We start from the raw sequence: 56867 nt of genomic DNA on the forward strand, positions 1-56867 counted from the left end.
GTCGGGACGTCCGCTGACGCCGATGGCGTGCGATACGCTGGCGCATGTGTCGCGCGCGGCGCAGAGGCGGCTGACGCTGGTGGCGTGTGGCGGCATCGAAAGCGGGGCCGACATCGTGGAGCGCGTGCGCATGGGTGCCGACCTGGTGCAGCTTTATACCGCCTATGCCTATGAAGGGCCGTCGATCCTGCCGCGCCTGAAGCGCGAGACGCTGAAGGAACTGCGCCAGCAGGGGTTCGAGACGCTGTCCGATGCGAAAGGAACCGCCCTGGCATGAAGGAAAGCACGGGAATTGGCCCCCTTTCGGGGGATTACGACGGGTATATCGTGGATCTGTGGGGCGTCATCCATAATGGCGTGGCCCCCTATCCCGGTTCCCTGGACTGCCTGCGCCACCTGAAACAGGCGGGAAAGCGGGTCATCCTGCTGTCGAACGCGCCGCGCCGGGCCGTGACGGTGCGCAAGGGGCTGCGGGCCATGGGCGTGACCGACGACCTGTATGAAGGTCTGATGACCAGCGGGGAATGCACCCGCCTGATGCTGCAGGCCCGCACCGATCCATGGTTCGCGGGACTGGGACGGCGGATGCTGCATCTTGGCCCGAAAAAGGATGTGGACCTTTTCACCGGGCTGGACCTTGATGTGGTGGAGGACGCGGCGCAGGCGGATTTCGTCCTCAATACCGGGCCGGACTCCGACCGTGGGGAAGAAGACATCACGCCCTACCTGCCTGTCCTGCAGGAATGCGCGGCGCACAGGCTGAAGATGATCTGCGCCAATCCCGATCAGCAGGTCATCCGTGGCAGCCGTCGCCTGCTGTGCGCGGGGGCGCTGGCCAGCCGGTACGAGGAAAGCCACGGCGGGGAAGTGCGCTGGATCGGCAAGCCCCATCCGGAGGTTTATGAACGGGTGGCACGGATGATGGACCTGCCCCTGTCGCGCATTCTCGCGGTGGGGGATTCCCTTGCCACCGACATGCGCGGTGCAAAGGGCGCAGGTGTCGACGGGTGCTGGGTCCTTGGCGGCATCCATCAGGAAATGCTGGGCGGAAGCTGGGAAAAGGACAGGGATGCCGATTATGCCCTGGCGGTGGAGGAAGCCCGTGGCGCGGGACTGGACCCCGCGGCCTGCATTCCGTCCTTTCGCTGGTGATGGGCCTGCACCACCAGCGGTCAGCCTGATGAAGGGGACAGGAAGTTTTTGGTGAAGCTTTTTTCAAAAAGCTTCGAAAGACGTCGCATTTTTGGAAAAAGGCGACACCCGAAAACTTTTACCGTCTTTATCAGCAGTTATTCTGAAGCGGTTTCTTGTCCGCAAAAGCCCCTTACTGGTACTGGCGTCCATTGACGATGACATATCCGGGGATGTGCCAGCTCCGTCCCGTGCCGTGATGCGTCCAGTCGATCCCCTGGCTGCGCAGGTTGTCAAAGTAATAGCGGCCGACGACATCCACCTGATCGCCCTTTGCCACCCATGGCCATTGGGGCGCGTTCATCTGGTCAAGGTCGGAGACGATGCGGATCGAGATGTCCGATCCGACATCGACATAGAAATATCCGTGCCAGCCACTGCGTGTCCGTCGCGCCCTTGATACGGCGATCACCCGGCCACAGACATGTTCCGGCAGGTCGGTATGGCGGGTGTGGCGTTCCTCGTTCTCGAACCGGGCCTGATCCTCGAGAAAGCGGCGATTGTCGCAGTTTGGCGATACGGAATCCCACGCCAGCGCCGCATTACTGGCGACAAGCTGCGACGTCGTGACCATCATGGCGCCTGCGCAAAGGGATCGCAGCAGGGTTCGGCGTGCTGACATTCACTGTCCTCGTCTTTTGTATGTCTTTTGTGTCCGTGCCTGTCTTCCTTGCGTTGGATGCATGCGTGCGTCAATGACTTCCTCACGCATGCGTTATATGCGGGCAGGGCTTTCTATTTCTTTTCGGACAGAAGCTGCTGGCGCGCCTTTTTCAGTTCCGCCCGCCCGGCGGCGTCAAGTTTCGGCATCTTCAGATTCAGCTGCTCCAGCGCGGCAATGATCGCCTCGATCACCACCAGCCGCGCAAACCATTTCTGGTCCGCCGGAATGACGAACCACGGGGCATGCACGTCCGCCGTGTTGCGGATCGCCTGTTCATAGGCGTTCTGGTAACTGTCCCAGTACTGGCGTTCATGGATGTCGCCGATGGAAAATTTCCAGTTCTTGTCGGGATGGTCGATGCGCGACAGGAAACGCTTGCGCTGTTCGTCCTTGGAAAGGTGGAGGAAGAATTTCAGGATGACCGTGCCCTGTCGCGCCAGATAATCCTCGAAATGGCGGATATCGCGGCAGCGGTCGTCCCACAGGGTGGGGGACTTGCGCAGTTGCGGCGGGATTTTCTGGTTTTCCAGGATTTCCGGATGCACGCGCGTGACCAGTACTTCCTCGTAATGGCTGCGGTTGAAGATGCCGATATGCCCCCCTGCCGGCAACGCCAGATGTTCGCGCCACAGATAGTCATGGGCAAGCTCCACCGGACCGGGCTGCTTGAAGGACGTGACATTCACCCCTTCGGGATTGATGCCCGACATCACGTGCTTGATGATGCCATCCTTGCCCGCCGCGTCGGGGGCCTGCAGCACGATCAGCACCGACCATTCGCCATTGGCGTACAGGCGCGACTGCAGTTCCGACAGCCGCCCGATCCGTTCATACAGCCGTCGCTTGCCGGTTTTCTTTTCCAGCCCGCAATCTTCCGCCGCGCGGGTGGGGCAGGCGGACAGCTTGAAGTTCGTTCCATCGGTAATGCGAAAACGCGTTGCCAGCTCGATTTCCGTTTCGGTCCTGTCTTCCATGAATCCGGCTCAGTCCTTCATGCCTTTGGCCACCGCCAGGCCACCGGCGGCCTGGCAGGTCGGCATCATTTCGATCTGGTTGATGTTGACGTGCGGGGGCAATCCCACGATCCATGAAACGGTTTCGGCGATGTCATCGGGCATCAGGGGGTGCGTCCCCTCGTACACCGCCGCCGCCCTGGCATTGTCGCGCAGGCGCACCTGGCTGAATTCACTGCCGCCACACAGGCCGGGCGCGATATTGGTGACGCGCACGTTCTGGCCCAGAAGGTCGCAGCGCAGGTTGCGCATGAACTGTTCGACAAACGCCTTGGTCGCGCCATACACGTTTCCGCCGGTATAGGGATAGATCCCGGCCGTGCTGCCCAGCGAGACGATATGCCCGCGATCGCGCGCGACCATGCCCGGCAGCAGCGCGCGCGTCAGTTCCACCATCCCCGTGACGTTGGTGGCGATCATGCGTTCCCAGTCGCTGATCTCGGCCTCCTGCGCCTTTGCGATCCCCAGCGCGAGGCCCGCATTGTTCACCAGTATGTCGATCGCGCGCCATTCCTCGGGCAGGGCGTCGGGCAGGGACTGGATCGCGGCCTTGTCCGTCATGTCGAGGCGGAACGGCAGCAGTGCCTTTCCCAGTTGTGCCGCCAGCGCATCCAGCCGTTCCTGGCGGCGACCGGTGGCGATCACATGATATCCGTCACGCACAAGCCGCGTGGCGATGGCCTTTCCAAATCCGGACGTGGCGCCGGTGACAAGGGCAATCTTCGGCATCGGATGCTTCCTTTCGGTCTGTTGGGATGCAGGGGATGGGAACAGTGTGGCGCTGTTGGCCAACATATTCAAATTCACGGGTCCGCATGTGCAGGGACATACATACATGCGTGACATGACCGTGACGAACGCTTCCGCATGGGGGGATTACGCATCAGGGGGGCGGATTTTCCATGAAATGGTTGCAAAGCAGCGGGAATCTGGTTCTATCCTCAGGCATGCCTAAGATATCCATGACATCAGGTCACAACCTGACCGGACATTTGCTGGTGGCGACCCCGGCCCTTATGGATACGCCCTTTGCGCGTAGTGTCATCTACCTGTGCGCACATTCGGCGGAAGACGGGGCCATGGGGCTGGTGGTCAACCGCCGGCTGTCCCAGCCCATGCTTGATGACGTGCTGGAACAGCTTGGCGTGGCCCCCGTGCCGCCGCGCCGCCGGATCGGGATCTGCGCCGGCGGGCCGGTCGACAGCTCACGCGGGTTTGTCCTGCATTCCGCTGACTGGGAAGGCAACGGCAGCATGGCCGTCAACGACAGCACCACCCTGACCGCAAGCCTCGATATCCTGCGGGTCATCGCGGATGGGGCGGGGCCACAGCACGCCCTGCTGGCGATGGGACACGCGAGTTGGGAGGCCGGGCAGCTGGAAGACGAAATCCTGCGCCACAATGCCTGGGTATCAGCCCCCGCGACCGAAGACATCATCTTCAGCCCCGATCATGCCGGCAAATGGCGGCAGGCACTGGCGAGCGTGAATATCGATCCCGCATGGTTCAGTTCATGCAGCGGTAACGCCTGACCATAACATTGCCGCCGGTGGCAATGCCCGGATCGAAAAGGGGGCGCACATAAGAAAACAGGGACCGTTTCCGGTCCCTGTTCCCTGTTGCGGCCCGTTCCTGACGGAAGGGGCTTCAGTCCGCGGTTTCAGACTCTTTTTCGTTGTCGCCTTCATCCCCTTCCGTCGCGGACGCTGCGGAATCGTGGGAGATGTAGTCGAAGTCCAGCTTGCCATCCTTGAGCGAAATCTTGACGACCCCGCCCTTGACCAGCTTGCCGAACAGCAGTTCCTCGGCCAGCGGCTTCTTGATGTTTTCCTGAATGACGCGGCCCAGCGGACGCGCGCCATACAGCCGGTCGTACCCACGTTCCGCCAGCCATTCCTTCGCCGCCGACGAAATCTCGATCATCACGTTGCGATCCGCCAGCTGGGCTTCCAGCTGGAAGATGAACTTCTCCACCACCCGGTCCACCACTTCGGGCGACAGGTGGGCGAAGGGAATGATCGCGTCCAGGCGATTGCGGAATTCGGGGGTGAAGATGCGCTTGATGGCTTCCTCATCCTCGCCCTCGCGGCCGTTGCGGGCGAAACCGATGGCTTCCTTGCTCAGGTCGGCGGCCCCCGCGTTGGTCGTCATGATCAGCATGACATTGCGGAAATCGACCGTCTTGCCGTTGTGATCCGTCAGGCGGCCATGGTCCATGACCTGCAGCAGGACATTGTAAAGATCCGGATGCGCCTTCTCGATCTCGTCAAGCAGCAGGATCGCATGCGGGTGCTGGTCGATCGCATCGGTCAGCAGCCCGCCCTGATCGAAACCGACATAGCCCGGCGGTGCGCCAATCAGGCGCGAAATCGAATGCCGTTCCATGTATTCCGACATGTCGAAACGGATCAGTTCGATGCCCAGCGTGCTGGCCAGCTGCTTTGCCACCTCGGTCTTGCCCACGCCCGTCGGGCCGGAGAAGAGGTAGTTGCCAATCGGCTTTTCCGCATCGCGCAGGCCCGCGCGTGACAGCTTGATCGCCGCCGTCAGCGCCTCGATCGCCTTGTCCTGCCCATAGACCATGCCCTTGAGGTCACGCTCAAGGGAACGCAGCGTCTCCTTGTCGTCCGACGACACGCTCTTGGGCGGGATGCGGGCGATCTTGGCGACGATATCCTCGACGTCCTTCAGGGTGATGGTCTTGCGCCGCCGGTTTTCGGGCACCAGCATGCGCGACGCCCCCACCTCGTCAATGACGTCGATGGCCTTGTCCGGCAGCTTGCGGTCATGGATGTACTTCGCCGCCAGTTCCACCGCCCCACGGATCGCGTCATCGGTGTAACGGACCTTGTGGTGCTTTTCGTAATTGACCTTCAGCCCGCGCAGGATCTTGACCGCGTCATCGACGGACGGTTCGGCCACGTCGATTTTCTGGAACCTGCGCACCAGCGCCCGGTCCTTTTCGAAATGCTGGCGGTATTCCTTGTAGGTGGTGGAGCCGATGCAGCGCAGCGTACCTGCCGCCAGCGCGGGCTTGAGCAGGTTGGACGCATCCATCGCGCCGCCCGACGTGGCGCCCGCGCCGATCACGGTATGGATTTCGTCAATGAACAGGATGCTGCCCGGATTGTTGTCAAGCTCCGTCACCACGGCCTTCAGCCGTTCCTCGAAATCACCGCGATAGCGCGTGCCCGCCAGAAGCGCGCCCATGTCGAGGGAATAGATCGTGGAATTGAGCAGGACCTCCGGCACGTCGCCCTCGACGATGCGCTTGGCCAGCCCTTCGGCGATCGCGGTCTTGCCCACGCCGGGGTCGCCCACATAAAGCGGGTTGTTCTTGGTGCGGCGGCACAGGATCTGGATCGTGCGTTCGATTTCCGAATCGCGCCCGATCAGCGGGTCGATCTTCCCCTCGCCAGCCTTGTCGTTGAGGTTGGCGCAGTAGGTCGAAAGCGCGTCCTGGCTTTTCTGCCGTCCCTTGCCGGTTTCCTCGCGCTCCGGGTCCGGGCCTTCGGACGGGGTGCCGGCGACGGGGCGGCGGGTGGAGCGTTCCGGGGCCTTGGCGATCCCGTGGGAGATGAAGTTGACGGCGTCCAGGCGCGTCATGTCCTGCAGTTGCAGGAAATAGACGGCATGGCTTTCGCGTTCGGCGAACAGGGCGACAAGGACGTTCGCCCCCGTCACCTCGTCACGGCCGGTGGACTGGACATGGATGGCCGCGCGCTGGATCACGCGCTGGAAGGCGGCCGTCGGCTTGGGATCGACGGCGCGGTCGGACGCCAGCCCCGCCAGATCCTTGTCCAGGAATTCCGTCAGGTCATGCCGCAGCTTGTCCAGGTCTACGCCACAGGCCCGGAAGACCGTGACCGCGTCCGGATCGTCGATGAGGGAGAGAAGAAGATGTTCGAGGGTGGCATATTCATGCCGCCGTTCGCTGGCGAGTGTCAGCGCACGATGAAGCGTCTGTTCCAGATTACGTGACAACATGCCGAGACGCTCCTTTTCCAGAGGGGGCCATTGCGGCCCCGGGGATCATGACCGGACAATCAAGCTGATCTTTGTCCCGTTGCGGAGAGAATGCCAGAGGAAAATTGCATAAATCCGCATGAAAGAATGCAAGAGGGGGAAAATGCCTGACCGTGGCCTCAGTCCTTTTCGATCGTGCATTGCAGGGGATGCTGGTTCTGGCGTGCAAGGTCCATGACCTGCGTGACCTTTGTTTCAGCGACTTCGTAGGTGAAGACGCCACACACGCCGACGCCACGCTTGTGGACATGCAGCATGATGTCGGTCGCCTCCTCCCGGTTTTTCTGGAAAAACCTTTCCAGAACGTGAACGACGAATTCCATGGGGGTGTAATCGTCATTCAGCATCAGGACCTTGTACATCGCCGGCTTGCGGGTCTGTGGCCGCGTCCTGATGACAACGCCCGCCAGCCCGTCGTCGTTGCCATTGTCGCCGGTGCCGTCGGGACGGCGCGGGGGGGTGTTTCCGCCATGCGCGTGCGCAGGCGGCGGCCCCACGCGGTGCGGCGGCGGTTCGATGGCAGTGAAGGGCAGGCTCTTGACGGACATGATCTTACCATATTGGAAGTCCATTCCCCGTTGAAAGGGGCTGCGGGCATTATTGGTCATGATTTTTTCGCCTCCTCGCGGTTTCGTGTGACGAAGTGACGTGACGTGGACCGTCGTGCAATACAAAGTTGCATGCAGCTTACGGTATTTCCCCGATTCCGCTCTGGACGCTGGCGTCCCGCGCTGTCTAGGATGGGTCGGAACCAATTGGTCATATGATGGAGGCCCCGGGGACAACGCCCCCATGGCGCAGCACTGGATGATAATCACCGCATGTCCGCTTTCCCCCATCGTATGACGCGCCTTTTCCTTGCACGCGCCGCCCGGATGAAGGTTTCCCTTCTGGCATTCGTGGGCCTGGCAGCATTCCTCCTTGGTGGCGCGGGGCAGGCGCGGGCGCAGTACGTGGGGCAGATCAGCTCCATCGTCATGGACGCGCGTACCGGCGCCATCCTGTCGCAGTCGAACGCCGACCTGCGCCGCTATCCCGCCAGCCTGACAAAGCTGATGACGCTTTACCTGACGTTCAAGGCGTTGCGCGCGGGGCGCATCACGCTGGACCAGGTCGTGCCCGTCAGCGCGCATGCCGCCTCGATGGAACCGTCGAAGCTGGGGCTGCGCCCGGGCAGCTACCTTACGGTGGAGGAGGCGATCCTCGCGCTCGTGACGAAATCGGCCAATGACGCCGCCTGCGCGCTGGGGGAATTCCTCGGCGGCGGCAACGAGGCGGTCTTTGCCCAGATCATGACGCAGCAGGCGGCGCACCTGTCGATGAACGACACATCGTTCCGCAACGCCTCCGGCCTGCCGAACGAGGAACAGATGACCTCCGCGCGCGACCTTGCCACGCTGGCGCGGCACATCGCGCTGGATTTCAGCGAATATTACCATTACTTCGCGGTCCCGGCCTTCTATTTCCGCGGGCGCTATGTTCCCAACCACGACCCGATGCTCCAGTCCTATCCCGGGGCGGACGGGCTCAAGACCGGCTATACCGCCGTGGCGGGGCATAACCTCGTGACTTCCGCGGTGCGCGACAACGTGCGCCTGATCGGCGTGGTCATGGGCGCGTCCTCCAACATGCAGCGTAACGCCGTGATGGCCGACCTGCTTGACGACAGCTTCCGCCGGGAGGGGATCGCCCCCGTGCAGCGGCCGCTGGTCCTGGCGCGCAGCACGCTGGCCGCCCGCCGTCGCGCCGCGGCCCGCGGGGTGGTGCTTGCCAGCGCGCGCATGCGCGCGGACGGGCCGGAACAGGTGGCCGATGCCTCGATCCCCCTGTCCTGCGCGCGCATGCGGCGTCCCGGACATGTCCTTTCCGCCCATGCAGCGCATGCGCATGCGGCAACGCATGCCCACGTCCATCTTGTCGGCATGGGACAGGTCCGCCATGGCGCGACCACATCCCGCAGGGCGCGCAGCTAGGATCAGCCCGTCCACGGGCATGAAGCGTCCGTGGATGACATGACATTGCGATGGGGGTATAGAACCTCCCGCCGTTCTGGGGATGGCATCGCGCCCGTCGGGTCGCGGCGCCGGGCTGCCTGCCCGGTGTGCGCGGGGCGGGGGCGCGATCATGCGGGAATTAGCGACGAAGGGGTATCGGCATGGATGGCGACATGAACGAGGGTAAGATTGTCCTGCACTCGCCCGAGGATTTTGTCGGCATGCGGGCAGCCGGACAGCTTGCGGCGAAGACGCTCGACATGATTACGCCCCATGTGCGCGCGGGGGTGACAACCGGGGAACTTGACGACCTGATCCACGCCTACATGGTCGAACATGGGGGCGTGTCCGCGACGATCGGCTATCGCGGTTATGAGAAGGCGAGCTGCATTTCCATCAACCACGTTGTCTGCCATGGCATTCCCGGCGACAAGGTGCTGAAGGAAGGCGATATCCTCAATATCGACGTGACCGTCATCCTTGATGGCTGGTTTGGCGACACCAGCCGGATGTACACGGTCGGCACGCCGTCGATCAAGGCGCAGAAACTGATCGATGCCACCTATGAATCGCTGATGCTGGCCATCGCGGCGGTGCGCCCCGGCGCGACGATGGGCGATATCGGGCACGTCATCCAGACCTATGCCGAGGAACGGCGTTTTTCGGTGGTGCGCGATTTCTGCGGCCACGGGATTGGCCGGACCTTCCACGCAGCGCCGAACGTGCTGCATTACGGCCGGCCGGGTCATGGTGTCGTCCTGCGCCCGGGCATGTTCTTCACCATCGAGCCGATGCTCAATATCGGTCGTCCGGACGTGAAGATCCTTGACGATGGCTGGACCGCCGTGACGCGTGACCGTTCGCTGTCGGCGCAGTTCGAGCACATGATGGGCGTGACCGAAGACGGGTGCGAGGTCTTCACCTATTCCCCCGCAGGGCTGAACAAGCCGCCTTACGATATCGCCGGCTGAGCGGGCCTGCGGCATGCTCCTGTCTGACGGGAAGATGAAAACGGACGCGTGGTGGCACCTGCGGTGGTCGCGCCGGACCGGGGGGCTGCTTCTGGCGGCCGTGCTGCTGCTGTCCGATGGCGTGGCCTGTGCCGCGCCTGCGGGCGGGGCGGTGCAGGATGACCCGCTGGCGTTTGGCGGTGGCTCCGCGCCCGTGGCGTCGATGCCGCCGGTGGGCGGGCGCGATGGCATGGTCGTCTCCGCGCAGACGCTGGCGTCGCAGGTTGGCGCGCGCATCCTGCGGCAGGGGGGAAATGCCGTCGATGCCGCCGTCGCGGTGGGATACGCCCTTGCCGTGGTCTATCCCGCGGCGGGCAATATCGGCGGCGGCGGGTTCATGACCCTGCGCACGCCGGACGGGCATGCGATATTCCTCGATTTCCGGGAACATGCACCGGCCGCAGCCACTGCCACCATGTTCCAGGACGCCAGTGGCAACGTCATTGCCGGGCTGTCGACCAAGGGATGGAAAGCCGTCGGGATCCCCGGAACCGTCGCCGGGCTGGAACTGGCGCGGCAGCGATGGGGACACCTTTCACGCAGGCAGGTCATGGCGCCGGCCATTGCCCTGGCGCGGGATGGATTTGTCCTGACCGATGGGGATGTGGAGCTGATTTCCCATGGGAATGACGATTTCCGTCGCGATCCTGTGGCGCGCCGCTTTTTCCTGCGTCCCGACGGCTCCGCCCTGCAGGCGGGCGACCGTCTGGTGCAGCGCGAACTGGCGCAGGTGCTGGAACGGATTTCGCGTCAGGGAACCAGGGGTTTTTACGAGGGACGCACCGCAGCCGAGATCGTGGAGGCCAGTCGCAGGGGGGGCGGCATCCTGACGCGTGCCGACCTGTCGGGATACAGGCCGCGCGTGCTGCCGACCCTGACCTGCGATTACCGTGGTTACCATATCGACACCGCCCCCCCGCCCAGTGGCGGCGGCGTCGCGCTGTGCGAGATGCTGAACATCCTGTCGGGCTATGACATGCACCGCCTTGGCCTGTACACCGCGCCCGCCGTCACGCGGGAGGTGGAGGCCATGCGCCATGCCTATGCCGACCGGCAGGACCTTGGCGACCCGGCCTTTGTCGCCAATCCCGTCGCCCACCTGCTGGATGTGGAATATGCGCGCCAGATCCGCGCGGCCATCCCGACCGGCCATGCGGTCCCCTCGGCCTCCATCCGGCCCGGACTCCCCACGCCCGAAGGGCAGGAAACCACCCATTATTCCGTGATCGACCGGGACGGGATGGCCGTCGCCGTGACCTATACGCTGAACGGGTGGTTTGGCGCGGGCATGGTCGCGGGACGGACCGGCGTGTTCATGAATGATGAAATGGACGATTTCTCCACCCGGCCGGGCACGCCCAACATGTTCGGGATCGTCGGCAGCAAGGCGAACGAGATCGCGCCGGGCAAGACGCCGCTGTCCTCCATGACGCCCACCGTCATTTCGCGCGATGGAAAGCCGGTGATGGTGATCGGCAGTCCCGGCGGGTCGCGCATTCCCACCATCGTCCTGTCGGTCGTGCTGGGCGTGATTGATTACGGGCTGGATATCCAGCACGCCGTCGACCTGCCGCGCATCCATGAACAGTGGCAGCCCGAGGCCGTGCAGGTGGAACAGGGTGCCCTGACGCCCGGCGTGATCGACACGCTGCGGCGCGAGGGCTACAGCTTCCAGTCCTATCCCCACTGGGGCGTGGCGGAGGGGATCCTTGTCGGGGGGGCACGCCTGAACGCGCCCGCAGGCGACGCACGGTATTATGGCGGTGCCGACCGGCGCCACAGCACCAGTGCCGCGGTGGGGGAATGACCTTTTGCTGGCGGGAGGTTTTTTTCAGGCAGGCCCCTTGTGTCCCCAGGGGGGATCTGTGTTAAGAAGCACGCGGAAGATCGGCCATAGACGGGTACCTTGCCAACCCGGTCAGGTCCGGAAGGAAGCAGCCGCAGTGAGTTTCGCTCGGGTTATGTGTCCGGTCTTCCACCCTGGATCGAGGCCCCGCCAGCCTGCTACGCAGGACATGGCGCGCGATATTTACCCAGCCCGGATGCATCAATGAACGCTTCTTCGGATCAGGACCGTTCCGGGGAGGAGGATCTGCCGTCCCCGCCCGTGGATGATGGACCCGGCCTGTTCGGTGATGCGCCGTCGCCGCCCGCCCCTGCCGCGACGGCGACACCCTATCGGGTTCTGGCGCGCAAGTACCGTCCCACCACCTTTGATGACCTGATCGGTCAGGACACGACCGTCCGCATCCTGCGCAATGCCTTCGCGCTGGGGCGCGTGGCGCATGCCTTCATGCTGACGGGCGTGCGCGGCGTGGGCAAGACGACGACGGCGCGCATCATTGCCCGTGCGCTGAACTGCACCGGCCCGGACGGGAAGGGGGGACCGACCGCCGATCCGTGCGGCGTGTGTCCAAACTGCGTCGCCATCCTTGCCGATCGCCATCCCGATGTCATGGAAATGGACGCCGCGTCGCGCACCGGCGTCGACGACGTGCGCGAGATCATCGAATCGACGCGCTTTCGTCCCATCCAGGGACGCATGAAGGTCTTCATCATCGATGAGGTCCACATGCTGTCGCGCAACGCGTTCAACGCGCTGCTCAAGACGCTTGAGGAACCGCCATCGCAGGTGACGTTCATTTTCGCCACGACCGAACTGCGCAAGGTGCCGGTGACGGTGCTGTCGCGCTGTCAGACATTCGACCTGCGCCGCGTGCCGCAGGACATGCTGGCCGCGCATTTCGGACGCGTGGCGGCGGCGGAAAATGTGTCCTTCACGCCCGATGCGCTTGCGCTGGTCGCGCGGGCGGCGGACGGGTCGGTGCGCGACGGGCTGTCGCTGCTGGACCAGGCCATCGCGCAGGGCACGCTGGATGGCGAGGGACAGGCCGATGCGCGGCCGATCGACGCCACGCTGGTCAGCGGCATGCTGGGGCAGGCCGACCGGGGCATGGTGTTCGACCTGCTCGACGCGGTTCTGGCCGGGCGGCCCGATCAGGCGTTGACCATCACGGACGAGGTGTTCGCGCGCGGCGCGGACCTTGGCGTGATGCTGGCCGATGTGCTGGAATTGATCCATACGGTCTCCCGCCTCAAGGCGGTTCCGGCCCTGCGGGAGGGTTCGGACCTGCCGGAAATGGAGCGTGAGCGCTGTCTCGCCATCGCGGATCGTGTCTCCGTGCCGGTGCTGGGGCGCACGTGGCAGATGCTGCTCAAGGGGCAGGCGGAGGTGGAGCACGCGCCTGACCGCAGGCAGGCCGCCGAAATGGTCCTGATCCGCATGTGTTACGTGGCGGACCTGCCGCCACCGGGCGAACTGGTGCGGCGGATGACCGAACGTGGCCCGGCCGCGCCGGCCCCTGACGGACAGGGTGGGGCGACACCCGACGCGCCGTCGCAGGCCAACACCCCGCAGGCTAACATCCCGCAGGCCGTGGGGCCGCAGGTTACGGCCACCGCGCGGGTGGCGCCGGGCGCGCCATCGGGGGGACCGGCGCTGCGCATGGTCGCCAATGGCGGCGTCCGCGTCGATGGCGTGGCGGAAAGCGAGGTCATCGCCCGTCCCGTGCCCGAGGCGCGGCCCCAGCTGCGCACGTGGCGGGAGGTCGTGGCGTTCGTTTCGGGACGCGACGCCATGCTTCACGGACATCTGAGGCATTCGACGCATCTGGTGGCATTCGCCGCGCCCGAGATCCGGATCCGCGTGGAAACGGGCGCGATCGCGGGACTTGCGCGGCGTCTGGAAAACCTGCTGCGCAAGGAAACGGGCGATCCGGCCTGGAAAATCCGCACCTGCGAGGAAGAGGGCGAACCCACCCTGGCGGAGCAGGGGGCCGAAATCATCCAGATCCATCGCGCGGACGCGGCCTCCCACCCGCTGGTTCAGGCGATCATGTCGGTCTTTCCCACCGCGCGGCTGGGGCAGGTGACCGATCATGCGCTTGACGATTACGGCCTTCCGCCTGAAGACATCACACCAGCCATGTTGGCCCCGGATCTGGAATTCGCGCCACTGGATGCCGAACTGGTGGATGAAGACGATCTGCCCCCCGAAGACTGACGCCTGAAGGAGAAAAGTGAACATGAAGAATCTTGCCGGCCTGATGAAGCAGGCCACGCAGATGCAGGCCCGCATGGAAGAAATGCAGGCCAAGCTGGAATCAATGACCATCGAGGGCAGCGCGGGCGCGGGCATGGTGAATGTCACCCTCAATGGCAAGGGTGACATGAAGGCCATCCGGATCGACCCCAAGCTGGCCGATCCCGAAGAAATGGAAATGCTGCAGGACCTGATCCTTGCCGCCTGCGCCGACGCGCGCACGAAGCTCGATGCAACGGCGAGCGAGGAGATGAAGAAGGTGACCGGCGGACTGAACCTGCCCGGTGGCATGAAATTCCCGTTCTGATCGCAGACCCGAACCACAGGGGGATGTGATGGGCGGCGCGGAAATCGAGCGGCTGATTACCCTTCTGGGACGGCTGCCGGGGCTGGGGCCGCGTTCCGCCCGGCGCGCGGCACTCGCGCTGCTGCGCCAGCCCCATGCGCGCATGCTGCCGCTGGCGCAGGCGATGGAACATGCGGCCCGCGCGGTGCGGACCTGTTCGACCTGCGGCAACCTTGATACCTGCGACCCGTGTTCGATCTGCGCCGACCCGTCGCGCGACCGCGGACTGGTCTGCGTCGTCGAAAACGTGGGCGACCTGTGGGCGCTGGAGCGCGCGGGCGTGCATCGTGGCGTCTATCAGGTGCTGGGCGGAACGCTTTCGGCGCTGGATGGAATCGGTCCGGAGGACCTGAACGTCGCCCCGCTTTATGCCCGGCTGGAGGCAGGCGGCGTGCGGGAGGTCATCCTGGCGCTGGGTGCGACGGTCGATGGCGCCACGACGATGCACTGGCTGCATGACAGCCTGTCGCGGTTCAATATTCCCGTCAGTCGCGTGGGACAGGGCGTGCCGGTTGGCGGCGCGCTGGATGTCCTTGACGACGGCACGCTTGCGGCCGCGCTGATGGCGCGCCGGCCAGCGTGATGGCAGACGCGATGTCCTGGCCCGTGCCCGCCGCGATACCGCGCGCGGCGCTGGTGACGGGGGGCGGCGCGCGACTGGGACGCGCCATCGCCCAGGAACTGGCGCGAAGCGGTTTCGACGTGGCGATCCACTACAATACCAGCCATGACGCGGCCCGGCGGACACTGTCGGACATCATGGCGATGGGCCGTGCCGGATGCCTCGTGCGGGCCGACCTGTCACAGGAGGAGGAGGCGCGTGGCCTCCTGTCGCGCGTATGTGAAAGGCTGGGGCCGGTAGGGGTGCTGGTCAATAATGCCAGTGTGTTCGAACGCGACGAGTGGGACACGGCAACGCGGGAGGGATGGGATGCGCATCTGGAGCCCAACCTGCGCGCGCCCTTTGTCCTGATGCAGGAATTCGGCCGGCAGATGCCCCCGGACAGGCAGGGCATGGTGCTGAACATGCTGGACGAGCGTGTATGGTCGCTCACGCCGCATTTCGTCAGCTATACCGTGTCCAAGGCGGCACTGTGGTCGCTTACGCAGAGCATGGCGCTCGCCCTTGCGCCGCGCGGAATCCGGGTGAATGCCATTGGTCCCGGCCCCGTGCTCCCGACGCCGCGACAGACCCCCGCGCAGTTTGCCCGCCAGTGCGCCGCCCTGCCACTGGGCCATGGCGCGACGGTGGCGGAAATCGCCCATGCGGCCCTGTCGCTTGTCTGCATGCCCTCGGTCACGGGGCAGATGCTGGCGCTTGACGGGGGGCAGCACCTGCAATGGTCGCCTGCGGCACCTTCCATCAGGCCTCCTTCCGATAACCGGACCCCGGACGGCGCATGAACGTTTTCCCCCCATGGCCGGACCGGCCCGCCCTGCGATGCGTCTTCGTGCGCGACCTGCTGCTGGACGCCAATATCGGCGTCTTCGCGCATGAACAGGGCGTGACGCAGCGCATCCGCGTCAATGTCGCCTTCGGGGTGACGGATTCGCCGGGCCTGGACGTGGGTGAGGACGACCTCGCCCGCACGGTTTCCTATGAGGATGTCGTGCTTCTGGTGCGTGGCCTCGTGCGGCAGGGGCACGTGCAGCTGGTGGAGACGCTGGCCGAACGGATCGCTGCGGGGATGCTATCCGATTCGCGGATTCGCGTGGCCCGGATCCGGGTCGAGAAGCTCGATATCTTCGACGATGCCGAGGCCGTGGGCGTGGAGATCGAACGCCGCAATCCCCACGCGGCATAGGGAACGCGACGCGCGGCAGCGGAGCCGTGCATCGCGCGGTCGGGATTGCTGGTGGCGAAGATCAGTTGTCGTGATCTTCCTTGTCGGTCTTCAGGTCGATGTCCGCGCTGCTGATTTCATCGTCGTCATCGTCAAGTCCGACTTCGTCTTCCATCACGTCATCCGCGTCGGCATCCGCGTCCGTGTCCAGATCCGTATCGGGATCGAGGTCATCGGAGGTGGCCGCCTTCTTGGGAAGCGCGGGGGCCGCGGGTTCGACGGGACGCCGCACGCGCGGCAGTTCCACCGGCTGTTCCGTGCCGCATTTCGGGCAGACCGCCGGATTCCTGTTCAGATCATAGAAGCGGGCGCTGCAGGAGACACAGACGCGCTTTGTGCCGAGGTTGGGCTGGGCCATCTTGAACCTGTCGATCCTGTTCTGTGCAAAGGAATAAAGCCACTGTCGCAACGTGACAAAAGGGCGCAGCCCCATGCCAGTTTGTCCGGCGTATGTCAAACAATGCGCGCAATGCAATGGGCAGGGGATGTTTTTGTGTCAATATCGGATTGACACCCGGCGCAGGAATCCGGAATTGGAGGGGGTATGAAAACAGCCTGTATGTTCCCGCTTCATGATGGCGCGGCCTCCCCTGATATGCCCGCCATGACCATTCCTGCCTCGATCGATGTCGCGACCGGCCGGGGGCGGCGGGCATGACCGCGCCGCTGATCATCGCGGTGGACGGCCCGGCGGCGGCGGGCAAGGGCACGCTGGCACAGCGGCTGGCGCGCGCGCTGGACCTTCCGTATCTTGATACCGGGCTGCTGTATCGCGCGACGGGACGGCGGATGCTGGATGCCGGGCTGGATCCGGCCACCACCGCCGATGACCAGGCCCGCAGGGTCACGCTTGACGACCTGTCGCGCACCGACCTGCGCGTGCCGGAGGTCGACCGCGCCGCCAGCCTTGTCGCGTCGCAGCCGTCGGTGCGGCGTATCCTGGTCGATATCCAGCGCGCCTTCGCCACGCGTCACGGCGCGGTGCTGGACGGGCGGGATATCGGGACGGTGATCTTTCCCGACGCGCGGGTAAAACTGTTCGTGACCGCCTCCCTCGCCGCGCGCGCACGGCGGCGGTGGGAACAGATGACCCCAGATCCCGACGCCCCGGACCGGGAGGCCCAGATCGCCCGCGTCGCGCATGAGCTGGAGGCCCGTGACGCGGCCGACTCCTCGCGCGCCATAGCCCCGCTGCGCGCAGCCCCCGACGCCATCCATATCGAGACCGATGACCTGAGCGCGGACGAGGTCCTGGCGGAGGCACTGCGCATTGTTGCCCGCATGACGCGCTGACGCTTATGTGTGGCTGGTATTTCGCCCCTGTCCCCTAGGTTTTTATTGACACGGACGGGTCATCGGGTGTCTGTGCTGTGAAATGTTGACGTTTCGTCATGCGTGGCGGGACGCGACGTTTTTCATGTTGGCCGTCAGGCATGCCATGACCGTGTCATGGATCGCAGCCGGGCAAGACGTTCCGATCAGGGTCGTACGGGATCATGACGCGGGGCGCAGGATTTTCCGGTCCCTTCCCATCGGAATGCGACCGGATGCGGGATTTACAAGTAACTCATGGCTTCAGCCACAACACAGCCTACCGCCGAACATGCGGGTGGCGAGGATTTCGCCGCCCTTCTCGAAGAGACCCTGGGCCGCGATAGCGCGTTTGACGGTTCCGTCGTAACCGGTCGTGTCGTCCGCCTGACGGACGAATTCGCGATCGTCGATGTCGGCCTCAAGAGCGAAGGGCGCGTTGCGCTCAAGGAATTCGGCCCGCCGGGCGTGACCCCCGACGTAAAGCCGGGCGACGTCATCGAACTGTTTGTCGAGCGTTACGAGGATCGTGACGGTTCCATCGTGCTGTCGCGCGAGAAGGCCCGTCGCGAGGAAGCCTGGACGAACCTGGAAAAGGCGTTCGAAAGCAACCAGCGCGTCAACGGCACGATCTATGGCCGCGTCAAGGGTGGCTTCACGGTCGACCTTGGTGGCGCGATGGCGTTCCTGCCCGGCAGCCAGGTCGATATCCGCCCCGTGCGCGACGTCACCCCGCTGATGGGCGTGCCGCAGCCGTTCCAGATCCTGAAGATGGATCGCGCGCGCGGCAACATCGTCGTGTCGCGTCGCGCCGTCCTTGAAGAGACGCGCGCCGAACAGCGCAGCGAGCTGATCCAGGGCCTGAAGGAAGGCATGATCCTCGACGGCGTGGTCAAGAACATCACAGATTACGGTGCGTTCGTGGACCTCGGCGGCGTCGACGGCCTGCTGCATGTCACGGACATCGCGTGGAAGCGCATCAACCACCCGTCCGAGGCCCTGCAGATCGGTCAGCCGGTCCGCGTGCAGGTCATCCGCTTCAACCCCGACACGCAGCGCATCTCGCTGGGCATGAAGCAGCTTGAGGCCGATCCGTGGGAAAACGTGGCGATCAAGTATCCGCCGGGTGCCCGCTATACCGGTCGCGTCACGAACATCACCGATTACGGCGCGTTCGTGGAGCTGGAGCCGGGCGTCGAAGGCCTGGTGCACGTGTCCGAAATGTCCTGGACGAAGAAGAACGTCCATCCGGGCAAGATCGTCGCCACTTCGCAGGAAGTCGACGTCATGGTCCTGGATGTGGACAGCGCGAAGCGCCGCATCTCGCTCGGCCTGAAGCAGGTCCAGCGCAACCCGTGGGAACAGTTCGCCGAGGAACACAAGGTTGGTTCCGTGGTCGAGGGCGAAATCCGCAACATCACGGAATTCGGCCTGTTCATCGGCCTGTCGCCCGACATCGACGGCATGGTCCACATGTCCGACCTGTCGTGGGACGAGCCGGGCGAAGTCGCCATGACGCATTACGAAAAGGGTCAGGTCGTCAAGGCCAAGGTCCTGGACGTGGATGTGGAAAAGGAACGCATCTCGCTTGGCATCAAACAGCTGCATGAAGATCCGGCGGCCGATACCCTGAGCAAGGTGCAGAAGGGCGCCATCGTGACCTGCATCGTCACGGCGGTTCAGTCCAACGGCATCGAGGTCAAGGTTGACGACGTGCTGACCGGCTTCATCCGTCGCGCCGAGCTGGCCCGTGACAAGGCCGACCAGCGTCCGGAGCGTTTCGCGGTTGGCGAACGCGTCGATGCGAAGATCGTGTCGGTTGACCGCGCGGCCCGCAAGCTGGCGCTGACGATCCGCGGTCGTGAGGTCGAGGAAGACAAGCAGGCGATCACCGACTACGGCTCGTCCGACAGCGGTGCGTCGCTGGGCGATATCCTGGGTGCAGCGATCCGTCGCCGCAACGCCGAAAGCTGATATCGGTCCATCCCCTGTCCAACCGGGCAGGGGATACGAAAAGAAAGGGCGGTGCCATTCATCTGGCACCGCCCTTTTTTTTATCTGTTCCTTACGCGCCGTCCGCGCGCATGGAGGCCTGTCGCGACGGGATGCGTCCCTGACGCCGCCCGAGCGGCGACGGCATGGGACCGCAGGTCCCCTCAGGGCAGGGACCGGATCATGGTCCCTTGATGACTTCGGCCATGTCGGCGGGACGCAGCCAGCGGGCGAATGCCTTCTGCACGTCCTGTGCCGTCATCTCGTAATAGGCCCTGGCGGCCCTGTTCGCGTTATCCAGCGGCAGTCCCAGGCCGCTGAGCTGCAGGTAGCCGGCGGCGATCGAATTCAGGCTAGCCTGTTCCAGTGACAGTTCGTGCAGCAGGGCGGACTTTGCCATCGTCAGTTCGTCATCATTAAGGGGATGGGCCTGCATATCGGCCACGTCCCTGATCGCGGCGTCACGTGCCGGCGCGACCTTGGACGGATCGGCCCCGAATGTAATGGAATACGCCGCGCGCTGGCGTGCCCATGTCAGGCTGCTGCTGACGGTATAGACATATCCCGTGCGCACCCGCAGGTCGCGGTACAGATGGCCGGAGAAACCGCCGCCCAGCGCCTCGTTCCCCAGCGCCAGGGCGAAATGTTCCGGATTCTGCGCCGTCAGGCCCAGGCTTTCGGCCAGTACCACGCTGTCCTGCAGGCTGGACTGGTCCGGGACGCGTGCGACAGAGGCATGGCTGTCGGGGCGGGCGGGCAGGTCCACCTTGGGCGCCGGGCCGGTGGCATGCCAGTCGCCAAAGGTCGCGCGAACCATCTCCAACGCCTTTTGCGGCGTGATGTCGCCGGTAACCACGATGGTTGTCATGTCGGGACGATAGGCCGTCGCGTAAAAGTCACGACAGTCCTGAAGCGTCAGTTTCATGACCTGCGCCGGCGTCGCCTGACGCAACGACGGGTCATGCGGAGGATTTATGGCGGATTTGATTGCCCGCCTGACCAGATAATCCGGTGACTGCAGCAGCCCCACCAGCGACGATGCGGTATTCATCTGTACCACCTTGAACGCCTTTTCAGGGAAGGCAGGGTGCAGCATGTTGTCAGCCAGCAGGCGCAGGCCCTTTTCAAAGTCCGGGGTCAGGGTGCTGACACTGAAATCGGAACCGGCATATTCGTTTGCCGCGATATCATCCAGCGCCTTCTGGAAACTGACACGGTCATGGGTCGTCGTGCCGTACCGGAACAGTTCATCCGTGATGTCGGACACACCTTCCTTGCCCGCCGCTTCTTCCATGGCGGCGCCTATGCGGATCGAGCCGTACAGGTTGATGGTATGGCTGACATGGGCGGCCCGGACGATCAGGTGCAGCCCGTTTGGCAGGGTAAAGCTGGATGGTGCAGGTGTGGGGACCGGCGGCGTCAGCGTCATCAGGTCCTTTTGCGCCCATTGCGGCAGGGCGACCGGATGGTCTGGCGAGGCTGCAAAGGATTCGGAACCGCCAAAGCCCTTGTCCGCCACCGGATGGCCGGAGGCGCGGGGCGTCAGGATCGCGGTGACGGCGTGCGAGGGATCCAGCACCTCACGCGCAAGGCGATTGACGTCCTCGGGCGTGACGGCGGCATAGGCACTGGCCACGTCCTCGGGCGAATCAAGTCCCATGACGGCCACCGCTTCGGACCAGATCGAGGCCAGTCCCGAAATGCTGTTCGCGGAATAGCCCAGATGCGCCAGTTCCTTGCGCCGCGCCGCATCGACCAGATCCGACGGCACGCCATGCGCGCACAGCGACGCCAGCGTCTCGCGCAGCGTCTGCAACAGGGCGGACGGGTCCTTGCCCGCCGGGAACGCCGCCAGCGCGATGCCGATCCCCGCATCGGCCTTGGGCGCGTAATCAAATCCGGCCAGCAGCGCCTTGCCCTCGGGGACAAGGTCGTAAAGCGCGCCGCGCTGGCTCGACAGCACATCCGACAGGATCTGGGCAGTGGCGTAATCATGCGCCCGCAGTCCCGGCATGCGGCTGGCGATGGCGATCAGCCCGACGGGATAGTCGGTGGGGAAGCTCAGCATCTGCGGCTGCACCGGGCCGGGTGTTACGGTGGGACGCGCGGGCAGGGTGCGCGCGGGCAGCGGGGAGAAGATGTCACGCACATGCGCCAGCGTCTGATCGGGATCGACATTGCCGGCAATGATCAGGATGGCGTTGTTGGGGGCGTACCAGTCCTGGTAAAAACGGCGCAGCATGGCCGCGTCCGTGTGATCGAACGAATCGCGTGTTCCCAGCGCGTCATGTTCATAGGGCGTGTGGGCGAACAGGATCGACTGCAGGCGCGACAGGTACTGGTACCCGGGGCTGGACAGGTCGCGCGACACCTCCTGTTCGATGGCGCCGCGCTCATGCGTCCATTCCTCTTCCGACAGGGTCAGGCCGTTCATGCGCAACGCCTCGATACGCAGGGCGATATCAAGGTCCTCCGCCGGGGCGGTATAGAAATACTGGGTCGTATTTTCCGTCGTGTCCGCGTTGTAGTTGCCACCCATCCGCGCGCCGATGGCCGACAGCTGGTCCCTGTCGAGTCCCTTGCTGCCGCGGAACATCATGTGTTCCAGCGCGTGCGCCATGCCGGGATAGCCTTCCGGCGCGGCGGCGGAGCCGATCAGGTAATTCATTTCCGTCGTGACGACCGGGGCCAGCCGGTCGCGCACGATGATGACCCGCATGCCGTTGGGCAGGGTCGCGCGTACCACCGGGGCTTCGGCCTGGGCCTGCGTGGCGGGGGCTGGCGCATGCTGCTCCGGCGATGCCGCCAATGCCGGAGTGCAGAGGAAGCTGCTGCCCGCCATAAGCAGGGAAAACAGCGAAGGGAGCAGACATCTGTTCATGACGGACAGGTTATCCCCGTTCTTGCGACGTGACCAGTTCATCCGGGTCCTTGCGTTGCGGTCGATGTCACTTAATGTATGCGGGGACAGCACGACAGGCGAAGGGGCGGCCGAATGACGGATGCGCGCGCGGATGCCATGCGCGAACGCGTGGTAAGGGTGATGGATGATGCCGTCGCGTCCGGGCGCCTGGTGGGCGCGGTCGTCATGGTGGCGGCAGGCGGGCGCGTCGTCCTGCGCCACGCCGTGGGGATGGAGGATCGCGAATCCGCCCGGCCCATGCGCATCGACAGCCGGTTTCGCCTTGCCTCCCTGACGAAGCCGGTGGTGACCGCGCTTGCCCTTGCGATGGCGGAGCGCGGGATGCTGGACCTGGATGATCCCGTTTCGCGTTACCTGCCGTTTTTTCGTCCCCGCCTGCCAGACGGGGGCGAAACGGAAATCCCCCTTCATCGCCTCCTCAGCCATAGCAGCGGCCTGTCCTACGGGTTCCAGTTCCCGCGCGATGACAATCCCTATGCCCGCGCCGGGGTTTCGGACGGGCTGGCGGAACCGGGCCTGTCGTTGCGGGACAATCTGGAGCGGCTGGCGGGGGTGCCGCTGATTTTCGCGCCGGGCACGCGATGGGCCTATTCGCTTGGCCTCGATGTCATGGGGGGCGTGCTGGAACAGGCGGGGAATGCCGATCTGGCGGAACTGGTGGACCGTCATATCGGGACGCGGCTGGGGGGCTGGACGCGGACGGGCTTTCACGTCGCCCCTGGCGATACGCTGGCGACCTGTTATGCCGATGCCCGGCCCGTGCCGCAGCGGATGCCCGATTCCTATCGCCTGCCGCGCATCCTGCCCGATGGCAGGGTCTCGGAAATCCACTTCGTGCCCGATCGCGTCCGCAACCGTGCGTCCTATCCCTCCGGCGGGGCGGGGATGGTGGGAACGGCGGAGGATTTCATGACCTTCATCGAGGCGATACGCGCCGGCGGCGGGCCGATCCTGTCCCCTTCATCGGCCATGCGTTTCGGCGCGAACGCTATCGGCGATATCCCTATGGGGCCGTTTTTCCGTGGCAAGCGCTTCGGGTTTGGCGGGGTCGTCATCAGCGACCCCGTTGCGGCGCGGACGCCGCTTTCGGTTGGCAGCTTTACGTGGGGCGGGGTTTACGGGCATCAGTGGACGGTGGACCGGGCATGCGGTATTTCCATCGTGATGCTGAGCAATACCGCGCTTGCCGGCATGATCGGCGCGTATCCCGACGCGGTCGTGCGGGCCGTGTACGGACAATGATCGTGCATGCACACACGCCATCGCGGCGGCGTCCGCGGCGCGTGGCGGGACTGGACTGTTACGGGAACTGCAATGTCTTTTGGTGAACGCGTCAATCAGTTCGATGCATGGCTGCTGGACCGGGTTTTCCAGCCTTTTGCCGATGCGCTTCCCGAACGGGTCTCCGCCATGGATCTGGGCATGAATTTTCAGGTCGGGTCGATCGTCCTGTCGGCGGTGTCCATTTCCGCCCTGCTGATGCTGGAGGGCATGTCGTTCGACAGCGTCGTCACCAACATGCTGGGATGGTGTTTCGAGGTCATCTTCTACATCGGCATACATCGCATGCGCGGGATGGTGCGGCCGGGTTACCTCAATCCGCTGCGCGGGATGCTGGCGGGAATGCGCCCGATTTCGATCCCCTTTGCCCTTTACGCCCTTTACCAGGCGGTTACGGCGGACAGGGCCTATGAACTGGCGTTGTGGTTCAATTCCCTGTCGCAGATCGTGTTCGTCGCCGGGATTTACCTGATTTCATGCCACATGCCCCCGCCACGCCAGCGTGCGCGGCAGGGATTTGGCCGGGGGCTTCAGCCCAACGAGACCTGATGGCGCAGCATCCCGCGCGTCAGGCGCGGGGGAAAGCCACGCGCGCCTTCAGAAATCGATGCAGCGTCCCTTGACGGCCCAGTCGCCGTAACGGGTGGGTTCCGGTCCCTTGGGGCCGCCACGCTCGTCAGGTTCGGCGGGCTGTTTCAGGACAGCCTTGTCCGCCTCTTCCAGCGCCTTTTCGGATGTCAGGGATGTGGGGGGGAGGGGTTTCTTGTCGCTCATGGGACAAAGTGTTGATCCAATCGCGATGTCCGGCAAGGGCAAAAGGACGTGAGCAGCCGGTCCCTTATCATTCCTGCTTCGCCAGGGGCGTTTCAGGGGACACCCAAGAAACGCCCCATAATCATGAAGAAGTTTTTGGTGAAGCTTTTTTCAAAAAGCTTCGGGGAATGCCGCCTTTCTGAAAAAGGCGACACCCGAAAACGTTTTTAGGGAAACGGGTTTAAACCGGTCGCCCGGCTTACTGATGCTCCGACTGGGCGATGCGCTGCTGGACCGCCATCCGCCACGGGGCGTCCGCAGGTGCTGCATCCAGCGCGCGGCGGTAAAGGTCCGCCGTCTCGGGCGAGATGTGGCCGCCATCGGCCATTGTCTGCGCCTCTGCCGCGCGGGCGGCGACTTCGGGTTCGAACCTGCTTTCGATGGCCATGCGCCATGCCTGCGCCGCCGCGGCGTAATGGTCGCGCGCGGCCTCGGCCTGTCCCAGCAGCACATATCCCTGGAATCGGCTGGGATCGTCCGCGGGCATCTGCCGCAGGCTGTCACGCAGCTTGTTGATCAGGTCGTCGTTGCGATGATCCGCCTTTTCCGCCGCCACCAGACGTGGGGCCAGCGGCTGCGCGGGCAGGGAGGGATGGCCGCATGCCAGGTAAAGCCCCAGCGAGACGAGGGGCAGCGCCAGCAGCGCCCCTGAAATCGCCAGCGTGGACGCCCCCTTGCGCACGGGCGGCAGCGGCATGCTGTCGGATCCCAGAAGGCGGCGCTGGATTTCCAGCCGGGCGCTGTCATGTTCGGATGGCGCGATCAGCCCTTCGGCAAGGTCGCGGTCCAGTTCGACCATCTGCGCCTGATGCAGGGCAAAGGCGCTTTCGCGTTCATCGCGCAGCAGGGTGGTCCTGCGAAACGAGATAAGGCAGGGCAGCAGCGCAATCACGCTGAGCAGGCAGATACCAATCCAGATCATAATTTTCTCAGCGCGGTCGGGTCAGGTCGTCCAACCGCGCACGCTCTGCGTCGGTCAGGGGCGGGGGGGATGATGTCGTCCTGGGGCGGCGGAACGCGCGCAACGCCACCGCCACGCCCACCAGCAGCGCCAGCACGGGCATCAGCCACAGCAGCAGCGTGCCGGCCGTCAGGGGCGGGCGCAGCCGGATGAAATTGCCATACCGGTCCACCATCCAGTCCATGACCTGCCTGTTGCTTTCACCTTTGGCGACATGTTCGCGCACCACGTGGCGCAGGTCGCGGGCCAGATCGGCGCTGCTGTCCTCGATCGATTCGTTCTGGCAGACAAGGCAGCGCAGTTGCGAACCGATGGCCTCCGCGCGCTGTTCCTGCGCCGGATCGGGCAACATTTCGGACGGGTCATCGACCGCGCCCGCCACCAGCGGCGCCAGCATGAAGCACAGGGCCAGCGCGATCAGCGCGCGTCGCAGGATACGGACTGTCATTGTTTCAGGCGGTCCACCAGTGGCAGGATGGTCGTGCGGATCAGTTCCTCGGTAATCGGGGCGGCGGTGTGCCAGCGTATGATGCCGCCCGGCCCGATCAGGAAGGTTTCCGGCACGCCCGAGACACCCCAGTCAATGGCCGCAAGGCCGTCGCGGTCGGCCGCAATGCGGGCATAGGGATTGCCCGCGCGCTGCACGAAGCCCATGGCGTGTTCGGGCTTGTCCTTGTACGCGATGCCCCAGATCGGCACCTGTGCCTTCAGCGCGTTCAGCGTGGGCATTTCCGCCACGCAGGGAATGCACCATGACGCGAAATAATTGACCAGCACCGGCGTCTTCAGCGCCCGCAGGTCGGCCGCGCCAAAGCCCTGCGACGGGGCCTGGTCCGGCAGGTTGAAGTCCGGCACCGCGCGGTCGAGGACGGGCGCGTGAATGTCATGCGGATCGAAGGAGCCATGCGTCATGCCCGACAGCATCCGCCAGAAGGCCACGCCCGTCGCCCCGGCAAGGACAAGGGGGGTCGCCATCAGCAGCCGTCGCCGCGTGGGGGAGGAGGGGGATGTGTTTCCGCTCATGCCGATGTCACCATGTTCGCCGCCTGCGCCCGGCGTGGCGCGCCCACGCGCACCCGACGGTCCGACAGCGACAGGGCGCCGCCAATGGCCATGACAAGCCCGCCCAGCCACATCCACGGCGCCAGCGGGTTGTGATGCAGGCGCAGGACATAGGTGGGATCGGCATCCGTGCCATGCTTGTCGCCCAGCACGCCATAGGTGTCGGAAATCAGGTTGGTATGGATCGCGACCTCCGTCGTGGTCTGGTGCTGGCTTGCGAATGTCCGCTTGGCCGGATGCAGCGTCGTGATCAGGCGGCCGTTATGGCGCACCTCGATCGTGGCGATCATCGCGTCATAATTGGGACCCTTCGCATTGCGCACGTCCGTCAGGGTCCACGCATCGCCCGCCAGCATTTCGGTCTGGCCGATATGCACCTCGACAATGCGGTGGCTGGCCTGTGACATGCCGGCAAGGCCAAGGACCGTCACCCCGACGCCCGCATGCGCCAGCGCCGCGCCGAACACCGCGCGCGGCAGGCTGCGCGCGCGGCGGATGCTGGCGGACAGGGGCTGGCGGAACAGGCGCAGGCGTTCGATGACGTCGGTCGCGCTGCTGGCGATCACCCAGACCGCCATCGCGGTCGCAAGGATGGGCAGGATGTCGCGCATGCGCATGACCGCCACCACCAGCGCCACCAGCGACAGGCCGGCCGCCCACCACAGGCGGCGCAGGACCGGCCACATGTGCGCGCGCTTCCACGGCATCATCGGGCCAAAGCCCATGAACGCCATCAGCGGGATCGCCAGCGGGATGGTGGTCGCGTCAAAGAACGGCTTGCCTACTGAAATCGTCTTGCCGAACAGCAGGGACATGAATGGCGGATACATCGTGCCCGTCAGCACCACGGCGCAGATGGAGCACAGCAGGATGTTATTGAGCACCAGCAGCCCCTCGCGCGAGACGGGGGCGAACAGCCCGCCGGTCGTCAGCTGCGGCGCGCGCATGGCAAACAGCAGCAGCGACCCGCCGATGACCAGCGCCAGCAGCCCGAGGATGAAGATGCCGCGCGCCGGGTCGTTGGCGAACGCATGCACGGAATTGAGGATGCCCGAACGCACGAGGAACGTGCCAGACAGGGAGAAGGAGAAGGTGCCGATCGCCAGCAGCACCGTCCAGATCTTCAGCCCCTCGCGCTTTTCGACCACGATGGCCGAATGCACCAGCGCGGTGCCGGTCAGCCACGGGATGAGGGAGGCATTTTCCACCGGGTCCCAGAACCAGTAGCCGCCCCAGCCCAGCACGTAATACGACCACCATGACCCCAGCGCGATGCCGCAGGTCAGGAAACACCATGCCGCGACGGCCCACGGGCGCACCCACCGGCCCCATGCAGCATCGACCCGCCCTTCGATCAGGGCGGCGATGGCAAAGGCGAACGGCACGGCGAAACCGACATAGCCGGTATAGAGAATGGGCGGATGGAACGCGAGGCCGGGATCCTGCAGCAGCGGGTTCATGCCCTGCCCGTCCATCGGCGCGGGCCAGACGCGGGCAAACGGGTTGGAGGTCAGCAGGCAGAACAGTTCGAACCCCGCCGCGACCCCGCCAAGCACCGCGATCACGCGCGCCTGCAACGCCGATGGCAGGTTGCGCCCGAACAGCGCCACGGCGCCGCCGCAGATCGACAGGATCATCGCCCACAGCAGGACCGATCCCTCATGATTGCCCCACACGCCGGTAATTTTGTACAGCAGCGGCTTGTCCACCGCGCTGTTGGCCGCGACGTTCTGGACGGAGAAATCGTTGGTGATCGCCGCATGGATCAGGCAGGCGAAGGACGTGATCAGGCACAGCATCTGCCCCACCGCCAGGGCGGGGGCAAGGCCCATCAGGCGCGGGTCGCGGCGCTGCGCCCCGATCAGTGGCAGGATGGCCTGCCCGGCGGCGATTCCGCAGGCCAGCGCAAGGGCGAAATTTCCAAGTTCCGGATTCATGGCTGCTATCAGCTTCCGTGCTGCGTGGGACCGGACGTATTCGCGGACGCGTCCCTGGCGGTCATGGTGTTCCAGCTTGCGGCGTCGGGGGCCTTGCCGTAACGCGGGTCCCATTTGCCGGTGCGGCGCAGTTCCTCGGCCACTTCCTTGGGCATGTAGGTCTCGTCATGCTTGGCCAGAACCTCGGTCGCGCGCATCGTGCCGTCGGGATTGATCGTGCCCACGGCCACCACGGACTGCCCCTCGCGGAACAGGTCGGGCAGGATGCCTTCGTAACGCACGGTCACGGCATCCTGTCCGTCGGTGACGTCAAAGATCGCGACAGGCGTATCCTTCACCTTCTCGCGCCGGACGCTGCCGGCCACCACCATGCCGCCCAAGCGGATCGTGCGGTCCTTTGGCGGCGGTTTCGCATGGACCTGCGACGGCGCCATGAAAAAGACGATGTTGGAGGAAAACGCGTTCAGCGTCAGCGCGGCCGCCGAACCCAGTCCGATCAGGCACGCGATCACCAGCCACAGCCGGCGCGTCTTGCGCGTCATGCCCGCCGCCCTGCCGCGTTCGCGTTGCGTCCGGGGCGTTCGATCGTGGCAAGGCGCGCGCGGCGCAGGCGGATCGCGGCGTTAAGCGAAAGGGTCACGGCCACCACCAGCGTCAGGCCGTAGGCGGCGATGATATAGGGAAGATGTGTCATGCGGCGTTACCGGTGCTGGTGTCCTGGCGTCCCCGGTTCGCGGCCAGGGCGGTGCGGATGCGGCTTTCCATCACGGCGGCGCGCAGGCGCGCAAGCACGATGGCCCCGAATCCCAGCGTGAAGCCCAGCGTCACGATCGCCAGTGGCCACAGCATGGAGGTGGACATGGTCGGCGCGCCGGTGACGGTGATGCTGTCGGGCTGGTGAAGGGTATTCCACCACTGGACGCTGAATTTGATGATCGGCAGGTCCACCGCCCCGGCCAGCCCCAGGATCGCGGCGGCGCGGTAACCACGTTGTGGTTCGTCAAACGCGCGAATCAGGGCAATATGGCCAAGATAGAGGAAGAACAGCACCAGCACCGATGTCAGCCGCGCGTCCCAGACCCACCACGTTCCCCACATGGGCTTGCCCCACAGCGAGCCGGTGGCAAGGCATACGGCGGTGATGGAGGCCCCCACCGGACCGATTTCCACGGCGGCAAGATCGGCCAGCGGATGGCGCCACACCAGGGAAAGGAGCGAGCATACCGCCAGCGCCATATACCCTGAGGATGCCAGCCATGCAGTGGGGACATGCACATACATGATCCGCACGCTGTCGCCCTGCTGCCAGTCGGCGGGAGAGAAGAACAGTCCCCACACCAGCCCCGTGACGGACAGCAGCAGCGCGGGCCATGTCAGCCATGGCTGAAGGCGCGCGCCAAGCCGCAGGAAGCGGCCGGGGTTGGCATAGCGATGAAAGAGGTTGCCTGTCCGTGCGGTAAGGCTCTGCGTCGCGTTCAAGGTTAAGTCCATCCGTGCCGTGGGGGCACCCGTCAATAAGGGAAAGGGATCCGCAAAAAACCAGTCTCTTGGCACATCTGCGTGTGCATCTGTTTTCCTGCTCTACACTATCGTGTCAAAAAAGACACGGCCAGTCCTGTCCGGACAATGCGCGGGGCCGAGCCAAAGAGGAGAAAAGCATGCTGTTCGCGATTATTTGTACTGACAAGCCCGGATCCCATGAAACCCGTCAGGCCACCCGCACGCGGCATCTGGCCTATCTTGAAACCTATCGCGAACGGCTGGTCCAGGGGGGGCCGGTCCTTGACGCGGACAACCGTCCGTGCGGCAGTCTTCTGCTGATTGACGTGGCCGACCGCGCCGCGGCGGAAGGGTTCGCCGCGGGCGATCCGTATGCAAAGGCCGACCTGTTCGAAAGCGTCGTCATCCGGCCGTTCCGTTCAGTTTTTCGTGATGGCGCGCGGGTGGAATGAACTACTGGCTGATAAAGTCCGAACCTGATGCGTTTTCATGGGACGAACAGGTCGCCAATGGCGTGGAGCCATGGACGGGCGTGCGCAACCACCAGGCGAAAAAGAACCTGATGGCGATGGACGTGGGTGATCGGGCATTTTTCTATCATTCCAATGTCGGGCGCGAAATCGTGGGCGTGGTGGAGGTCGCGCGCGCGGCCTATCCCGATCCGACCGATCCGCAGGGGCGCTGGATCTGTGTCGATGTCCGCACGGTGGGGCCGCTGCCCCGTCCGGTCACGCTGGCGGAAATCAAGGCCGATTCCACGTTGGCGGACCTTGCCCTGGTGCGGCAGTCGCGGCTGTCGGTCGTGCCCGTGTCGCAGGCGCACTGGACCCGGCTGTGCCGGATGGGACGGTGGGCCGCGACCGATGCGACGGACGCGGCATGAGGCAGGCGGCGTGCAAAGGCACTGCGTCGCTTGGTGCGCATGCCGCCGTACTGTTGCGCGGTCAGGCTTTTTACGCGGGGCGGACCGGCGGCACGCGAATTGCCAAAGGCATGTTATGATGTTCAAAACCACCAGAACGGTCGGCGCGCCTGTCTCCTGACGCGGGACATGGGCGCGGGGACCGGCAGGCACCATCAGGCAAGAGGGCATTGCAATGAGTACAGGTACCGGAAGCGAGTTGGCGCCGATGGCATTGGACAGCGCGTCGATGACCGAACTCCAGCAGGCGCTTGAGCGGGTGGAAAGCGGGCGTGGGGTCATTGTCCGCCTTGCGGACCTGATGGGCGGCGCCGTTGGGCAGGCCGCGCGTCTGGGCATGCGCGGCCTCGGGCTGGCGCCCGCGTTCCAGACAAGGCTCCAGTCCGTGGCGGAAACCGCGATCACCCGTGCCTTTGACGTGGCGGTCCTGGGGATGCGCCCGACCGAGGACGCGCGCGCCGAACCCGGCGCCATGGCGCAGTGGCGCGATCCGGCGGTCCGCGCGGCGGTCGCGGTTTCCGGCGCGGTGGGCGGGTTTACCGGCCTGCCCGGCCTTGTGGGCGATGTCGGGTTCACCACCATGACCATCATGCGTGAAATCGCGCGCATCGCCCGCGAACAGGGCGAGGACCTGTCCACGGCCGACGCGCGCACCGCCTGTCTGGAGGTGTTCGCCCTGCGCGCGTTCCCGTTCGCCGCGCGCGATCCGGAAAGCGAACTGGGCTATTTCTCGGCCCGTGCGATGCTGCGGGGGCGTCCGGTCGTGATGCTGATCAGCGAGGTCGCGGCCCATTACGGGCTGGGCCTGTCGCGCAAGCTGGCGGTGCAGATGATGCCGGTGGCCGGCGCCCTGTGCGGCGCGTCGCTGAACGCCGCGTTCCTGGCGCATTACCGCGCCGTGGCGCAGGCCCATTTCACCATCCGCCGCCTGGAACGCGAATTCGGGCCGGAAGTGCGCCGCACCGCGCAGGACCTGCGCACCCATGTCGCGGGACAGGCGGAAACCAGCCAGCTCTGACCCCCGCGCGGGCATATCCGCCACCGGTTGCCCTGGCCCGGCTTGCCCTGGCCCTGCCTGCCCATGGCGGGCAGGGGGCCTACTTCGCGGGCGGAGCCGTCACGGGGGGCGGGGACGGGTCGCGGCGCAGGACTTGAAAGACGAGCGTCAGGACCGCGAAAAGCAGGTAGAACACTTCCAGCGTTTCGCAATAGCCGGCCATGTACGGGAAAATGAGTTCAACCCCGTAGCACAGCGCCGCGAAAATCAGGAATATCCCGGCAATTTCCATTGGAATGTTCCCCTTCAGCCCGTAACGGGCGTCAGCAGCGGACGGCCCTGCAGTGCCGCCTCGACATTGTCGAGGGCAAGCATCCCCATGTCGGTGCGTGTCTCCATGGTGGCGCTGCCGATATGTGGCGTTGCAAAGACGTTGGGCAGTTCCAGCAGGCGCGCGTCCGGCGTGGGTTCGTTGCGAAAGACATCCAGCCCCGCCGCCGCCAGATGCCCGTCGCGCAGGGCGGCGATCAGGGCGTCCTCATCCACCAGCGCGCCGCGCGCGGCATTGATGAAAATCGCCCCGCGCGGCAGCAGGCCCAGCATCCGCGCGTCGATCATCCCGTCCGATGCCGCCGATGCCGGCATGTGCAGCGACAGGATATCGCAATGCGGCAGCATTTCCTCGGGCGTTGCGAAATACCGTGCATCCTTTTCCTGCTCGGGCGGAAGGCGACGGCGATTGGAATACAGGACCTTCATGTCAAAGCCCCGCGCGCGCTGCGCCACCGCGCGGCCGATCCGTCCCATGCCGATGATCCCCAGCGTCTTGCCCGTCACGCGGCAGCCCAGCATTTCATCCATGGCCAGCCCCCGGCCCCACCCCTTTTTCATCAGGGCGAGGTATTCCGCCGCCCGTCGCGATGCCGCAAGGATCAGCATCAGCGCAAGGTCGGCATTGCAGTCGGTCAGGACATCGGGCGTGTTGCTCAGCGCGATGCCACGCGCGGCGATGGCGGGAATGTCGAGGTGGTCGGTGCCGACGCTGACGGTGGCGATGACGCGCACGGACGATGGCAGCCGCGCCACATCCGCCCCCCGCACCGGCAGGGAGGTGGACACCATGATGGCGTCAGGCTGGAACCGCGCCGCCGCGTCAAGCAGCCGGGCCGTCGTCATCTGTGTTTCGGGCACCGGGAAAACGGTAAAGTCCTTCTGCGCGCGCGCCATGACGGCTGGCGTCTGGCGCTGCGTCAGAAGCAGGCGGGGACGAGGAGAGGTCATGGTAAAACGTCTTCCCTTGCAGCAGAGTGGGAGATGGCCTGTTGCCTGTACGGCGGCCCCGGTCCTATGACGCGGTGCGCGGTCTGGAACCGGCGTAACGGGAGGGTTATCCGAAGAACATGACGGGTCAAGGGGAAGTGGTGGAGATCACGCCGGATCTGATGATCCGTGCCTATGCGGTCGGGCTGTTTCCCATGGCGCCCGACGCGGACGCCACGGAGCTGGAGTGGTACGACCCGCCGATGCGCGGCGTCCTGCCGCTGGATGCCTTTCATGTTCCGCGCAGGCTGTACCGGACCGTCATGTCCGGCCGTTTTGAAATCGTGTCCGATCGCGATTTCCACGCCACGATCGCCGCCTGCGCGCAGCCCGCGCCGGGGCGGGAGCAGACATGGATCAATGACCAGATCATCGACCTGTTCTGCCGGCTTCACGACATGGGATACGCCCACAGCGTGGAGACATGGCGCGACGGCAGGCTGGTGGGCGGGCTGTATGGCGTTTCCATCGGCGGGGCATTTTTTGGCGAAAGCATGTTCAGCCGCGAACGCGACGCGTCCAAGGTGGCGCTGGTGCATCTGGTGGCGCGGCTGCGGGTCGGGGGATACGCGCTGCTGGATACGCAGTTCGGCACAGCGCACCTTGCGACGTTTGGCGGGGTCGAGATCCCGGCCGCGGATTACAAGCACCGGCTGCGCCAGGCCATCGCGATGCCGGCGAGCTGGCCGGATGACGGGAAAAGTTCCCAAATCGTGGCAGCCATGCGTGCGATCCGCGCCGGAGGTTGACATGACCCGGTCGCCGGGTTTGGGTCAGCGCGAGATGACGATGGGGGAAGCCATGACAGATCCAGTGTGTATGCATGACGGCGCGGCCCGCATCCCCGCCGCGCGGGGCGGACGCGTGCGGCGGATGGCGCTGGCCGTGCTGGTGGCGTCCGGCGCGGGCTGCGGCATGGCATGGGCGCAGGATACGTCCCCGCCCGCTGTCCATCCCCCCCTGACCCCGACGCGCGACGTGCAGGTGGATTACGACGTGCAGCCCGACGGCGTGCCGGAACCCAAGAAGGTGCGGACATGGTTCGCCTATAACGGCGGCCTGATGCGAATCGACAGCCCGCAGGGAATGGGCGAGACAATTCTCAACCGCATGAACCGTCAGGTCACCATCATCATCAACCCGCAGAAGATCTACAGCCAGCTTGACGCCCGCTATGGCATCCGCAACCCGTTCCTGCTGGACCTGTCCATGTCGTTTTCGCGCAAGGGCACGTCCAGCGTGGCGGGCGTGTCCTGCACGGAATGGGACGTGCGCACCGATCAGGGCACGGCAGTCGCCTGCGTGACGGATGACGGGGTGATCCTGCGCGAAATCGGGGTCGATGGCGACGGGCTGAAGGGAAGGCTGGAGGCGACGCACGTTTCGTATGAACCGATCGCCGACAGCATGTTCCAGCCGCCGGCCGATTACCGGCGCGTCGATCCGCCCCCGCCGCCCGGCAGCCCCTCCGGCACCCCAAAGACATCGGAACAGAAATGAACATCACATCAGGGAAAGACCGTTTCATGGGATTTGCGCGTGGATCGATCGGGACACGGACGGGCAGGGGACGGACAGGCAGGGGGATGATGGGTATTCTCCTGCTGGCATCGGCCGTCATGGTCCATGGCGCGGCGCGCGCCGCCGATGCGGCGGGGGAAAAGCCCGCGGCGGCATCGGCGGGGGAAGCCCCGTTCGTCACGCCGCAGCATGATGTGGACGTGACCTATACGATCTATCCCCCCCATGACGCGCAGGCCACGATGACGCAGCGCATGCGCTGGTCCGAGGCGAAGATGACGCAGCGTATCGATCCGGGGAATACCGGCACGTACATGATTACCGATTACCGGGACAGGACCCTGACCGTGATCGACCCCGACCGGCGCATGAAAACCGTGATCCCCGCGCCGGGCGCGGCTTCGGTCGACCCCTCCCGCCGGGCGGAGGGATCGTGGCTGCGTACCGGCAGCGCCACGGTGGCGGGGCATGCCTGCACCCTGTGGCAGACCAGCGATACCGACCAGCGTCCAAGCGAGATCTGCTATACCGATGATGGCGTGATGCTGGAGGTCGTGCGCGACGGCAAGGTGATGGTGGAGGCCACAAGCATTGCCACCATCCCGCAGGATTCAGCCGTTTTCGACGTGCCGTCCGGACTGAAGGAAGTCCACGCCGCCCATCCCTGACCCCCTGCCTGCCGCGCATCGTTGCGCATTATGGCGCGAAAGGGGCGCGGGCTGCCTGCAAATCGCCATGACGGCACTGTTTCCTTGGTCCTGCGCCGTTATGGCGGGTCGTCACTGACGGCCCATCACTGGCGGCACGGACACAGGGAGTTTCAGGAACATGCGTGGTTTCATGCGGGCATTGATGGTTGCGCCAGTGGTGGGTGGGCTGATGTTCGCCCTTGCCCCCGCCGCCCAGGCGCATCGTGGCGCGGGGGACGCATTCGTGGGCGGCCTTGTCGGCGGGATGGTGGGCGGCATGGTCGATGGCGCCATCATGAATGCCTACGGGCCGCCCCCCCCTCCGCCGCCGCCACCGCCCCCTCCTCCGATGTATTATTACAGGCCGCAGCCGCAGGCCTATTACGGGCCGCCGCCGCCACCCCCGCCGCCGGGCCCTTACGGGGGTGGATATTACGGACCGCCGGGATACTGACGAAAGGCGTGACGGCGTAAGGGGTCAGCCGTCGCCGCGCAGGGCGTGAACCGCCTTCATCACCGCGGCGACGTGGCCCGTGACCTTCACCTTGCGCCATGCCTGCACCAGCCGGCCCTGCCCGTCGACCAGGAAGGTGGCGCGTTCGATTCCCATGTAGGATCGGCCATACATCGATTTTTCGATCCATACGCCATACGCCTCGGTCACCGCGCCGGTCGTATCCGACGCCAGCGGAAAGGTCAGGTGCTGTGCTGCAGCGAACTTCTCGATGGCGGGCATCGCATCGCGCGACACGCCGATCACGGTGACGCCTTCCCTGTCCAGCGCGCCGAGTTCCTCCTGAAAGCCGCAGGCTTCCTTGGTGCAGCCCGAGGTGTTCGCCTTGGGATAGAAATACAGCACGAACGGCTTTCCGCGCAGCATCGACAGGCTGACATGGCGGCCGTGGCTTGCGGGCATGTCGAAATCGGGGACGGGCGCGCCGGGTTCGGGAAAGGTGGGAAGAGACGTTTCGTTCATCATGGAATGCCTTTGGGAAATATCGCGCGGGACAGGTCGGGGCGCCCGCGCATCATGTCCTGCCGTTTGTGTGGGGCTTTGCGCGGACGTGCAATATCTTCATGCTGCGCGATCAGGTGGCGGGGATGTCCTGCGCGGGTGGCAGGGGGGCGATCAGGCGGCTGAACGCGTCACGCACATGACGGGCCATGTCGTCCATGCGGGCCAGCATGTCGGCCTCGCTGTCGGCGGCGAGTTCGCGCTGCATGATTTCCATCGCGGCGGGGGGCAGGCGGTCGGGGATTTCGGTGCCCATCAGGATGCGCAGCATGCTCTGCGCCGAACGCCAGAACAGGTCCGCGCGGCGCAGCATCCGCGCGTCAGTGGCCGACAGCATGCCCGCGCGCGCCAGCCGCGTGAACGCGACGCGCGTGCAGGTGGAACGCGCATCATGCCGGGCGCACAGCAGCTGCAGTCCCTGCGCGATGAATTCCACTTCCATCAGGCCACCTGCCCGGCGCTTGATATCCCATGGCCCCTGCGGCGGCAGTTCGCGCATCAGGCGCACCCGCATCGCCCGCACGTCCTCGCGCACCGTGTCGGCGGGGATGTCGCGCCCGCTGTCCGCGTCGCCATCCAGCGCCACGTCGATGGCATCGCGCAGGCGGCGGGCCAGCGCGGGCGGCCCGGCGACGACGCGCGCGCGCGTCAGGGCCATGCGTTCCCATGTCCATGCCGATTCCGCGTGGTAACGCCGGAACGACGCCAGCGACACCGCGACCGGTCCCTTCGATCCCGACGGGCGCAGGCGCATATCCGCCTCGTACAACGGTCCTTCGGCCCCCGGCGCGGTCAGGGCGGCGATGAAGGCATGCGCCAGCCGCACGAAATAGGTCCCGGCCCCCAGCGGGCGCGCGCCGGGCGTGCGCGCGTGACGCGGCACGACGCTTTCCATCACGTCGTCGGGATGGTCGAACACCAGCATGAGGTCGAGGTCGGATCCGGGCATCATCTCCCGCGATCCGGCCTTGCCCATCGCCACGACCGCCATCGCGCCGCCCGGCACGTGGCCGTGGCGCGCGCGGTGTTCCGCCGTGACCGTGCGCAGGAGGCCGCGCATCACCGCATCGGCCATCGCGGTGCGCACCCGCGCGGCGCGGTCCTCGGCCATGCGGTGTTCAAGGCGCGCGACGGACAGGCGGAATTCCTCCCCGCAGACAAATCCGCGCAGGACCGGCAGCAGGCGTTCGGTGCCCATGTCCTGCGCCACGTGCTGGCGCACCAGCGCCACGGCGGCGCGCGCGGTGTCATCCGTCGCCTCCGTCGTGCTGGCGTCAAGCAGGCCATCCAGCGCGGAGGGCGCCTGCGCCAGATGGTTGGCAAGGAAGGGGGAGCAGTCCAGCACGGTCATGATCCGGTGCACCAGCGCGGGATTGCGTTCCAGCAGCGAAAGAAACTGCACCCCCGCCCATTGCCGTTCCAGCAGCGTGTCGAAACGGCGCAGCACCGTCAGCGGATCGCGCCGCATCCCGATTTCGCGCAATATCCCGGGCAGCAGCCGGTGCAGCAGCATGCGGGCGCGGTCCGAGCGCAGCGCGCGCAGGCGGTTCGTGTTCCACCGTTGCAGGATGGCGCGGGCGGTATCGAGGGTATCGGCAGGGAAACCGGCCTGTTCCAGACGCTCTCCCACTTCCGCGTCATCGGGGGCGATGGTGTCGCCGGGGTGTCCCGGCTCTGCGAACTGGCGTTCGAATATCCGGCGCGACTGGCACATGCCCGGCACGATGGCGTGGGCGAGGGCAGGGCCGTCCGCCGCGTTCATGAATATGGCGAAATGATCGAATCTGTCGGGCGTTTCCGGCAGCCGGTGCGTCTGGTGGTCGGCACGCATCTGCAGCCGGTGTTCGACCTGCCGCATCATGTGATAGTTGCGAGACAGGATTGTGTGCTGCGCATGCGAAATCAGGTCCGCCCGCGCCAGCCGGCGCAGCGCGCCCAGCGTGGTGGGATCGCGCAGGTCGGGCCTGCGGCCGCCCCAGACCAGTTGCAGCGCCTGCGCTACGAACTCCACCTCCCTGATGCCGCCCTGGCCCAGTTTCACGTCATGGCCCAGCAGCCAGTCGCGCATGGCGTCGTCGGGGGCGGGATTTTCCCCACAAAGCGCCAGCAGTCCGCCTTTTCCGGCATTCCGGTGGCGGTCGATGCGTGCTTTCATGTCATGGATGTCGTCGATGACGGCGAAATCGAGGTGCCGTCGCCATATGAAGGGGTGGATAGCGGCCAGGAAACGCTGTCCCGCCGCGATATCGCCAGCGACGGGGCGGGCCTTTATCATGGCGGCGCGTTCCCATGTGCGCCCCATGCTTTCATAATAGGTGATCGCCGTGGGGAAGGACACGGCCATGGGGGTGGCGGATGGATCGGGGCGCAGGCGCAGGTCGGTACGGAAAACGTAACCATCTGCATCGCGTGCTTCCATCAGGCCGACAAGGTCGCTAGTCATGCGCACGAAGATACGCCGCAGGTCCTCGTGTTCGGGGTGGCAGGCCGGGTCGTAAAGGACGATCAGGTCGATATCGGAGGAGTAGTTCAGTTCCCGCGCGCCCAATTTTCCCATGGCCAGGACGACAAAGCCGCTGCATCGCGCGGGGTCGTCCGGGTCAGGCAGAACCAGATGGCCTGTATCATGGGCCATGCGCAGCAGATGTCTGACCGCGAGATGCAGCGTCGTCTCGGCCAGATGGCTGAGGGCGTGCGTCACCTGCTGCAGCGACCATGCGCCCCCGATATCGGCCAGCGCGATGGCCAGCGCCGCATGCCGCTTGGCCGTGCGCAGGACATGCGCGATGTCGTGGCGGGGCTGCTGTGGCGCCTCGGCGCGCAGGTCGGCCAGGATGTCGGCCATCACGCGCTCGGGGCCTGCGCGCAGCAGGCGGGCGAAGGCATCGGCGTCACGTCGCGCCAGATCGGAAAGGTAGGGGCTGTTTCCCCCCATCGCCCGCACCATCGCCGCCACGGTCGGGACCGACAGCACCGCCGTGTCCAGCCCATGTCCGGCCATCGCCTTTTCCAGATCCTCGTGCAGGTGCCCCGCCGCCCGCGCGTCGGCCGCCGCGGGCCATGCGCAGTCCCGCCATCCGGGATGGATCTCTGCGCGATGGGTGTCTGGTGTGACGGGGCGCTGGGACATATGGGACAACCTGGTCAGCAATGGCGACATCGCGCGCATGGGCACGCGGGTGCAACGTGGACGTCATGACGCACGACGGTCAAGATACGTCCCCGCCCCCCCGCGCCCCGAACGGGCGGCTGCGCCTGATCGGGTTGCGGGTGCTGCGGGTGGTCATATGGACGCTGCTGGCCTGCATCGTCCTGCCTGCCGCACTGCTGCTGGTCCTGACGCTGCGCCTGTCCACCGGGCCGATCGACGTGACGCCGGTCGTGCGGCTGATGACGCCGCTGTCGGTCGTGCATGCGCCCGATCCCACCGGCCGGCTGGGCCGCCTGACGGTGGGCCGCGTGCTGGTGGGGTGGAACGCGCTGCATGCGGGGATCCGCGCGCCGCTGGAGGTCTGGGCGAGCGACGTGACCATCATGAACGCGGATGGCAGCATCTCCAACCGCATCAGCCATGGCCATGTCGTGGTCAATACCCCGGCACTGGTCCATGGGGACGTGGTGCTGCACCACCTGTCGGTAAGTGACGTCCACCTGACGCTGGAACGCAGCACGGACGGCGAAATCGGGATCGACCTCGGTCCCGACATTCCCGATGACAACAGCCATTCCCACAGCCGCCCGGTTGACCTGTCGCGCCTGCGGCGGCTGATCGTCTCGGACGCGCAGATAAAATTCACCGACCACATCTCGGGACAGGTATGGCAGACGCGCGATGCCTCCGCGAACCTGCATATCGTGTCGCATGACGGGCAGGTCGGGGCGAGTGGCTCGGTCGGTTTCATGCTGGTGGGCAGTGGCAAGCGCCTTATCATGCGGGGTGAGGGGAACGAGGCTTCCCCCGGCCATATCGACTGGACGGTGAAGTTTGATCCGGTCAGTCCCTCGGCCTTCGTGCCGGGACAGAAGGACGTGGCGGCGCTGGACCTGCCGGTGGGCGGGACGCTGCAGCTGTCGCTGGCGTCCGGCGGGGCGGGGCAGTTCATGACGCCGCGGACGCTGGGCGTCTACCTGAAGGTCGGCAATGGCGCCATTACCACGCGCAAGAGCGGCAGGCTGCTGGTCGGCGACGGGGAGGCGCATCTGGTCGCCTCGTTCGATCCGGGGGGGCAGGATGCGCCTTTCGACGGCCCGTTCCGCGCCACGCTGGAAAAGATGGTCGTGCACCTGCGCGCGCCGGGCCATCCCGACGACGATGGCAGCGGCCCCACCCTGACGGCGACGGCAAGCCTGCATGCCTCCTCCCTCGTGCATCCGCGCGATCTGGGCATCGGCATCTCGGCGGAGGCGCTGGCGCTCGATTTCTCGACGCTGGGGGATTTCTGGCCGGTGGGCGCGATGAAGGGCGCGCGGCGCTGGGTCACGACCAACATCACGAAGGGGCACGTCAGCGAGCTTCAGGCGCGCGTGGGGCTGGTCAGCCACGACGGGTGGAACAACCTCGACCTGACATCGCTGACCGGCGACATCCGCGCCGACGGGATGGAGCTGTACTGGCTGCGCCCGATCCCGCCGCTGCATGACATGGACGCCCACCTGACGTTCGAGGGGCCGGACGAAATCGCGATCAGCTTTGGCCACGCGTACCAGCTGGTTGACCGCACCGACCGCCACGTCAACGCGACGGGGGTCGGCCGCATCGAGGTCGGGCCGGGTTCGATGCTGATTACTGGCCTGATGAAAAAGGTCCAGATGGGCGACATCAACACCACCCTGCAGGGCAATGCGCGCGATATCCTGGCCCTTCTGGCCGAACCCCGGCTCAACGTCCTGTCGCGCCACCCGATGACCTTTACCTCGCCTTCGGGCAAGGCCAACGTCTCGCTGCATATCGCGCTTCCGCTGGATGCCCATGTCAAGCTGGCGCAGATCGACCTGCGCACGCATACCGATCTGGCGCAGGTGCATCTGGGCAATGTGGTGATGGGGCGTTCCCTTGATGCCGGGCGCTTCGGGATCGACGCGTCGATCGACGGGCTGCTGCTCAAGGGGACGGGCAACCTGTCGGGCATTCCGTCAACGATCCTCTATACCATGGATTTCCGCGCCGGGGCGCCCGACCATGCGGTCGAAAGCGCGAGCGTGCAGGGATACCTGACGCCCGGCGGCGTGCGTCGCGCCGGACTGGACACCGGGGAGCATTTTGGCGGCAGCGCCGCGCTGGATGTGGATTATGACCGGTATCCGGGCGGAAAGGCGCAGGTGGACATCGACCTCGACCTCAAGCGCTCGGCCCTGACCATCCCGATCTGGAGCAAGCAGGTGGGCGAGGACGCGAATGCCTCGGTCGTCATAAACCTCGATCACGGGCGCGTCGCCTCGATCGAGGACATACGCGCGGTGGGACCGGAACTGCTGATTGACGGGCATGCCGAAACGGCCGAGGGGATGAGCCGCCGCCTGATCCTGCACGGGTTCCGCGTGGGGCGTTCGAACGGCAACGCCATCATCACCATCCCGGCGGGGGAAAGGGATCCCTATGGCGTTTCCGTCGCGGCCCGCGTGCTCGACCTCTCGCCGCTGCTGGAATACCAGAAACAGAACGAGAAGGCGGACGGGGCGGCTGCGAAGCAGGCGAAGGGATACCATATGCCCGAAGCCGCCAGCGGACGGGTCAGGAGCGCGCCGGGGCGCAGCTGGAACATCAATGTCGATGCCCGTACCGTCTTCTATAACAGGACGCAGTCGATCCAGGGCGTGCACAGCCATCTGGAGGATGATGGCGTCCGCCTGACGCGCGGGACATTTTCCATGACCGGCCCGACGGCCGCCACCGCGACGCTGGTCCCGCACGGGCAGAGCCGCGTCCTGTCGATGCACATCGCCGATCTGGGCAGCCTGCTCAAGGCCATGAAGCTTGGCGACAGGATGGAAGGCGGGCAGGTCGACCTGGAGGGATCATTCGACGATGTCGACGCCAGTGCGCCGTTTTCGGGACAGCTGAGCACCGGCCCGTTTGTCCTGCGGCAGGTGCCCTCCATCGTGCGGATGGTGAACAATGCCTCCATCTACGGATGGATGAAGGCGCCGCATGCGCCGGAATTCCAGGTGGAACATGTCAAGGTGCCCCTGACGTTCCGCGACGGCGTGGTCAATATTACGGACGGGCTGGTCAGCAACGCCTCGCTGGGGGCGACGGTGGCCGGGCGCATCAACCTTGACCAGGCGACGCTGGACCTGGACGGGACGATCATCCCGGCCTTTGCCGTCAATGCCGCGCCCGGGCACCTGCCCGGCGTGCTGGGATGGCTGTTCAGCCCTGAAAAGAACGGGGGCGTGGTCTCGGCCACGTACCAGATCAGCGGGTCGTTCGATAACCCGAGCGTGCACGTCAACCCCTATGCCCTGCTGCTGCCCGGCTTCCTGCGGAACCTGGCCCACCTGCACTGAACCGGCGCGTCCTGAACCTGTGCGCCCTGAACCAGTGTGATGGACTGCCGCGCATATGCGGGCAGGCAGCTTAGGGACTGTTTGAAAACAACCTGCTGATAATAAATTACAAAAGTTTTTGGGTGCCGCCTTTTTTCAGAAAGGCGGTGTCCTTTTGAAGCTTTTTGCTAAAAGCTTCACAAAAAACTTTTATTATTTCAGTGAGTTGTCAGGTCTGGCTGTTTCAGACACTCTCTTGCGTGCCGGATGTTATGCTGTCACGCGCGGGCAGGAGGAAGAGGACCGTCAGCAGGGAACAGGCGATGCAGCCCGTGACGTACCAGTAAAACCATTCCTCGTGCCCGGCTTCCTTGAACCACAGCGCGACATATTCCGCCGTGCCGCCAAAGATGGAAACGGTCAGCGCATATGGCAGCGCCACCCCCAGTGCCCGGATGCGGGTGGGAAACAGCTCCGCCTTCACCACCGCGTTGATCGAGGTGTATCCCGAAATGCACAGCAGCGCGACCACCACCAGCAGCAGCGCCATGCGCGGGGAGTGCGCCTGTCCCAGCGCGTGCATCAGCGGAACGGTAACGATGCAGCCGATGACCCCGAACGACAGCAGCAGCGGCCGCCGCCCCACGCGGTCCGACAGCGCGCCGAATGCCGGCTGCGCCAGCGCGAAGATCGCAAGCGCCGTGGTGGAGACGACCGTGGACTGTTCCCGGCTCAGCCCCGTCGTGTTGACGAGGTATTTCTGCATGTAGATGGTGAAGGTATAGAACGCGACCGTCCCGCCAAGGGTCAGCCCGCAGACCGAGATGACCTCCCGCGGGTGGCGCAGCAGCACGCGCAGGCCGCCCGCCGCCGCGGGATCGCGGGTGGCGTTGCGGAACTGTTCGCTTTCGGCCATGCCGCGCCGGAACCACAGGACCGAAAGCGCCAGCAGCGCGCCGATGCCGAAGGGGACGCGCCACCCCCATGCCCCGAGCTGTTGCGGGGTCAGGATGACGAACTGCAGCAAAAGCAGCACCACCAGCGCCAGCAGCTGCCCCGCGACCAGCGTGACATACTGGAAGCTGGCGTAAAATCCGCGCTGTGCCGGGGGGGCGATTTCCGAAAGGTACGTGGCGCTGGCCCCGTATTCCCCGCCAAGGCTCAGCCCCTGCACCAGCCGCGCCAGCAGCAGGATGGCGGGTGCCGCGATGCCGATGCTGTCATAGCCGGGGCATAGCGCGATCGTCAGCGATCCCGCGCACATTGCCAGCACCGATATGCTGAGCGCAAAGCGGCGGCCGTGGCGATCGGCCACCAGCCCCATGACCCATCCCCCGATCGGACGCATCAGGAAGCCGATGGCGAAAATCGCGGCCGTGCGCAGCAGTTCCGCCGTCTGGCTGCCATGGGGGAAGAAGGCATGGGCGAAATACAGCGAAAACGCCGCATAGACGTACCAGTCGTAATATTCGATCAGGTTGCCCGATGAACCGGCAACGATGCTGCGTATCCGCTGGCGCGTCGTCAGCGTGACGTCGGGGGAAGGGGGAATGTGCATGGATTGGGGTATCTTGCGTCCATGAAGGGCGGGGATAAGGGGATCAGGCGTTTTCGGCGCTGCCGGCGATGATGGGGCGTTCGGCCTCTTCCTCGGGGATCAGGCCGGCCATCGCGGCATGGAGGCGCTTTGTATCCAGTTCCCTTTCCCAGCGGGCGAGGACGATGGTGGCCACCGCATTGCCGATGATGTTCGTCAGCGACCGGCATTCCGACATGAACCTGTCGATCCCCAGGATCAGGGCCATGCCGCTGACGGGCACGTCCGGCACCACCGCCAGCGTCGCGGCAAGGGTCACGAACCCTGCCCCGGTCACGCCCGCGGCGCCCTTCGAACTGATCATCGCCACAAGCAGCAGGGATATCTGCTGCCCCAGCCCAAGGTCCACGCCCGTCGCCTGCGCGATGAACAGGGCGCACAGCGACATGTAGATGTTGGTGCCATCAAGGTTGAAGGAATATCCCATCGGGATCACCAGCCCGACAACCGATGGCGCGCATCCGGCATTTTCCATCTTGGTCATCAGTGACGGCAGCGCGGATTCCGACGAACTCGTCCCCAGCACGATCAGCAGTTCCTCGCGCAGGTAGGCCAGCAGCGGCAGGATGCGAAAGCCGTTATAGCGCGCAACAAGCCCCAGCACGACGATGATGAACAGCGCCGAGGTCGCATAGAATGTCAGCACGAGGAAGGCGAGGTCCAGCACCGAGCCGATGCCGAAGCGGCCGATGGTGAACGCCATGGCCCCGAACGCCCCGATGGGGGCCGCCAGCATGACCAGCCGCACGACGCCAAAGACAAGCTCCGTCAGCTGTCTGAACAGCGACAGGATCGCATGCCCGCGCGATCCCATGTGCGACAGGCTGATGCTGAACAGGATCGCGATCAGCAGCACCTGAAGGATATCGCCCGAGACGAAGGCGCTGATGACGGTGTCGGGGATGATGTTCAGCATGAACCCGCTGAAGGTATGGGCCTTGGCCTGCGCGGCGAAGGACGCCACGGCCTGCCCGTCCATCAGGGCGGGATCGGCGTGCACGCCGGCACCGGGCCGCACGATATTGGCTACCAGCATCCCCACCACCAGCGCAAGGGTGGAGAAGGTCAGGAAATAGACCATCGCCTTCCCCGCGAGGCGCCCCGCCTTGCCCAGGTCCGACAGGCCGGCCACCCCGGTCACCACCGTCAGGAAGATGACCGGCGGGATGATCATTTTCACCAGCCGTATGAAACCGTCGCCAAGCGGTTTCAGCGCGGTCCCCGCCTGCGGCCAGAAATGGCCGATCGCGATGCCGGCGATCACCGCGACGATCACCTGGAAATACAGGCTTCGGAACAGGGAGCGCGGGCGCGCCGTCGTCGTCGGGGGAACGTGGATCATGCGGTTGGGGCCCTGGTGAGGAAACGGTCCGGCCATGCCGGGGGAAACAGGATGGAGGGGCAGCCTATCGCGCCCGTGGCGTGTGCGGGATTGAAAAGCTGGTGACCTGCCGGAAGGCGGAACGGTTCCGGCATAGCATGAAGGGCTGATATTCCAAAAATGTATGGTCGGGCTGCTGTATCTGCATTACAGGCTATGGACATGTTTTGTTCTTTTTGAGGAAGGATATGGGCTTGGGGGGACATTCGTCTTGTTCGACACGCTGACAATGATCGCGATATGGACCTCGGCGCTGTGCGCGGCGGCGGCCTGCCTGCTTCTTTTCGCGCTCCTGCGCCAGCGCGATGGCGGCCGGGGGGATGGGGACCTGCTGGCGCGGCTGTATGTCATGGTCGAGCGCGAAAGTGCCGCCCGCATGGCCGATGCCGAGGCCCAGCGCGCGCGCCTTGCGGAAATCGAGCGCGTGCTGACCGCCCGCCTGGAACAGCGTCACCAGGACACGTCGCAGGGGCTAGGCCGCATCGCCAGCATCGTCAGCCGGGAAATGGGCGAGATGCGCCTGAGCCTGTCGGAGGCCCTGCGCGCCATGACCGCCGACAGCGCCACCCAGCTCGAGGCGATACGCGAGGCGGTCAACGAACGCCTGCATGAGGCGGTGGAACGCCAGATGCAGACATCCTTCCGCCGCGTGCTGGAACAGCTGGCCTCCATGCAGCAGGCGATGGGCGAGGTTTCGGCCATGACCGCGCAGGTCGGTGACCTCAAGCGTCTGTTTTCCAATGTCAAGACGCGTGGCGGATGGGGGGAGGCGCAGCTGCGCGCCATCCTGGACGATGTCCTGCCCGAAGGGGCGTATGAGGCGAACTGCCGCCTGAGCGACAAGAGCCGCGAGGTGGTGGAATTCGCGGTGCGCATGCCCGTCAAGGCCTCCGTTCCCCCCGTGCTGGCCATCGATTCCAAATTCCCGACCGAGGCGTACGAGCGGCTTTTGCAGGCGGTGGAGGATGTAAATCCCGATGCCGAACGCGCCGCGCGCCGCGCGCTGGAGACGACGGTCAGGATCGAGGCGCGCAAGATCGCCGCCAAATACATCCTGCCCCCCGTCACGGTGGAATTCGCGGTCCTTTACCTGCCGACCGACGGGCTGTATGCCGAGGTCGCGCGCATTCCCGGCCTGATCGATGAAATCGGGCGCACCAGTCGCGTCATCATCATGGGGCCGGGGCTGATGCCCGCGATGCTGCGCACGATCCACCTTGGCTATGTCACGCTGGCGCTGGAAAAGCGCACCGACGATATCGCGCGCCTGCTGGGGGCGACGCGTCAGGAAATGCTGCGCATGGACGGGGTGCTGGAAAAACTGGCGCGCAATGCCTCCGCCATGAGCAGTTCGATCGACGAGGCCCGGCGTCGCACCGGCGCCGTCACGCGGCAGCTGCGCGATCTCGACACCGCGTCCTTTGCTGCAGACGCGTCAGCTGACGATCCCGTGCGGCGCGACGGGCACGAAGCCGGGGCAGAACCCGACGCGGCGGGTGGGCAGGACGCGCCCGCGGCGGCTCACCGCGCCGTGCCGCTTCCTTTCGAGTGAAAGGGATTTTAATAGCTGCGGGTACCCATCCTCCCGCATATTCGGAGTTGTCATGACAGGTCCCGACACATCCGATCGCGTTGAAAACGCGGCTTCTCCCGTCATCCCGACCGGCCCGAGTGTCCTGTTGGTGGAAGATGACGTCAAGATCGCGCAGGAAGTGGCGGAGGAACTGGAAAGCCGGAACTTCAGGGTGCGGCACGAAACCTCCGGCTCCGCGGGGCTGGAGGTCGGGCTGGCGCATGATTTCGACGTGATGATCGTCGATCGCATGCTGCCCGAACTCGACGGGCTCAGCCTGATCGAAACCCTGCGCGAACGTCAGGTGCGCGCGCCCGTGCTGGTGCTGTCCGCGCTGTCGGCGGTCGATGACAGGGTCAGCGGGCTGAAGGCGGGGGGCGACGATTACCTGACCAAGCCCTTTGCGATGGAGGAGCTTGCCGCGCGGCTGGAGGCCCTGCTGCGCCGTCCCACCAATTCGCGCGAGACGATGCTGCGCGCCGGTCCGCTGACGATGGACCTGATCGAACGCACCGTGACGCGCAACGGGGAGCGGATCGACCTGCTGCCGCGCGAATTCAGGCTGCTGGAATACCTGATGCGCCGCCCCGACCAGGTGCTGACGCGCAACATGCTGCTGGAGGATGTGTGGAATTACCGCTTCATCCCGCAGACGAACCTTGTGGACGTCCATATCGGCAAGCTGCGGCGCAAGGTGGACGAAAATGGCGGACCTTCCCTGATCCAGAGCATACGTGGCGCAGGGTTCATGCTTCGTGTTTCTAAATGAACTGTTCCGGACCGCGACATTCCGCCTGACGCTGGCGGTTGTCGCGGCCATGATCGGCTCCGCCGCGTTCCAGTTCTTCCTCGGCTACAGCCAGGCCACGGTGTTCGAGGCGCGGCGTTCGGACACGCTGCTGTACCGCGAAGCCGCCCTGCTGCAGACCGAAAGCCAGGAGGACCTTGAACGCAAGGTCCGCGACCGCGCGACGGATGACCTGCGTGTCATCATGAACGTCACGACACTGTTCGATCATGACCATCTTTACATTGTCGGCGACCTGCATGACTGGCCTGAAGGGCTGGTGGCCGATGGCCACGTCCATGAAATCAGCCTGCAGAACACCGACCATTCCCCCGGTTCGCCCGGCGTCCTGCGCATGCTGGCGGTCAGCGTGCGGGGGGGGCGTTTCCTGGTGCTGGGGCGAAGCTGGCACATGCGCAGCGAACTGCGCCTGATGATGCGCCATTCGCTGCTGGTTTCCATCGTGCCGACCGTGCTGTTCGCCCTGATGACCGGCATCGTGCTGAGCCATCGCGCCCTGGCGCGCGTCAAGGACATGCACGAGGCCATCGACCGCATCATGGAGGGCGACCTGCATGAACGCCTGCCGGCGGGGCGACAGCGCGACGACCTGCAGCGCCTGGCGGGCAGCGTCAACAGGATGCTCGATCGTCTCGAACGCCTGATGGACGAGATACGCGACGTGGGCAACGATATCGCCCACGACCTGCGCACGCCGCTGACGCGGGTGCGGGCGCGGCTGGATCGCGCGCGTTCCGCCGGGCATTCGGCCGAGGCGCTGCGCAACGTGATCGCGCGCGCCATCGATGACCTCGATCAGTCGTTTGCCGTCATCACCGCGCTGCTGCGCATTGGCGAGATCGAGAACGGACGCCGCCGGGTGGGATTCGGGACGGTGGACCTCGACGGTCTGGCCACCGACATCATCGACCTTTACGAACCCATTGCCGAAAGCAAGGGAATCGTGCTGCGCCATACCCCCGGGCATGGCGTCATGCAGGTGCTGGGGGATCGTGACCTGCTGATCGAGGTCCTGGCCAACCTTGTGGACAATGCCATGAAGTTCACGCCCGAAGGCGGCCACGTCACCATCCGGACCTATGAGGACGCCGATGGCGTGTCGCTGCAGGTGGAGGATACGGGCATCGGAATCCCGCCGCAGGAACGCAAGGCGGTGACGGGGCGTTTCTACCGGTCCGACAAAAGCAGGCATGTCCCCGGCAGCGGGCTGGGGCTGAGCCTCGTGCTGGCGATCGTGCAGCTTCACAATGCCGTCCTGCGCATTGGCGCCGCGCGGCGCGACCCCGATCTGCCGGGCGCTGTTTTTACAATCTGTTTCGTTGCCGCATCGCATGCGCTGCCCCCGCCGGACGAGGCGGCGTGAAGACATTAAACAGAAATTTCATTTGTCTGGGGCGTCCCCCATTTTAACACCGAAGGGGGACGGAGAAATTATGACGATGTACACGAACACATTGCCGGACGCGGGCGGGGGGGCATTCCCGTCCATGTCCGCGATGGGACATGAAGCTGGCGGCCCTGCTCCAGCGTCGGGGGAAACAAGCCGCGTATGAATGGTATCGTTGTTACCGCGCTCAAGCGGCCTTACACGTTTGTCGTCCTGTCCATCCTGATTGTGGTTTTCGGTGTGCGCGGGCTGCTGCGTACCCCCACCGATGTGTTCCCCAGCATCAACATTCCCGTCGTCGCCATCTGCTGGACCTATACCGGCCTGATGCCGGAGGACATGTCCGGGCGCGTCGTCTATTATTACGAACGCGCGCTGACCGCGACGGTCAACAACATCGAACATATCGAAAGCCAGTCCTATTACGGGCGCGGCATCGTCAAGGTCTTCTTCCAGCCCGGCACCGATACCGCCGTGGCGCAGACGCAGATCACCTCCGTTTCGCAGACCGTCATCAAGCAGATGCCGGCGGGCATGACCCCGCCGCTGGTGCTGACCTACAACGCCTCGTCCGTGCCGGTGCTGACGCTGCAGGTTTCGTCTGAATCGATGACCGCCTCGCAGATTTACGACATGTCGTCCAACCTGATCCGCCCGGCGCTGGTGTCGGTCGCGGGGGCGGCCATTCCCAACCCGTATGGCGGCCAGCCCGGCAACATCATGGTCGACCTTGACCAGACGAAGCTGCTGGCGCACGGCCTGTCGGCCACCGACATCGGCAACGCGCTGGGCAAGCAGAACATCGTCCTGCCCGCCGGCGACCAGCAGATCGGCGCCTTCGACTACATGGTGCAGACCAATGCCTCGCCGGAGGAGATCGACACCTTCAACAACATGCCGATCAAGCAGGAGGGGAACTCCGTCGTCTACCTGCGTGACGTGGCGTGGGTGCATGCCGGCGGGCCGCCCCAGACCAACATGGTGCTGGTCAAGGGGCATCAGGCGGTCCTGATCGTCATCATGAAAAGCGGTGACGCCTCCACCCTGTCGGTGGTCAGCGGGATCAAGGCGCTGCTGCCCGGGATCATAAAGACGCTTCCCCCCGGGGTGAACATCACCGTGCTGGGCGATGCCTCCACCTTCGTGAAGGAGGCCGTGCGCGACGTGGTGCAGGAAATGGGCACCGCCGCCCTGCTGACCAGCCTTGTCGTGCTGCTGTTCCTCGGGTCGTGGCGATCGACGGTCATCATCGCGACCTCCATCCCGCTGGCGATGCTGTGTTCGGTCATCGGGCTGGGCGCGGCGGGGCAGACGATCAACGTCATGACGCTGGGCGGTCTGGCGCTCGCGGTCGGCATCCTTGTCGATGACGCCACCGTCATGATCGAGAACATCGACGCCCATCTGGAAATGGAAAAGGATCTGGAAACCGCGATCATCGACGCGGCGAACCAGATCGTCATCCCGACCTTCGTCTCCACCCTGTGCATCTGTATCGTGTGGATGCCGCTGTTCCAGCTGACGGGGGTCGCGGGCTGGCTGTTCATGCCGATGGCCGAGGCCATCATCTTCGCGATGATCGCCTCCTTCATCCTGTCGCGCACGCTGGTGCCGACGATGGCGAAATACATGCTCGCCGCGCAGGTCGCCGCCCATCAGGCGCTGGCCAGTGGAAAGGCCCAGCCATCGCAGAGCATCTTCGCGCGGTTCCAGCGCGGGTTCGAAGCCTATTTCGTGATTTTCCGCAACCGCTACCGCGACCTGCTGATGCACCTGCTGGCGACGCGCCGGCGTTTCGTGCCGCTGTTCTCGGTGCTGGCATTCTGTTCGCTGGGGCTGCTGTATTTCGCGGGACAGGATTTCTTCCCCGAAATCAATTCCAACGCGCTTGCGATCCACATGCGCGCGCCGCTCGGCACCAAGATTGCCGAGGCGGGCAAGATTTCCATGCTGGTGAATGACGAAATCGGACGCCTGCTGCCCGGCGAGGTGGAGGGCATCGTCAATAACTGCGGCCTGCCGTTCAGCCCGCTCAACCAGGCATTCATTCCCACGCCCACCGTCGGCACGCAGGACTGCGACCTGACCGTGACGCTGAAGGATGAGGAAGCGCCGGTCGCGCAGTACCGCGCCATCCTGCGCAAGGGACTGGCGGAGAAATTCCCCGGCACCGAAATCACCTTCATGCCCGCCGACCTGACGGCCAAGATCCTCAATTTCGGGCTGCCCGCGCCGATCGACGTGCAGGTGTCGGGGCGCAACCTGTATGGCAATTTCGATTTCGCGCAGCACCTTGCCAGCCGCCTGCGCAAGATTACCGGCGTGACCGACGTCACGGTGCAGGAACCGATGAATACCCCGACCCTGCGGGTCAATGCCCGCCGGACCTACGCGCTGGGCACCGGCCTTACCGAAGCAGACGTGGCGAACAACGCCCTTGCCGTCCTGTCGGGCAGTGGTCAGGTCTCGCCCACCTACTGGCTGGACCCCAAGACCGGGGTGTCGCATCTGGTGGACATCCAGACGCCGCTGCAGTTCCTGCAGACGATGAACGACCTGGAGACGATCCCCATCGACCGGGGCGACGGCAACCCGCAGAACCTGCCGCCGCAGATCCTTGGCGGGCTGAGCCAGATCGTGCAGACGGGCACGCCGGGGGAGGTCGCGCATTACAACATCATGCCGGTCTTCAACATCTATGCCACGAACGAGGGGCTGGACCTTGGCACCGTCTCGCGCGAGGTGGAGCGCGTGGTGAACGAGGAACGCGCATCCCTGCCGCGCGGTTCAAGCCTGTATGTCCGTGGCCAGGCGACGACCATGAACGGTGCCTATGTGCAGCTCATTTCCGGGCTGGCGATGTCGATCCTGCTGGTTTACCTGATCATCGTCGTCAATTTTCAGTCGTGGCTTGATCCCTTCATCATCATTACCGCCCTGCCGGGCGCGCTGGCCGGTATTTCGTGGAGCCTGTTCCTCACGCATACCGCCCTGTCGGTGCCCGCCCTGACGGGGGCGATCATGTGCATGGGCACGGCGACGGCGAACTCCATCCTTGTGGTCGCCTTCGCGAGGGAGCGGATGGACCTGCATGGCGATGCGATCAAGGCGGCGATCGAGGCGGGATATGAACGTATCCGCCCCGTCCTGATGACCGCGTCGGCCATGATCATCGGCATGCTGCCCATGTCGCTGAGCAATTCGCAGAATGCGCCGCTGGGCCGTGCGGTGATGGGCGGCCTGATGGTGGCCACCTGCGCCACGCTGCTGTTCGTGCCGTGCGTGTTCGCGCTTATTCATTCAAGAAAATCCAAGACCACGACTGCCGAGGGAGAACGCGCATGACGGGCGCTGATGATAGCAAGGGCCAGCGCGGGCGCGGCAGCAGGATCTGGGTCGGACTGGGCGTGGTCGTGGTGGCCGTCGTCGTGGTGGGCGGGATCGTCGAACGGCGCATGCATGTCGAAAGCCTGAGCCGCCAGACCGCCGACGCATCCATTCCACGCGTGCAGGTCATTTCGCCCGAACATGGGCCAAAGACGCGTACGCTGGACCTGCCGGGCAACATTTCCGCGTGGTACCAGGCCCCGATCTATGCCCAGGTCTCGGGCTATGTGCAGATGTGGTACAAGGATATCGGCGCGAAGGTGAAGGCGGGCGAAATCCTCGCCACCATCGACACGCCGGGCCTGGATGCCCAGTACGCCGCCTCCAAGGCGAATTTCGACGTGGCGATGGCGCGGTACAAGCTGGCGCAGATCACGGCGAAACGCTGGAAGGCGCTGCAGGGCACGCAGGCCGTCTCGCAGCAGGAAGTCGATGTGCAGGCCGCCAATGCGGAGGCGCAGGCCGCCGAGGTGGAGGCCGCCCGCCACGAGGTCTCGCGCTATGCCGCGCTGATCGGGTTCAAGCAGATCGTCGCCCCGTTTGACGGCGTGGTGACGTCGCGCCTTGCCGACGTGGGCGATTACGTGAACGCGGGCGGTGGCGATGTGTCCTCCCGCGGGACGGCGACCGAACTGTTCAGCGTGGCCGACGTGCACCGCATGCGCGTGTTCGTGTCCGTGCCGCAGGATTATGCCGACATCATCGGGCCGAAGCTGACGGGCGACATCACCGTGCCGCAGTATCCGGGACGCGTGTTCAAGGCGAAGTTCCTTGCCACGGCCAAGGCGTTCAACGCCGCGACCCGCACCGTGACGACCGAACTGGTGGTCGATAATGACAGGCGTGAGCTGTGGCCCGATTCCTATGCCACGGTGCATTTCACCGCGCCGGGCGATCCCGATATCCTGATCCTGCCCGAAGGGGCGCTGCTGTTCCGCGCGCAGGGGATGCAGGTGGCGGTGGTTGACGACCATAACCGCGTCAGGCTCAGGAACGTCACCGTGGGGACGAACCTTGGCACCAAGGTGCAGATCCTTGCGGGCGTGGGGCTGCATGACCGGGTCGTCAACAATCCCTCCTCCGGCCTGCTGGAAGGGCAGGAGGTGTATCTGGTCGGCTCCACCCCCGGCTATAACGATGCCGGGGCCTCGGCCATGGCAAAGGCGCCGGTTACGGAAAATACGAAAGATGACGACGATGTCCGGGCCATGCCGGCCGATCAGGGGGCGGCGGATACCGGGGCGCGTCGATGAAGGGCAGTTCCATATTGATGCGTAACCGCCACTGGCCGGCGCGGGCGGCCTGCCTTGCCGGATGCGCGATGATGGCCCTGGGCCTTGCGGGGTGTGTCGATCTGGCGCCGAAATACAGGCATGCGCATTACTTCTACCCCGACAACTGGAAGGGGGAGGGCTTCATGCATTATGGCGTGCCCGCCGATGACGCCCCCCGCGGGGACTGGTGGACGGTCTTCAACGATCCCCTCCTCAATGATCTGGAGGAACGTGCGGGACGCCTGAACCCCGACCTGCAGTCCGCGGCCGAGACCTTTACCCAGGCGCGCGACCTGTCGGCGGAGGCGGCGTCCGAACTCTATCCCCAGATCGGCGGCAATGCCGGGGCATCCAACAACCAGGCTTCGCAGCACCGGCTGTGGCGTGGCGCGGGATCCCAGGGTCCGACCTACATGTCGTCGCAGCAATGGGGTGCTACCGTGCGGTGGGAGCCGGATTTCTGGTCCGCGATCCGTAACCGCAAACGCATGCGCCAGCAGCAGGCACAGGCCTCCGCCGCCGATTTCGCCGTGGCGCGGCTGAGCATCCAGTCCGAACTGGCGAACGATTACATGCAGTTGCGTGGCATGGACGCGCAGCACGCGGTGTATCAGGATTCGATCCGCTATTACGAAAAGGCGGTGCAGATCACCAAGATGCGCCAGGCTGGCGCGATTGCCGCGGGGATCGACGTCTCCCGCGCGCAGACGCAGCTTTCGGCGACGCAGGCGTCCGATACCGACCTGCTGGCGCGTCGCGCGGTGATGGAACACGCCATCGCGGTGCTGGTGAATGTCTCGCCCTCGGCGTTCCATATCACGCCAACGTCCGAAATCCGCTTCCCCAAGGTGAAGATCGCAACGGGCATTCCTTCCACCCTGCTGGAACGCCGCCCCGATGTCGCCAGTGCGGAACGCGCGATGGCGCAGGCCAACCGTGCGATCGGCGTGTCGCGGGCCGCCTTCTATCCCCATGTGACCTTCAGCGCCATGGCGGGGTTCATGGATAATGGCTTCACCCTCGATAAGTTCGCCAACGGCATGTACAACTATGCCGCGCAGGCGGTGCTGCCGCTGTTCCAGGGGGGCATGCGGCGCGCGGAACTGCAGCGCAGCTGGTCGCAGTACCGCCAGGCCGAGGACCGTTACCGCGCCACCGTGCTTGCCGCCTTCAAGGACGTGGAGGACGGGCTGAGCCTGACCCACGACCTTGACCGTGAGGCCGCGCAGGAAGGCGACGCGGTCAGGGCCTCGCTGCGCACGCAGAACATGACCATGCAGCTTTATACGGGTGGCCTGACCAATTACCTTGACGTGGTGGTGGCGCAGGTCGCCGCCCTGACTGCCCGCATCGCGGAGGTGCAGGTCGAAACCCGCTACATGCAGGCGCAGGTGGAACTGATCCGCGCCCTTGGCGGCGGATGGGACACCAGCCAGCTGCCCAACCACAAGCAGATCCGTCCCTTTGGCCCGCTGCAATATTCGCACCTGCGGATTCCAAAGAGCGCCGGGGGCGTGAACGTGGACAATGGCCCTGATTCGCAGAACCTCGACATGCCAGCTTTTTCCTCGCAGGGCTTGACAGCTACCCCGAATCAACGGTAGGTGCGCGCCTCTTATCGGAACGCGGGAGGTCTCTTGCCCCTGCCTCATGCAGGCATGGGTGACCGCCAGAACCGCGGTCCGGGTGAAACAGTCAGGAGCCCCGGATATGGCCAAAAAAATCGTTGGCTACATCAAGCTGCAGATCCCCGCCGGCAAGGCGAATCCCTCCCCGCCGGTTGGTCCGGCCCTTGGTCAGCGTGGCCTGAACATCATGCAGTTCTGCAAGGAGTTCAACGCCAAGACGCAGGGCATGGAACCGGGGATGCCGATTCCCGTGGTCATCACCGCCTATGCGGATCGTACCTTCAGCTTCATTACCAAGACGCCGCCGAACACCTACTTCCTGATGAAGGCCGCCAAGATCACCAAGGGCAGCTCCACCGTCGGAAAGGCCGCGAGCGTCGGCAAGGTGACCATCGCGCAGCTGCGCGAGATCGCCGAAGTGAAGATGAAAGACATGAATGCCAATGACATCGATGGCGCCGTGCGCATGCTGACAGGTTCGGCGCGCGCCATGGGCATTGATGTGGTGGAGGGCTGATCCCAATGGCAAAGAACAAGCGTCTGGCCGCAGCGCGCGCCAAAGTCGATGCATCCAAGCTGTATGGTCTGGACGAGGCCATCACGCTGGTGAAGCAGGGTGCGACGGCGAAGTTCGACGAAACGGTCGAAATTTCCATGAACCTGGGTATTGACCCGCGCCATGCCGACCAGATGGTCCGTGGCCTGCTGTCGCTGCCCAACGGCACGGGCAAGACCCTGCGTGTCGGCGTGTTCGCCCGTGGCCCCAAGGCCGAGGAAGCGACGGCAGCCGGCGCGGACATCGTTGGTGCCGAGGACCTGGCCGCCAAGGTGCAGGCTGGCGAGATCGAGTTCGATCGCTGCATCGCCACGCCGGACATGATGGCGCTGGTCGGTCGTCTGGGCAAGATCCTT

At 65.2% G+C, this 56867-nt stretch carries 52 protein-coding genes and 1 other RNA gene (2 of these 53 cut by a window edge); 32 read left to right on the plus strand and 21 right to left on the minus strand.

The genetic code is table 11. The annotated features are described in order from the left end of the window. Both CFR71_RS00255 and CFR71_RS00260 read left to right on the plus strand, forming a co-directional pair. Nucleotides 1-277, plus strand: the final stretch of a protein-coding gene (locus CFR71_RS00255; RefSeq protein WP_110525547.1) for a quinone-dependent dihydroorotate dehydrogenase. Its footprint begins 800 nt before the window's first position; the window shows 277 of its 1077 coding nt (coding positions 801-1077); its start codon lies off the left edge, out of view; the stop codon is at nt 275-277. Further along, nucleotides 274-1152, plus strand: coding sequence for a TIGR01459 family HAD-type hydrolase (locus CFR71_RS00260; protein WP_110525550.1), 879 nt, complete (start codon nt 274-276; stop codon nt 1150-1152). The genes CFR71_RS00255 and CFR71_RS00260 overlap by 4 nt, the downstream gene beginning before the upstream one ends. Nucleotides 1153-1324: 172 nt before the next feature. On the opposite strand, the gene CFR71_RS00265 is transcribed toward CFR71_RS00260, so the two are convergent. The 3 genes from CFR71_RS00265 to CFR71_RS00275 form a co-directional block, all read right to left on the minus strand. Next, a complete protein-coding gene (locus CFR71_RS00265; RefSeq protein ID WP_110525553.1) occupies nt 1325-1813 on the minus strand; it encodes a DUF3465 domain-containing protein in 489 nt (162 codons plus the stop codon). Between the two features lie 113 nt (nt 1814-1926). Beyond that, nucleotides 1927-2829, minus strand: a complete 903-nt coding sequence (locus CFR71_RS00270) for a polyphosphate kinase 2 family protein (protein WP_110525556.1) — start codon at nt 2827-2829, stop codon at nt 1927-1929. Between the two features lie 9 nt (nt 2830-2838). Next, nucleotides 2839-3597, minus strand: a complete 759-nt coding sequence (locus CFR71_RS00275; RefSeq protein WP_110525559.1) for an SDR family NAD(P)-dependent oxidoreductase — start codon at nt 3595-3597, stop codon at nt 2839-2841. A gap of 218 nt (nt 3598-3815) precedes the next feature. Between CFR71_RS00275 and CFR71_RS00285 the strand changes: the two genes are divergently transcribed. Then, entirely contained in the window at nt 3816-4400 is a 585-nt protein-coding gene (locus CFR71_RS00285) for a YqgE/AlgH family protein (protein ID WP_110525565.1), read from the plus strand. Between the two features lie 115 nt (nt 4401-4515). On the opposite strand, the gene clpA is transcribed toward CFR71_RS00285, so the two are convergent. Together clpA and clpS are read right to left on the minus strand one after the other, a co-directional pair. After that, nucleotides 4516-6855: an ATP-dependent Clp protease ATP-binding subunit ClpA gene (clpA, locus tag CFR71_RS00290; protein WP_110525568.1), complete on the minus strand. Its 2340-nt coding sequence runs from the start codon at nt 6853-6855 to the stop codon at nt 4516-4518. Between the two features lie 158 nt (nt 6856-7013). Next, nucleotides 7014-7442 (minus strand): ATP-dependent Clp protease adapter ClpS, encoded by a 429-nt coding sequence (gene clpS / locus CFR71_RS00295; RefSeq protein WP_239019403.1) that lies wholly within the window; start codon nt 7440-7442, stop codon nt 7014-7016. 294 nt (nt 7443-7736) lie between these two features. Between clpS and CFR71_RS00300 the strand changes: the two genes are divergently transcribed. The 9 genes from CFR71_RS00300 (at nt 7737) to CFR71_RS00340 (ending at nt 16151) form a co-directional block, all read left to right on the plus strand. After that, complete coding sequence (locus CFR71_RS00300) at nt 7737-8867, plus strand: D-alanyl-D-alanine carboxypeptidase family protein (protein ID WP_110525571.1); 1131 nt, start codon at nt 7737-7739, stop codon at nt 8865-8867. Between the two features lie 182 nt (nt 8868-9049). After that, nucleotides 9050-9859: a type I methionyl aminopeptidase gene (gene map / locus CFR71_RS00305; RefSeq protein ID WP_110525574.1), complete on the plus strand. Its 810-nt coding sequence runs from the start codon at nt 9050-9052 to the stop codon at nt 9857-9859. A gap of 34 nt (nt 9860-9893) precedes the next feature. Further along, complete coding sequence (gene ggt, locus CFR71_RS00310; RefSeq protein ID WP_207781305.1) at nt 9894-11705, plus strand: gamma-glutamyltransferase; 1812 nt, start codon at nt 9894-9896, stop codon at nt 11703-11705. A 75-nt stretch (nt 11706-11780) separates the two neighbouring features. Continuing rightward, nucleotides 11781-11877, plus strand: an RNA gene (gene ffs / locus CFR71_RS00315) — signal recognition particle sRNA small type. A gap of 71 nt (nt 11878-11948) precedes the next feature. Then, a complete protein-coding gene (locus CFR71_RS00320) occupies nt 11949-13961 on the plus strand; it encodes a DNA polymerase III subunit gamma/tau (protein ID WP_110525577.1) in 2013 nt (670 codons plus the stop codon). A 22-nt stretch (nt 13962-13983) separates the two neighbouring features. Next, nucleotides 13984-14307, plus strand: coding sequence for a YbaB/EbfC family nucleoid-associated protein (locus tag CFR71_RS00325; protein ID WP_110525580.1), 324 nt, complete (start codon nt 13984-13986; stop codon nt 14305-14307). A 28-nt stretch (nt 14308-14335) separates the two neighbouring features. Then, nucleotides 14336-14929, plus strand: a complete 594-nt coding sequence (gene recR, locus CFR71_RS00330; protein ID WP_165829302.1) for a recombination mediator RecR — start codon at nt 14336-14338, stop codon at nt 14927-14929. Then, nucleotides 14929-15750: an SDR family oxidoreductase gene (locus CFR71_RS00335; protein WP_110525585.1), complete on the plus strand. Its 822-nt coding sequence runs from the start codon at nt 14929-14931 to the stop codon at nt 15748-15750. The genes recR and CFR71_RS00335 overlap by 1 nt, the downstream gene beginning before the upstream one ends. Continuing rightward, a complete protein-coding gene (locus tag CFR71_RS00340) occupies nt 15747-16151 on the plus strand; it encodes a dihydroneopterin aldolase (protein WP_110525588.1) in 405 nt (134 codons plus the stop codon). Before CFR71_RS00335 ends, CFR71_RS00340 begins: the two co-directional genes overlap by 4 nt. Before the next feature lie 61 nt (nt 16152-16212). On the opposite strand, the gene CFR71_RS00345 is transcribed toward CFR71_RS00340, so the two are convergent. After that, nucleotides 16213-16548: a TIGR02300 family protein gene (locus CFR71_RS00345; protein ID WP_110526532.1), complete on the minus strand. Its 336-nt coding sequence runs from the start codon at nt 16546-16548 to the stop codon at nt 16213-16215. A gap of 296 nt (nt 16549-16844) precedes the next feature. Here CFR71_RS00345 and CFR71_RS00350 point away from each other — a divergent pair, with 296 nt between their 5' ends. Beyond that, nucleotides 16845-17483, plus strand: a complete 639-nt coding sequence (locus CFR71_RS00350) for a (d)CMP kinase (protein WP_110525592.1) — start codon at nt 16845-16847, stop codon at nt 17481-17483. Between the two features lie 276 nt (nt 17484-17759). Further along, nucleotides 17760-19475, plus strand: coding sequence for a 30S ribosomal protein S1 (rpsA, locus tag CFR71_RS00355; protein ID WP_110525595.1), 1716 nt, complete (start codon nt 17760-17762; stop codon nt 19473-19475). Nucleotides 19476-19674: 199 nt separating this feature from the next. Here the strand turns inward: rpsA and CFR71_RS00360 are convergent, their stop codons facing one another. Beyond that, on the minus strand, nt 19675-22374 hold the full coding sequence (locus tag CFR71_RS00360) for a M16 family metallopeptidase (protein ID WP_110526534.1): 2700 nt from the start codon (nt 22372-22374) through the stop codon (nt 19675-19677). 114 nt (nt 22375-22488) lie between these two features. Between CFR71_RS00360 and CFR71_RS00365 the strand changes: the two genes are divergently transcribed. After that, the gene (locus CFR71_RS00365; RefSeq protein WP_110525598.1) at nt 22489-23658 is read left to right on the plus strand and encodes a serine hydrolase domain-containing protein; all 1170 of its coding nucleotides are present in this window, start codon (nt 22489-22491) and stop codon (nt 23656-23658) included. Between the two features lie 72 nt (nt 23659-23730). Continuing rightward, a complete protein-coding gene (locus CFR71_RS00370) occupies nt 23731-24246 on the plus strand; it encodes a hypothetical protein (RefSeq protein WP_110525601.1) in 516 nt (171 codons plus the stop codon). Nucleotides 24247-24294: 48 nt separating this feature from the next. Here the strand turns inward: CFR71_RS00370 and CFR71_RS00375 are convergent, their stop codons facing one another. The 8 genes from CFR71_RS00375 to CFR71_RS00405 all read right to left on the minus strand — a co-directional run bounded on the left by CFR71_RS00375 (nt 24295) and on the right by CFR71_RS00405 (nt 29949). Further along, the gene (locus CFR71_RS00375) at nt 24295-24471 is read right to left on the minus strand and encodes a DUF1674 domain-containing protein (RefSeq protein WP_110525604.1); all 177 of its coding nucleotides are present in this window, start codon (nt 24469-24471) and stop codon (nt 24295-24297) included. A gap of 238 nt (nt 24472-24709) precedes the next feature. After that, complete coding sequence (gene ccmI, locus CFR71_RS00380) at nt 24710-25432, minus strand: c-type cytochrome biogenesis protein CcmI (protein ID WP_110525607.1); 723 nt, start codon at nt 25430-25432, stop codon at nt 24710-24712. 7 nt (nt 25433-25439) lie between these two features. Beyond that, nucleotides 25440-25919: a cytochrome c-type biogenesis protein gene (locus tag CFR71_RS00385; protein ID WP_110525610.1), complete on the minus strand. Its 480-nt coding sequence runs from the start codon at nt 25917-25919 to the stop codon at nt 25440-25442. Next, on the minus strand, nt 25916-26494 hold the full coding sequence (locus CFR71_RS00390) for a DsbE family thiol:disulfide interchange protein (protein ID WP_110525613.1): 579 nt from the start codon (nt 26492-26494) through the stop codon (nt 25916-25918). Before CFR71_RS00390 ends, CFR71_RS00385 begins: the two co-directional genes overlap by 4 nt. Continuing rightward, nucleotides 26491-28470 carry a heme lyase CcmF/NrfE family subunit gene (locus CFR71_RS00395; protein WP_110525616.1) on the minus strand — a complete coding sequence of 660 codons (1980 nt, stop codon included), beginning with the start codon at nt 28468-28470 and terminating at the stop codon, nt 26491-26493. Before CFR71_RS00395 ends, CFR71_RS00390 begins: the two co-directional genes overlap by 4 nt. 8 nt (nt 28471-28478) lie before the next feature. Continuing rightward, the gene (gene ccmE, locus CFR71_RS00400; RefSeq protein ID WP_110525619.1) at nt 28479-29012 is read right to left on the minus strand and encodes a cytochrome c maturation protein CcmE; all 534 of its coding nucleotides are present in this window, start codon (nt 29010-29012) and stop codon (nt 28479-28481) included. Continuing rightward, the gene (locus tag CFR71_RS16335; protein WP_165832008.1) at nt 29009-29164 is read right to left on the minus strand and encodes a hypothetical protein; all 156 of its coding nucleotides are present in this window, start codon (nt 29162-29164) and stop codon (nt 29009-29011) included. The genes ccmE and CFR71_RS16335 overlap by 4 nt, the downstream gene beginning before the upstream one ends. After that, nucleotides 29161-29949, minus strand: a complete 789-nt coding sequence (locus tag CFR71_RS00405; RefSeq protein WP_110525622.1) for a heme ABC transporter permease — start codon at nt 29947-29949, stop codon at nt 29161-29163. The genes CFR71_RS16335 and CFR71_RS00405 overlap by 4 nt, the downstream gene beginning before the upstream one ends. 179 nt (nt 29950-30128) lie before the next feature. On the opposite strand from CFR71_RS00405, the gene CFR71_RS00410 reads away from it, so the two are divergent. The 3 genes from CFR71_RS00410 (at nt 30129) to CFR71_RS00420 (ending at nt 31910) form a co-directional block, all read left to right on the plus strand. Beyond that, nucleotides 30129-30422: a YciI family protein gene (locus CFR71_RS00410; RefSeq protein WP_110525625.1), complete on the plus strand. Its 294-nt coding sequence runs from the start codon at nt 30129-30131 to the stop codon at nt 30420-30422. After that, nucleotides 30419-30853: an EVE domain-containing protein gene (locus CFR71_RS00415; RefSeq protein WP_110525628.1), complete on the plus strand. Its 435-nt coding sequence runs from the start codon at nt 30419-30421 to the stop codon at nt 30851-30853. The genes CFR71_RS00410 and CFR71_RS00415 overlap by 4 nt, the downstream gene beginning before the upstream one ends. Before the next feature lie 214 nt (nt 30854-31067). After that, a complete protein-coding gene (locus CFR71_RS00420) occupies nt 31068-31910 on the plus strand; it encodes an EcsC family protein (RefSeq protein ID WP_110525631.1) in 843 nt (280 codons plus the stop codon). Between the two features lie 79 nt (nt 31911-31989). On the opposite strand, the gene CFR71_RS00425 is transcribed toward CFR71_RS00420, so the two are convergent. Beyond that, on the minus strand, nt 31990-32181 hold the full coding sequence (locus CFR71_RS00425) for a hypothetical protein (RefSeq protein ID WP_110525633.1): 192 nt from the start codon (nt 32179-32181) through the stop codon (nt 31990-31992). 14 nt (nt 32182-32195) lie between these two features. Continuing rightward, on the minus strand, nt 32196-33170 hold the full coding sequence (locus CFR71_RS00430) for a 2-hydroxyacid dehydrogenase (RefSeq protein WP_110525636.1): 975 nt from the start codon (nt 33168-33170) through the stop codon (nt 32196-32198). A 119-nt stretch (nt 33171-33289) separates the two neighbouring features. Between CFR71_RS00430 and aat the strand changes: the two genes are divergently transcribed. The 4 genes from aat (at nt 33290) to CFR71_RS00450 (ending at nt 35873) form a co-directional block, all read left to right on the plus strand. Next, a complete protein-coding gene (aat, locus tag CFR71_RS00435) occupies nt 33290-33958 on the plus strand; it encodes a leucyl/phenylalanyl-tRNA--protein transferase (protein ID WP_110525639.1) in 669 nt (222 codons plus the stop codon). Nucleotides 33959-34028: 70 nt separating this feature from the next. Next, nucleotides 34029-34709 (plus strand): hypothetical protein, encoded by a 681-nt coding sequence (locus tag CFR71_RS00440; RefSeq protein WP_408891554.1) that lies wholly within the window; start codon nt 34029-34031, stop codon nt 34707-34709. An 86-nt stretch (nt 34710-34795) separates the two neighbouring features. Then, nucleotides 34796-35398, plus strand: coding sequence for a hypothetical protein (locus tag CFR71_RS00445; RefSeq protein ID WP_239020210.1), 603 nt, complete (start codon nt 34796-34798; stop codon nt 35396-35398). Between the two features lie 160 nt (nt 35399-35558). Beyond that, complete coding sequence (locus tag CFR71_RS00450; protein ID WP_110525642.1) at nt 35559-35873, plus strand: hypothetical protein; 315 nt, start codon at nt 35559-35561, stop codon at nt 35871-35873. 24 nt (nt 35874-35897) lie between these two features. Here the strand turns inward: CFR71_RS00450 and CFR71_RS00455 are convergent, their stop codons facing one another. Both CFR71_RS00455 and CFR71_RS00460 read right to left on the minus strand, forming a co-directional pair. Further along, a complete protein-coding gene (locus CFR71_RS00455) occupies nt 35898-36398 on the minus strand; it encodes a peroxiredoxin (protein WP_207781307.1) in 501 nt (166 codons plus the stop codon). A gap of 109 nt (nt 36399-36507) precedes the next feature. After that, entirely contained in the window at nt 36508-39564 is a 3057-nt protein-coding gene (locus CFR71_RS00460) for a bifunctional [glutamine synthetase] adenylyltransferase/[glutamine synthetase]-adenylyl-L-tyrosine phosphorylase (RefSeq protein WP_110526541.1), read from the minus strand. 20 nt (nt 39565-39584) lie between these two features. Here CFR71_RS00460 and CFR71_RS00465 point away from each other — a divergent pair, with 20 nt between their 5' ends. Then, nucleotides 39585-42941, plus strand: a complete 3357-nt coding sequence (locus CFR71_RS00465) for an AsmA-like C-terminal region-containing protein (protein WP_239020211.1) — start codon at nt 39585-39587, stop codon at nt 42939-42941. A 223-nt stretch (nt 42942-43164) separates the two neighbouring features. On the opposite strand, the gene CFR71_RS00470 is transcribed toward CFR71_RS00465, so the two are convergent. Further along, nucleotides 43165-44478, minus strand: a complete 1314-nt coding sequence (locus CFR71_RS00470; RefSeq protein ID WP_110525649.1) for an MFS transporter — start codon at nt 44476-44478, stop codon at nt 43165-43167. A gap of 43 nt (nt 44479-44521) precedes the next feature. Then, the gene (locus CFR71_RS00475; protein ID WP_110525652.1) at nt 44522-45859 is read right to left on the minus strand and encodes a dicarboxylate/amino acid:cation symporter; all 1338 of its coding nucleotides are present in this window, start codon (nt 45857-45859) and stop codon (nt 44522-44524) included. Between the two features lie 268 nt (nt 45860-46127). Between CFR71_RS00475 and CFR71_RS00480 the strand changes: the two genes are divergently transcribed. The 8 genes from CFR71_RS00480 to rplA all read left to right on the plus strand — a co-directional run. Next, nucleotides 46128-47450: a DNA recombination protein RmuC gene (locus CFR71_RS00480; protein ID WP_110526543.1), complete on the plus strand. Its 1323-nt coding sequence runs from the start codon at nt 46128-46130 to the stop codon at nt 47448-47450. A 52-nt stretch (nt 47451-47502) separates the two neighbouring features. After that, nucleotides 47503-48240 (plus strand): response regulator transcription factor, encoded by a 738-nt coding sequence (locus CFR71_RS00485; RefSeq protein WP_110526544.1) that lies wholly within the window; start codon nt 47503-47505, stop codon nt 48238-48240. Beyond that, complete coding sequence (locus CFR71_RS00490; protein WP_110526546.1) at nt 48227-49642, plus strand: sensor histidine kinase; 1416 nt, start codon at nt 48227-48229, stop codon at nt 49640-49642. The genes CFR71_RS00485 and CFR71_RS00490 overlap by 14 nt, the downstream gene beginning before the upstream one ends. A gap of 186 nt (nt 49643-49828) precedes the next feature. Then, nucleotides 49829-53011, plus strand: a complete 3183-nt coding sequence (locus CFR71_RS00495) for an efflux RND transporter permease subunit (protein WP_110525654.1) — start codon at nt 49829-49831, stop codon at nt 53009-53011. Next, entirely contained in the window at nt 53008-54306 is a 1299-nt protein-coding gene (locus CFR71_RS00500; RefSeq protein WP_110525657.1) for an efflux RND transporter periplasmic adaptor subunit, read from the plus strand. Before CFR71_RS00495 ends, CFR71_RS00500 begins: the two co-directional genes overlap by 4 nt. Further along, on the plus strand, nt 54303-55931 hold the full coding sequence (locus tag CFR71_RS00505; protein WP_110525660.1) for an efflux transporter outer membrane subunit: 1629 nt from the start codon (nt 54303-54305) through the stop codon (nt 55929-55931). Before CFR71_RS00500 ends, CFR71_RS00505 begins: the two co-directional genes overlap by 4 nt. Nucleotides 55932-56037: 106 nt before the next feature. Next, nucleotides 56038-56472 (plus strand): 50S ribosomal protein L11, encoded by a 435-nt coding sequence (rplK, locus tag CFR71_RS00510; protein ID WP_110525663.1) that lies wholly within the window; start codon nt 56038-56040, stop codon nt 56470-56472. Between the two features lie 5 nt (nt 56473-56477). Continuing rightward, on the plus strand, nt 56478-56867 hold the 5' portion of the coding sequence (rplA, locus tag CFR71_RS00515) for a 50S ribosomal protein L1 (RefSeq protein ID WP_110525665.1). Its footprint extends 306 nt past the window's final position; only the first 390 of its 696 coding nucleotides appear in the window; its start codon is at nt 56478-56480; its stop codon lies beyond the right edge, outside the window.

The sequence above is a fragment of the Novacetimonas pomaceti genome, from assembly GCF_003207955.1.
Taxonomy (GTDB): Bacteria; Pseudomonadota; Alphaproteobacteria; order Acetobacterales; family Acetobacteraceae; genus Novacetimonas; species Novacetimonas pomaceti.

Coding starts and splice junctions, on each gene's coding strand:
- CFR71_RS00260 (WP_110525550.1), top strand. CDS start 274: ATGAAGGAAAGCACGGGAATTGGCCCCCTTTCGGGGGATTACGACGGG.
- CFR71_RS00265 (WP_110525553.1), bottom strand. CDS start 1,813: ATGTCAGCACGCCGAACCCTGCTGCGATCCCTTTGCGCAGGCGCCATG.
- CFR71_RS00270 (WP_110525556.1), bottom strand. CDS start 2,829: ATGGAAGACAGGACCGAAACGGAAATCGAGCTGGCAACGCGTTTTCGC.
- CFR71_RS00275 (WP_110525559.1), bottom strand. CDS start 3,597: ATGCCGAAGATTGCCCTTGTCACCGGCGCCACGTCCGGATTTGGAAAG.
- CFR71_RS00285 (WP_110525565.1), top strand. CDS start 3,816: ATGCCTAAGATATCCATGACATCAGGTCACAACCTGACCGGACATTTG.
- clpA (WP_110525568.1), bottom strand. CDS start 6,855: ATGTTGTCACGTAATCTGGAACAGACGCTTCATCGTGCGCTGACACTC.
- clpS (WP_239019403.1), bottom strand. CDS start 7,442: ATGTCCGTCAAGAGCCTGCCCTTCACTGCCATCGAACCGCCGCCGCAC.
- CFR71_RS00300 (WP_110525571.1), top strand. CDS start 7,737: ATGACGCGCCTTTTCCTTGCACGCGCCGCCCGGATGAAGGTTTCCCTT.
- map (WP_110525574.1), top strand. CDS start 9,050: ATGGATGGCGACATGAACGAGGGTAAGATTGTCCTGCACTCGCCCGAG.
- ggt (WP_207781305.1), top strand. CDS start 9,894: ATGAAAACGGACGCGTGGTGGCACCTGCGGTGGTCGCGCCGGACCGGG.
- CFR71_RS00320 (WP_110525577.1), top strand. CDS start 11,949: ATGAACGCTTCTTCGGATCAGGACCGTTCCGGGGAGGAGGATCTGCCG.
- CFR71_RS00325 (WP_110525580.1), top strand. CDS start 13,984: ATGAAGAATCTTGCCGGCCTGATGAAGCAGGCCACGCAGATGCAGGCC.
- recR (WP_165829302.1), top strand. CDS start 14,336: ATGGGCGGCGCGGAAATCGAGCGGCTGATTACCCTTCTGGGACGGCTG.
- CFR71_RS00335 (WP_110525585.1), top strand. CDS start 14,929: ATGGCAGACGCGATGTCCTGGCCCGTGCCCGCCGCGATACCGCGCGCG.
- CFR71_RS00340 (WP_110525588.1), top strand. CDS start 15,747: ATGAACGTTTTCCCCCCATGGCCGGACCGGCCCGCCCTGCGATGCGTC.
- CFR71_RS00345 (WP_110526532.1), bottom strand. CDS start 16,548: ATGGCCCAGCCCAACCTCGGCACAAAGCGCGTCTGTGTCTCCTGCAGC.
- CFR71_RS00350 (WP_110525592.1), top strand. CDS start 16,845: ATGACCGCGCCGCTGATCATCGCGGTGGACGGCCCGGCGGCGGCGGGC.
- rpsA (WP_110525595.1), top strand. CDS start 17,760: ATGGCTTCAGCCACAACACAGCCTACCGCCGAACATGCGGGTGGCGAG.
- CFR71_RS00360 (WP_110526534.1), bottom strand. CDS start 22,374: ATGAACAGATGTCTGCTCCCTTCGCTGTTTTCCCTGCTTATGGCGGGC.
- CFR71_RS00365 (WP_110525598.1), top strand. CDS start 22,489: ATGACGGATGCGCGCGCGGATGCCATGCGCGAACGCGTGGTAAGGGTG.
- CFR71_RS00370 (WP_110525601.1), top strand. CDS start 23,731: ATGTCTTTTGGTGAACGCGTCAATCAGTTCGATGCATGGCTGCTGGAC.
- CFR71_RS00375 (WP_110525604.1), bottom strand. CDS start 24,471: ATGAGCGACAAGAAACCCCTCCCCCCCACATCCCTGACATCCGAAAAG.
- ccmI (WP_110525607.1), bottom strand. CDS start 25,432: ATGATCTGGATTGGTATCTGCCTGCTCAGCGTGATTGCGCTGCTGCCC.
- CFR71_RS00385 (WP_110525610.1), bottom strand. CDS start 25,919: ATGACAGTCCGTATCCTGCGACGCGCGCTGATCGCGCTGGCCCTGTGC.
- CFR71_RS00390 (WP_110525613.1), bottom strand. CDS start 26,494: ATGAGCGGAAACACATCCCCCTCCTCCCCCACGCGGCGACGGCTGCTG.
- CFR71_RS00395 (WP_110525616.1), bottom strand. CDS start 28,470: ATGAATCCGGAACTTGGAAATTTCGCCCTTGCGCTGGCCTGCGGAATC.
- ccmE (WP_110525619.1), bottom strand. CDS start 29,012: ATGACGCGCAAGACGCGCCGGCTGTGGCTGGTGATCGCGTGCCTGATC.
- CFR71_RS16335 (WP_165832008.1), bottom strand. CDS start 29,164: ATGACACATCTTCCCTATATCATCGCCGCCTACGGCCTGACGCTGGTG.
- CFR71_RS00410 (WP_110525625.1), top strand. CDS start 30,129: ATGCTGTTCGCGATTATTTGTACTGACAAGCCCGGATCCCATGAAACC.
- CFR71_RS00415 (WP_110525628.1), top strand. CDS start 30,419: ATGAACTACTGGCTGATAAAGTCCGAACCTGATGCGTTTTCATGGGAC.
- CFR71_RS00420 (WP_110525631.1), top strand. CDS start 31,068: ATGAGTACAGGTACCGGAAGCGAGTTGGCGCCGATGGCATTGGACAGC.
- CFR71_RS00425 (WP_110525633.1), bottom strand. CDS start 32,181: ATGGAAATTGCCGGGATATTCCTGATTTTCGCGGCGCTGTGCTACGGG.
- CFR71_RS00430 (WP_110525636.1), bottom strand. CDS start 33,170: ATGACCTCTCCTCGTCCCCGCCTGCTTCTGACGCAGCGCCAGACGCCA.
- aat (WP_110525639.1), top strand. CDS start 33,290: ATGACGGGTCAAGGGGAAGTGGTGGAGATCACGCCGGATCTGATGATC.
- CFR71_RS00440 (WP_408891554.1), top strand. CDS start 34,029: ATGCATGACGGCGCGGCCCGCATCCCCGCCGCGCGGGGCGGACGCGTG.
- CFR71_RS00445 (WP_239020210.1), top strand. CDS start 34,796: ATGATGGGTATTCTCCTGCTGGCATCGGCCGTCATGGTCCATGGCGCG.
- CFR71_RS00450 (WP_110525642.1), top strand. CDS start 35,559: ATGCGTGGTTTCATGCGGGCATTGATGGTTGCGCCAGTGGTGGGTGGG.
- CFR71_RS00455 (WP_207781307.1), bottom strand. CDS start 36,398: ATGATGAACGAAACGTCTCTTCCCACCTTTCCCGAACCCGGCGCGCCC.
- CFR71_RS00460 (WP_110526541.1), bottom strand. CDS start 39,564: ATGTCCCAGCGCCCCGTCACACCAGACACCCATCGCGCAGAGATCCAT.
- CFR71_RS00465 (WP_239020211.1), top strand. CDS start 39,585: ATGGCGACATCGCGCGCATGGGCACGCGGGTGCAACGTGGACGTCATG.
- CFR71_RS00470 (WP_110525649.1), bottom strand. CDS start 44,478: ATGCACATTCCCCCTTCCCCCGACGTCACGCTGACGACGCGCCAGCGG.
- CFR71_RS00475 (WP_110525652.1), bottom strand. CDS start 45,859: ATGATCCACGTTCCCCCGACGACGACGGCGCGCCCGCGCTCCCTGTTC.
- CFR71_RS00480 (WP_110526543.1), top strand. CDS start 46,128: ATGATCGCGATATGGACCTCGGCGCTGTGCGCGGCGGCGGCCTGCCTG.
- CFR71_RS00485 (WP_110526544.1), top strand. CDS start 47,503: ATGACAGGTCCCGACACATCCGATCGCGTTGAAAACGCGGCTTCTCCC.
- CFR71_RS00495 (WP_110525654.1), top strand. CDS start 49,829: ATGAATGGTATCGTTGTTACCGCGCTCAAGCGGCCTTACACGTTTGTC.
- CFR71_RS00500 (WP_110525657.1), top strand. CDS start 53,008: ATGACGGGCGCTGATGATAGCAAGGGCCAGCGCGGGCGCGGCAGCAGG.
- CFR71_RS00505 (WP_110525660.1), top strand. CDS start 54,303: ATGAAGGGCAGTTCCATATTGATGCGTAACCGCCACTGGCCGGCGCGG.
- rplK (WP_110525663.1), top strand. CDS start 56,038: ATGGCCAAAAAAATCGTTGGCTACATCAAGCTGCAGATCCCCGCCGGC.